This window comes from Planotetraspora phitsanulokensis, from assembly GCF_016863295.1.
GTDB classification, from domain to species: Bacteria; Actinomycetota; Actinomycetes; order Streptosporangiales; family Streptosporangiaceae; genus Planotetraspora; species Planotetraspora phitsanulokensis.
The window spans coordinates 1-55,101 of the sequence record NZ_BOOP01000053.1; the positions used below are offsets into that span (position 1 = coordinate 1).

The window sequence follows — 55,101 nt, forward strand, 5'->3', positions numbered from 1 at the left end:
AGCGGGGTCAGCCACGACCTGAATGTTCATACCGTGGCGTTTGTGCTTGCCGGAGTAATACGGCTTCTGCTCGGCGACGCGATCGATTGGGATCAGCGTGCCGTCGAGGATGGCGTAGGCCAGTCGAGAAGCTCGAACGGCGGCAGCGTGTAAGTCGTCAGCGAGGGCTGCCAGGAGGTCGACCGACTCCCGCACATAGCGCCAGGCTGTCGTGGTGCCGATGCCGAACCCAGCGGCCAGGCGGGCGTAGGTATCCCCGTTGCGCAGGTGAGCCAGCACCAGCAGCGCTTGCCGGCCCGGATCCAGGCGCCGCCACCGGCATCGATGTTGGGCACGCTGAGCGCGGATGAGATCAGCCAGGCGGACGAGCGTGCGGTTCGACAGCGGAATCGCGGCAGGGTAAGACAGCAACGAGGCTCCCAGTCGGGGCATCGGATCCTAGTCGACTGCTGTCTTACCGGGGCCTCCCCTCACCCCGTATCTGGCCTCACTCCCATCACCGTGACCAGCATGATCACGATGGAAAAGGCTCACTGGTCATCAGGGGGACGATCTGGCGTTGCCGAGGGATCCAGTCCAGGTGCTGATCATCCTTGTTACGAACGAACACTGAACCTGAACCTCGCGCAGCGCAGACGACAGAACCTGATCACCCAACCCGGTCAGCTGAACGGCTGCAGGCCGATCGTCGCCAGCAGGTCGAGCTGCCCGGCCGCCTCGCTGTCCTGCGCGCTGGTGTAGACGATCAACCGGAGGTCGGTGTCACGTACAGTGAGGAAGTCGCTGTCCATTGTGATCGGTCCGATCTCGGGGTGCAGGAACGTCCGACTGCTCAAGCCGGGCTGGGGGGCGGCCAGGCGCTGCTCCCACAGGTCGGCGAAGTCTGTGCTGACTTCCAGCAGATCGTCGATGAGGTCGCCGAGCAGCTTGTCCTTCGGATAGCGGCTTCGAGCCTCGCGCAGATCGGAGACCAGTTCCAGGCGGAGCAGGCGCTCCTCGGCCTCGGTGCGGATATAGCGTGTTGGAGCGCCGGTGAAGACGGTCCATGCGAGGTTCCGCTCACGCATCGGCAGTGCCGACGTGTCGCCGGCCAGGGCATACGCGAGCGGGTTGGACGTGATGCACTGCCACGAGGCGTCGACGACCTGGACGGGCAGGTCGGTCAGGCGGTCCAGGATCCGCTGCACGCTCGGCGTGATGTGACGCTTGATGCTCCCGTGGGCCGGCTCGGCCTGATCCGCGACGCGGAAGAGATGTGCGCGCTCCTGGTCAGAAAGCCGCAGCACCCGGGCGAGCGACATGAGCACCGACGGCGACGGGTGGATCGCGCGGCCCTGCTCCAAGCGGGCGAGGTATTCGACCGACAACCCGGAAAGCTGGGCGACCTCCTGCCGGCGCAGGCCGAGCACGCGGCGCCGGCCGCCCTCCGGAAGGCCTACCTCGGCGGGTGACACGCGGCCGCGCCAGAGGCGCAGGCTGCACGCGAGCTCGTTCGAATCTGAAACCACCACCTCACTCTAGGTCCGCGCGGCAGGCACAGGGTCGCCCTGCCAGTACGAGGCTCGGCAGGTCCATTTTGCCTGGTGTGCGGAGAGGTAAGTATCGGATCGCGGCCCCGTTCTGGGGCCGGCCGGATCAACCCGTCACCACGGGTGTGGCTACCAACAGAGTGGAGAGATTGACGATGAGTACAGGCATGTCTGCAGAGGAGCTGCGCGAGTTCTACGGGCGGTACGTGGAGATGGCGAACACGCGTGACTTCGACGGGATGCGCGAGCTCCTTCACGACGAGGTCATCCTGGGCGGCACTCCAGTTGCCCGTGAAGCCATCATCACCGAGTTCCGCAAGCACACCGATGCCGTCCCGGACATCCACTGGGAGGTCCAGGAACTTCTCGTGGAGGGCGGTCACATCGCTGCTCGCGCGCTCGACACCGGAACGCCGGTGGCGGAGTGGAACGGTCTGGCCCCCAACGGAGCGAGCATCTCCGTCGCCGAGACCGCGTTTTACGAGGTCGTGGACGGCCGATTCAAGGTCATGTGGTACATGATGGACGTCGACGCACTGCGGCAGCAGCTCGTCGGCTGACCCACGATCGGTCCCCCGCAGGGTGACCTCGGTGTCCGCCAACGCCCATGCCCCCGCCGGAGTGACGCGAGATCGTCGCCGTCACTCCGGCGGCCACTTCCAAGTGAGCCTTTTCCATCGTGATCATGCTGGTCACGGTGATGGGGTTAGGCCAGATACGGGGTGAGGGGAGGCCCCGGTAAGACAGCAGTCGACCAAGATCCGATGCCCCAACCGGGAGCCTCGTTGCTGTCTTACCCTGCCGCGATTCCGCTGTCGAACTGTACCCTCGTCCGCCTGGCTGATCTCAGCTGACCCCGCCGGCCGGCTCGTCTGGGCCTCGCAGGCCCTGCCAGGGAGAACGCACGACCTGACCGCCGCCCGAACGGTCGGCCTCATCGACGCACTCACCAGCAGCAACGTGAAGACGTTCGCCGACAAGGGATACCAAGGGGCCGGCGGCACCATCCGCACCCCGTTCAAACGCCACCGCCACCGGCCACGGCTCTCCCGCGCACAGAAGTTGGTGAGGCGGAAGCGGTCTTTCCACTCCGGCGCCTTGACGCCGGTCAACGCTGTGACCAGATCGGCGAGTTGCACCCACGATCAGCTGGACCAGTCCGGCCACGATCGCCCAAGCGCCCCACACGCGCAGCACCGCCGGGATACCGGACGCGCAGGAAGTCCGAGAAGACGGCACCGGCGGACCGTCGATGCCCGATCGGTCGCAGTTGGCCACAAGCGCCGTGGCGCCGCGGTCCAGTATGGCTTCGAGCGCGTCGAAGGTGTCGGGCTGGTCTGCGTCCGCGCCGCATACCTTGCCGTCGTTCAGGGGCAGGGACGGGCAAAGGACCGTTTGTGAGAACGCTAGCCGCGTACCGCAGCCAGACCCTGGTCGTACAGGTCAAGAATGTCGCCCTGCCCGTTGCCCTCGAGCCACGTCGCAGTGGCGGCATCGAAGCACGCGAACGCTGTCGCGACGATGGCACGGGCTTGCCCTCTGTCCATCCCCGAGGGGGCCAGCCTGGCTTCGAGCACTGGCAGTAGCTGCTCCTGGCAGCGCACGCGCTTCCCAAGATAGGCGGCGCGCAGCGAGTCGGTGTGGTGCACCAAGCGGAAGCGCTCCAGCGCCTGCTCGGGACTTGTATGGAGGGAGAGCGCGGCCTTGAATGCGGCACGCAACGCCTCCCACGCGCCGGCATCGGCGGGCTGCTTGCGGACGGTTTCCGTCAGAAGGGTGACGAACTGCTCCTCGCTGCCGCCGATGAGGTCTTCCTTGGTGCCGAAGTAACGGAAGAGGGTGCGCTGGGAGACGCCAGCCTCCCGGGCGATCTGCGCGATGGTCGTCTCGTCGTACCCCTGCTGCGTGAACAGGCGCAACGCGGTTTGGAGGATCTCTTGGGTGGCCAGCCGCCGCGTGCGATCCCACAGTGTGGACGTAGTCGCCCCCTTGCCTTGTGTTCCCTGTGTCACGTCATCAGCTTAGCGCAGCCTGCCAACCTGGCACTCACAACAAGTTTGGCAGGCACTGCCAGATGGGCGTACGCTGCCATGAAGTGAGACCGGGCGCCTGCACGGCGCTGTGCCTCGCAGTTCCTCTCTGCCTATGGCGACAGGGCTGGAGGCGTCCCCCGCGCAAATCAGCAAGGAGAACAACCGTGGCAACAAAGACAGCACTCATCACCGGCGGAACCAGCGGGATCGGCAAGGCCGCCGCGGAACTGCTCCACTCGCGCGGCTATCGCGTCATGGTCACCGGCCTCGGCGACCTCGATGACGCCGGCCTTCCCGCCGACGTCATCGCCGTCGAGGCCGACATCAGCTCCCTGACCGACATCGACCGGGCCGTGGACCAGGCGCGTGAGCACCTGGGCTCCCTCGACCTGCTCCACCTCAACGCGGGCCTGCCTCGTCCCGGCCTTTTGATCGAGTCCACCGACGAGGCCGCCTTCGACGCCCTGTTCGACATCAACGTCAAGGGCAACTTCTTCACACTGCAAAAGGCGCTCCCCCTACTGAATGAAGGCGCGTCCGTGGTGTTCACCGTCGGCGCCGGCGAGGGACTCGGCGCCGCCATGACCGCTTCCAAGGGAGCTCTGCTGCCTCTCGTGCGCTCCCTGGCCATCGAACTCGCCCCCCGCCGCATCCGCGTCAACGCGGTAAGCCCCGGCATGGTCAACACCCCCGCGTACAGCAAGATGGGTATCTCCCCGGACACGATCGCCTCCTGGGGTGAAAGCGTTCCCCTCGGCCGCGTCGGAGCCCCTGCCGACATCGCCGAAGCTGTCGCCTTCCTCGCATCCGATGGCGCCAGCTACATAACGGGCGACAATCTGATCGTCTCCGGCGGCACCGGCGTCCACACCCGCCCTATGTAGGTGATGGCGGCGGCCCCAAGCCGATCAGCACCCTCGTGAGCTTCTGACGCTCCGCCGGGTCTTCAGACCGAGCCTGCCGTCCCGCTCACCGGCTGGGCAGTGGGTGCACGGGTGCACTACGGGGCCTCGAACTGGCCGCCGCCGCGGCGGCCAGTTCGAGGTGGGAGTTCGTGTCCAGTTCGAACCGGCCGCAGGGGTTCACGTGGGCCCGAAACGGCGGGACAGGGCCCGCCGTTTCGGGCGATGCACAGCTGGACATGGCCGGCGCGGCATCGGTCGCCCTCTTTGTCCAACCCAGCGGCCACGCCGGCTACCGACTCGGCGCCCGCGACGGTGGCCGCTTAAGATCAACCCACGGCACTACCTCGTCGAGCCTTTTGCACCGCTCCGAGGACGCGACCCATCCCGAACTCCCGCGCCATATCGGCACAGGTTCGACCTGTCGTACGAACCAGTCTCACCGCGTCTTGCTTGAACTCATCGCCGAACTTCGATGGTCGTGCCACCCGAAGGCTCCCCTCTATGGAACAAGATCCATTGTCAGGGGGCGTCCCCTCGGGGAACCTCAATCTCCGTGCTCGACGCGCGTATTGCTCGCGGCAGCGACGTTGGCTTGACGCGCCTCATCGCTGGCCACCCGTTCGGCGATGCGGTCGTTTTCGTTGTCCTCCACCTGTTCACAGCCATGTCGTCGCCAGCCAGACAGTGAGGGCCGCGGCGAGGAGGAGGGTGATGTTGAGGGCGATCCGGCGGTCCCCGCGGCTCAGGTGCAGGGTGGTCGCGCCGACCTGGAGGACCACGAAGCCGATGGCCGCGGCCAGGGCCAGCCAGGAGGCGATGCGGGTCAGCGGCGGGAGGAGCAACCCGATCGCGCCGAGTACCTCGATCACGCCGATGGCCCTGACGGCCGGGCTCGGCATGTCGTCCACCCAGGCCATCATCGGCCGGAGCCGTTCACGACTCCGGCCCACCTTCACCCCGCCCGCGTAGAGGTAGAAGAGAGCGAGCAGGCCGGCGACGATCCAATACGCGACGTTCACGGTGCCCATCCGCGGGTGCCGTGCGTAGGCGGCCCGGAGAAGACGGGCAGCGTCACGCCTCCGCCTTCCGGGCGAAGTCGGTGGCGGGCTCGGTGGCGTAGCGGCGCATCGCCTGGATGTTCGCCTGCGGGGTCATCGCCCGGCCACCGGCGATCATGTCCTCCAGGTCGCGGAAGTACTGCACGTAGAGATCGGGCGTGAACGTGCTGAGCATGACGGCCGGTTCGTCGGTCACGTTGGCGAAGGTGTGCGGGGCGCCGGGCGGGACCATCACGAGCGTGCCCGCCGTCGCGTCGTAGTCCTTGTCGCCGACCGTGAACCGCACCGCGCCGGAGATGATGTAGAAGCCCTCGTCGTGCTGGGCGTGGCGGTGCTGCGGCGGTCCAGGCGTGTGCGGTGCGAGGACGGATTCGGCAATTCCGAGGCGGTGCCCGGTGTTGCTGCCGTCTTCGAGGATACGCAGTCGCGTGGTGCCCAGGACGATCGTTTCGCCGTCGCCCGGGCTGACCACCGATACGGCGGGGTCGGCGGTCGGCTCACTGGTCTTCGGTTGGTCGGTCATGTCTCGATCTCACTGTCAGTGCACCACGCCTGTCCAAGATCTGTTCTGTGCCGCCGATACCGCACGGGTATCGTCGCACCATGGAGCTACGCACGCTGCGCTATTTCGTGGCGGTCGCCGACGAACTTCACTTCGGCCGGGCCGCCGCCCGGCTGCACATGAGTCAGCCGCCGCTGAGCCGGGCGATCAAGCAGTTGGAGACCGAGGTCGGTGCCCCGCTGTTCGACCGCTCGCCCGCCGGAGTCGCGCTCACTCCGGTGGGGGCCGTGCTGCTAGACGAGGCGCGGGCCCTGCTCTACCAGGCCGACCGGTTGCGCGTACGCGTGGCCGCGGCGGCCGGCACCGCGGTCATCACGGTGGGTTTCCTGGGGGACACCGCCGACCCGGGTGCGACCCGGCTGGCCGACGCCTACCGCCGCCGGCACCCGCAGGTCGAGGTCCGCATCCGCGAGACCGACCTGACCGATCCCACCTGCGGGCTGCACGCCGGACTGGTCGACGTCGCCCTGACCCGCGGGCCGTTCGACGAGACCGGCCTGACCGTGCGGGAGTTGCGCGCCGACCCGGTGGGCGCGCTGGTGCGCGCGGACGATCCGCTTGCCGGGCGGGACAGCGTGAAGCTGGCCGATCTGGCCGACCGCCGCTGGTTCCTGTTCCCGGTGGGCACTGACCCCGTCTGGCAGTCGTACTGGAACGGCGGGGCGCCCCGGGAGGGGCCGGTGGTGCGGGCCGTCCAGGAGTGCCGGCAAGCCGTTCTCTGGAACGGCACGGTCGGCATGACTCTCCTGGACCATGAGCAGGCGGACGGGCTCGCCGTGGTGCCGCTGATCGACATGCCGCCGAGCTGTGTGGTGGTGGCGTGGAACAAGGGCGACACGAATCCGCTGATCCGCTCGTTCGTCCGGACCGCGATCGCCGCCTACCGCGACGGAGCACCCACTGCCGGCGCGGCGTGACCGAGATCCGGGTACTCGCTCTTCGGGCGGGCTCGGCGGCCGTTGACGGCCAGATCGCGGAACGACGGTGAGTCCCCGCCGGGGAGAAGCCCGACAACCCCCGTGCCGTCGAGAAACCCACGCTCGGCACACCGACTTGCGACGCGGTGGACGCCAAAGGGATTGATCCCAACGTGATCCTCGGGCAACTGATCGCTCTCGCCAGGGAAATCGGCTCTCCCCTCGCGCCGTGGGAGACCTGACCTAAAAGGGTCGGGCGTGGGAGAGACCAGACGCAGGTTCGACCGCTGACCCGGGAGCAGGACACCGGCTCCGGCGAGGAGCTGGGCGAGTCGGAGCGTGAGGAGCCGACGCGGCTGCGCAGGCAAAGGGCGTGCTGGCCTCAAGGGCTGGGGTCTACGAGGCGCAGAGCAGCGAGCACGACTTGGGCACGACACCGGCCTCCTCGCAGCTCTACCAGTACAAACGCAGAGTTATGTCAGTAGTCGCGCAGGGTTTTGTCAGCGCGGGCGCAGACTTATGTCAGTAACTGCGCAGAGTTATGTCAGTGGCTCTGAGCGGGGAGGTGCTCGTGCTGACGCTGGCCGCAGTGAGCTCTCCGTTGTCATGGGCTCTGCGTCGTGATCGACAATGCGTCTGATCAGGAAAACATCTCACGGCTAGTTGCCGGCAGCTTGGCCCACTGACAAAACTCTGCGCATTTACTGTCAGTAGCACTGCGCTCAACACCACCGCCCGCACTGGACACGCGAACCCGCCCAGATCGCGCACCGCCTTGACACCTGCCGGCGGCGGGTGAAATCACGTTCTTGCAAGATCTTCGTGCAGGGGTGAGCAGGAGTCCGGAAAGCCTCTCAGCTGGCCCGGCCCAAGGTCACGGTGCGGGATCCGGGTGCGAAGTCACCGAAGGACTGTTGCCAGGACTCACCGGGCCAGTAGTACGTCACACGGCCCTCGACGGGCCGGTAGCGGGCGGTGTAGAGCGTTACCGTCCCCTGCTCGTCGACGGATCGATACAGCGGCGGCTTCAGCATCGCCGCCACGTCCACGCCCGCGGCGCGGATGGCTCGCAGCCGCTCCTGCGTCCGCAAGGTCCGCTCCTGCTCGTCGGTCACCGGAAGGTGCTGGTGATTGGCGGCGCAGGCGTCCGGTGCCACCGTCGGTGGCATATCCGGTCCCACGAACACCGTCATCGCCTTCTTGGGATCGACAAGGGTGAGGTTCTGGGGGACGGCGACCGGCAGGGACCGCAGCCTGTCGACCGCCTCATCGACGGTGTCGCACGTCTCCAGCAGGTAGCGCACGAGGATGAGAATGGCGAAGCCGCGTCCGTAGACGGAACGTCCGCCCCAGGTGAGCGAGACCGCGAGACCGGCGTCGTTCATCCCATCCTGCAAGCCCCACAGCATGTCCTGCATCCCGATCACGGGGCGCAGGAAGCAGGAGGAGACGATGGTCCCCTCGCACTGATCGGGCTGTAGGTCATAGTTGCGCAGCAGAGTGCCGTTCCTGCCGATCTGGGTGCAGGCCGGGGAGAACGGCCGCAGTGCCGCGTGGGTGAGGAAGACTTCCGCCTCGGGCCGGTCGAGTTGGCCGGCCAGGCGGTCCAGAACCGGGACCAGTTCCGGCATGTGCGCACGGAACAGCGCCCGAACACGATCCGCGCCCTCCGGAGTCCTGCCCTCCGCGGTCAGCAGGCCCTCCATCTCCTGCCACAGGGCCCGGGCGTAGGCGGCCCACCGCCCGTCGCCGCCGTCGCCGACCTCGATCGCCTGGAAGGTCTTGTTCTGTTGCCGCATGGCTGCCACTCCCCTGTGAGAATCGGACGAGGGTGAGGGCAACCTAGCTAATTGTGCGGGTAATTCACCAGGTGGCCGCCATCGGCGACGGCCAGGCGCTGGATCTGATGAAGCCGCGCGAGCGTGGCCGATTCGGCCCTTGAGCAGCAACCAATCGGACAGTGGCGTTAGCGAGGCAGGGCGAGCGGAGTTACCGCCATTCGATGATCCGATGCGGATGCCGGCGCAGAAGGGCGTGCTCACCTGTTCGCCGTGTTCTTCGGCTGGCTCGAGTGATGGCTACGCTGTCGGCCCGCCTGGGATCGGTCGGTCGCTGTGGGTGATGTCGATGGAGCGGCGAGCGTGGTGAGTCGATCTAGCGACGGAGATGAGAGGTCGGCGATCGATGCCCGTAGGAGCCGGGCGATTCCTGGTTCGTGGACGGATCGCCTCTCGCCGTGCGTGCCACTCCCTGATCCGGATGGCCGGCGCCTTCAGGCGCGGATCGTCGCCTCGACCGGCGGGCACGTCGCCGACGTCGATCGCTTCACCGTGATCGGAGTGAGGATCACCCGCTGATTTGCGTTAGAGCGCGCTCAAAGTCCTAGCGTCACATCCATGACGACACAGACATGGATCATCACCGGCGCATCCCGCGGACTCGGGCGCGCACTGGCCGAGGCCGCCCTCGCGGCGGGCGACAACGTCGTGGCCGCGGTGCGCACCCCCGGCAGTGTCGCCGACCTGGCGGACGCGCACCCCGGCGCCTTCCTGGCCGCCCCCTTCGACGCCCGCGACGTCGCTGCGGCGTCCGCCCTCGTGCAGGCCGCGATCGACCGGTTCGGCCAGGTCGACGTGCTGGTCAACAACGCGGGACGGGCCGTGGTCGGAGCGGTCGAGGAGGTCGGCGACGAGCAGTTGCGCGAGCTGATGGACCTGCACCTGTTCGGCCCCGCCGCCCTCGTGCGGGCGGTGCTGCCCGGCATGCGCACCCGCGGCTCCGGCACCATCGTGCAGATGAGCAGCCAGGGCGGGCGTATGTCCTTCCCCGGCGTGTCGGCCTACTCGGCGTCGAAGTTCGCCCTGGAAGGCTGGTCGGAGGCGCTGGCCGGAGAGGTCGCACCGTTCGGTGTCCGGGTGATGATCGTCGAGCCGAGCCGGTTCCGCACCGGGTTCAACGGCGCCGACGTGCTGGAGTTCGCCGAGCCGTCGGAGACCTACCGCCAGGTGCTCGCCGCCGTGCGCGCCGACATGGCCGGCACCGACGGCCGCCAGGAAGGCGACCCGGTGCGGGCGGCCGAGATCATCGTCTCGCTCGTGCACGGCGAGGAGGTGCCGCTGCGGCTGCCGCTCGGGCGCGAGGCGGTCGAGCGCATCTCCGGCGTCTACCGGCGCGGCCTGGCCGAGACCGCCCGCTGGGCCGAGGTCGCCCAGGACGCCGACTTCGCCGACGCGCCCGCCTCGGTCCGGCCCGTCTAGGCTGGCGGTCATGGCCACTGACGACCTGATGACCAAGGTCCTCGAAGCGCTCGGCGACGCCCAGCCCACGGTGGAGGCGATCCACGACCTCACCGACCTGGCCGAGGTGCCCTCGTCGATGACGATCGCCGAGGTCGCCGACCGGCTCGCCCTCCCGGCGCATACGCTGCGCTACTACGAGCGGGCCGGGCTGGTCACCGTGGCCAGGGACAGCCAGGGTCACCGGGTCTACGACGCCGACGCGGTGCGGCGGCTGGTGTTCCTGACCCGGATGCGGCTATCCGGGATGTCCATGCGCGAGCTGCAGCACTACATCGAGCTGGTCGACGCGGGCGAGCGCACGGTGCCCGAGCGGATGGCCATGCTGGTCGAGCACCGCGACACGATCGTGCGGCGGCTGCGCGAGCTGACGTTGTCGCTGGCGGCCGTCGACTACAAGATCACCACGTACGGCGGGGCAACCGGCTCCGACGTCGAGCGCAGCCCGTCGCGGGAAGCCGCCGCCTAACCGCCCTTACGTGCCCATGTCGGGCAATCGCCCGACGCGGACCCGGGCAGCCCTCCCATACGCTCGCCACAGCTGATCGGCGCACAGTCGGGAGCGGGCCGGCCGTACTCGTTCGTGTGGCTGGACGCGCTCGCGCAGAAGGTCCGCGAGGGCGGGCGGATCGTCAACGTGCACGCCCTGATCGCCACCGCGGTCAACGCCAACGGCAACCGGGAGATCCTCGGCCTGGACATCACCAGCCGCGAGGACGACGCCGACTGGCTGGGGTTCCTGCGCAGCGTTCGTCCTTGCGCGGTAGCGGAGCACCGCGAACGGTGGACAGGCCGACCGTTCTCCGGACCGGTCGGCCTGCTTCGCTTCCCACGGTCCACGGCCGAAGCGTCGCCCTCCGCCGACTGGCCCAACGACGGCATCAGTGACTGTGGCGTCGGGTCGCGGTCATCGTGGCGAGCAGGGCCAGGGACTGCTCGTCCGGGGAGCCGGGCCGGGCGTGGAGGACGGTGAGCACCTGGCCGTCCTCTACCGGCATCGCGTGGAAGCGGAGGCTGATCACGCCCAGCTCCGGGTGTCGGAAGCTCTTCGCGCCCGCTGTGGTGGTGTGGACGTCGTGGCGGGCCCACAGTTCCCGGAACTCCTGGCTGTGCAGCGACAGTTCGCCGATGAGTTCCGTCAGCTCGGGGTCGTCCCGCTCGGTTCCGATCCGGGCCCGGAAGTTGGCGACCGCGTCCGACGCCGCCGCGTTCCAGTCCACATGTGTCTCCCGTGTCCCGGGGTCCAGGAACACCGCACGCAGCAGGTTCGTCCCGGGCACGTAGCAGGGGGCCAGCTCGCACGCCAGGGCGTTCGATCCGACGACGTTCATCCGGCGGCTGGTCACCGTGGCCGGTGTCGTCGTCCAGGCGTCCAGCAGTTCCTGCACGGTGTCCGACACCCGTTCCCGGGTGCGCGTGGCGGTCGGTGCCGGGCGGGCCAGGGCGTACAGGTGCTTCGTCAGCTCCTCGTCCAGCCGCAGCGCCCGGGCCAGCGACTCCAGGACGCTCTCCGAGGGGCGGTGGCCGCGTCCTTGCTCCAGGCGCACGTAGTAGTCCGCGCTCACTCCGGCCAGGAGGGCCAGTTCCTCGCGCCGCAGCCCTGCCACGCGGCGGCGGGCGTCGCTGCCGGCGTCGTCGAGGCCCACGTCTGCGGGACGGACCTGGGCGCGGCGAGCCCGGAGGAATTCGGCGAAAGCGGCGTTGTCCATGGCTTCAGGCTACGTTTGGCCGTCCTGTACGAGGGTGGCCCTGCGATTCCCAGTCATCGGCCACCGATGGTGGGGCGCCGAGGTCCGGCGACAGCATGGGGGCGTTGTGAACGAGAGGAGATCCACCATGCGAACGGTCAACGGCTGGGCCGCCCAGGCACCCGGGTCGGCGTTGGCACCCTGGCGCTTCGAGCGCCGTGAGCTGCGACCCACCGACGTCGCGCTGCGGGTGACACACGTGGGGGTGTGCTTCACCGACCTGGAGCACGTGCGGCCCGAACCGGGCCACGAGCGGCCGGACATCTTTCCGCTGGTGCCGGGCCACGAGATCGCGGGTGAGGTGGTGGCCGTCGGCACTGCGGTCACCGGCTTCCGGGTCGGTGATCCGGTCTGTGTGGGGAACATCGTCGATTCGTGCGGGGTGTGCGAGGCCTGCCGCAACGGTGATCAGGAGTTCTGCGCGGAGTTCCCGACCCTGACCTACGGGGGGCGCGACCGGCGCGACGGGTCCCTGACCCAGGGCGGGTTCAGCGACGAGTACGTTGCCGACCAGGCGTTCGTGTACCGGCGTCCCGAGGGGCTCGACCCGGCCGGAACCGCGCCGCTGATGTGCGCGGGGATCACCACCTGGGTGCCGCTCAGGCGGTGGGAGGTCGGCCCGGGGCAGACGGTCGGCATCATCGGCCTCGGCGGGCTCGGGCACGTCGCGGTGAAGCTGGCCAAGGCGCTCGGCGCCGAGGTCGTGGGCTTCACCACCTCACCCGACAAGGCGAAGGACATGCTGGAACTCGGTGCCCACGACGTGGTGGTGTCGACCGATGCCGAGGCCATGGCCGGACAGCGCGGGCGGTTCGACTTCATCCTCGACACTGTGCCCCGCGTGCACGATCTCTCGCCCTACCTGACGGCACTCCGCTACGACCGGACCCTGTGCACGCTCGGCATCGTGCCGGAGCTGTCCTTCACACCTCAGACCCTGCGGTTCGGACGCAAGCGGCTGGCGGGCGCGGGCAGCGGCGGCATCACCGACACCCGGGAGATGCTCGACTTCTGCGCCGCCCACGACGTGACCGCGACCGTCGAGGTACTGCCCGTCGCCGAGGTCAACACAGCACTGGACCGGCTGGCCGCGGGCGACGTCAAGTACCGGTTCGTCCTCGACCTCACGTCCTGACGAAAGGCCTGTCCATTTGACGGCTCGCCCGGAGGGGCTGCAAGACACACGAGCTTCGGTGCCCTAGCAGGGCTACCACTACAAACGCAGAGTTTTGTCAGTGTTCGCGCAGGGTTTTGACAGCACGGGCGCATAGTTATGTCAGTAACTGCGCAGAGTTATGTCAGTGGCTCTGAGAGGAAGATGCTCGTGCTGACGGGGCGTCCCTCGGGTGCGAGCGGAGCCTCGTGGATCGCGTCGCCCGTGTACATCGAGACGAAGGCGGCCGTGGCTTCGCGCCGTAGCGCGTCCAGCGCTTTCGTGAACCAGTCGGGAACGGGTGTGGTGGTCATTTGCTCTCCAGGCGGCCGATGGCGTCGAGGCGTGCGAACGCGGACGTCGCCGTCGGCCAGGCCGAGGTGTCGGACGTGAGGGTGTCGCGCAGGAACGCCCAGCTCATTCGTTGGATCACGGCCACGCGTACCGGGTCCCCAGGCGGGCCGATCTGGTACTCGCGGTGCTGCAGCACGATGTCGACGAGTGCTTCGAAACGGCCCGGGAGCTCGCCGCGGCGCACCCGCCGATGTGTGCCCTCACCTTGTGGCTCGACCGCTACTGCGCGTTCGTCCTCACCAAACACGGTCTCGCAGCGGCGCTGCACTCCGGCGAGGCGACCTTCGCCGGACTCGGTGCGCAACTGCTGGAGCGGCTGGAGCCGGCACTTGACGAGTTGGTGCAGGCCGCCCGAGCCGCCGGGGAAATGGGGGACGGGGCGAGCGCGATGGATCTCCTCCGCGCGGTCGCACACCTGTGCACGCCCGGCCCGTCCCATATCGACTACACCCGCCGCATGATCACGCTCCTGCTCGCCGGACTGCGGCAGGGCTCGGCGGCGCAACGTGCCGATCCGGCTGCTTGGGCCACCGACGAAACTCGCTGAGCAGCCGCGAGGCAGGGCGCCGGGTTGTCGATTCCGCGCTAATCAAGATCATCTTCCATCCTTGCAAGCGCTCAAACAGGCCGGCTCTGCGTGGAGGATCCCCGGGCGAGGCCACCGGGGACGGCCTGTCGGCTGACGGCACCGAGAGCCGTCGTCCTTGGCGCAGCGTTCGCCAAATTGCTGAAGTACTTCGGGTTCGCGGAGCATCACCTGGCTGAATGCGGTGAACGACCAGGTCGCGGGCATCGGGCAGATGTCGTGACCGGCACCCCGCGCGACTCCCTGCAGATCCTGGACGCCCTGCTGAACCTCGGCGGCGGGGTGAAGCCGGAGATGGTGGCCACCGACAGTCCCGCCACAAGCTCGCCCGCGACATCTGCCACGGTAAGAAGGGCACCATCCACCAGGCATACCGGGACGGCATGGAGGACCAGCTCGGATCGCTCGGCCTGGTGCTGAACGCCGTGGTGCTGTGGACGACGCGGTACATCGACGCCGCCGTCGCCCGGCTCCGCGCGCAAGGCCACGAGATCAAGGACGAGGACGTCGCCCGGCTGTCCCCGCTCAAGCACTGTAACCTCAACGTCCTGGGCCGCTACAGCTTCACGGCCTCCCAGTCCGTCGAGGGCCTGCGCCCGCTGCGCGACCCGGACGGCGTCGACCTCGACGATGACGACGACGAGAAGTTGGGGGCCGCGGCCCCCTCACGTGATCTGGATGATGTGCTTGCCGCGGACGCCACCGGCTTCCAGGGCCCGGTGGGCGTCGGCTATCCGGTCGAGAGGGTGGACGGTGTCCACGACGGGGACGATGTCGCCGTGCTCCGCGTAACGGGTGATCTCGGTCAGCAGCTCGGTTTCGGGGTTGCCGCTGAAGACGCGTATGCGTCTGCTCCCGTGGACGGTCGAGGCGAGGATGGTGGCGAGGCTGGGGAGAAGCCTGTTGAAGTCGGGGGTGACGGCGACCATGCGCCCGCCGGGTGCCAGCAGGCGGCGGAAGCGGGACTGCTGCGTGCCGGCGGTGTCGACGATGACGTCGAAACGGCCCAGCTCGGAGAGGCGAGTCGTACGGTAGTCGAGTGCTTCGTCGGTGCCCAGGCCTCGGACGAAGTCGAGGTTTTTCGCGCCCGCGAGAGCGACGACGTGGGCACCGAAGAGCTTGCCAATCTGCACCGCGACGCTGCCCACGCCTCCGCTGCCCCCGCGCACTAGGAGTCGCTCACCGGGTTTGATGACGGCCTTCTCGCGCAGGGCGGTCACCGCCGTGGCCCCGCCGGCGAGCAGTGAGATGGCCTGCACCGGGGTGAGGTTCTCCGGAGCGGGGGCGATCTGGCGGGGGCGTACGGCGACGTACTCGGCCATGCTGCCCGTCTTGCGCCCCAGCAGCCCCCACACCCGGTCCCCTTCACGTACTCCGGTGACCGACGAACCGACTTCGGCGACCTCCCCGGCGAAGTCGATTCCGCTCGTCTTGGGGAAAGTATGGCCGGTTACCAGACGCATTTTCCCGGCCCGATCGAGCAGCTCGCCACCGTTGACGCTGGCGACGTGCACCCGCACCAGCACCTCGTCGGGCGTGGGGGTAGGCGTCGGCCGCTCGCCCACGTAGAGGACCTCCGGGGGGCCGTATCGGTCGAAGAGGGCTGCGCGCATGTCGCTCATCATCTCGTCCTGTGTCGCGTTTCGGAGCTGCGGAGGCGCTGTGTGCGCCCGCTGGTACGCTCACGCTAAACCGGTAAGTGGATGACATCGTCCGTTTAGCTTGAAGTGAGAGACATTGCCTGCTCAGCCATCTCACAAGCCGTCCGGGCACGTCGGCGATGTGCCCGGCGATGCAGACCCGGCGGGCCTGCGCGCCGATGCCCGGCGTAACCGGGAACGCATCCTTGAAGCTGCGCGCGAGGTGTTCGCGGCCCAGGGCATTGACGCCCCTATAAGCGCCGTCGCCCGCCGCGCCGGCGTCGGCGTGGCCACCCTCTACCGCCGCTTCCCCACCCGCACTGCGCTTGCCACCGCTGCCTTTGCCGAGCAACTCGCCCTGTGCGCGGCAGCCTTCGACGAGGCCCTTACGGACCCTGATCCCGGGCACGGCCTGTACGCACTCCTGGAGAAGGTGTGCACCACACAGGTGACCGACCGCGGCTTCGCCCCCGTATTCCTGGATCAGTTCCCCGATGCCCTTGATCGCGATCACGAACGCGACTGCGCCGAAGAGGGTCTGGCGCGGCTGGTCCAGCGTGCCCGCGAGACCGGACAGCTGCGCGACGACTTCGACCCCGCCGATATCACCCTCCTACTCCTGGCCAACAGCGGCCTCGCCGGACAACCGCGAGAAACCGCCCTCGCTGCCTCCCGGCGCCTGCTCGCCTATCTCTTCCAGGCTTTCCAGGCACAGCGCCCTGGCTCTCTCCCACCTCCCGCGATGGAACTGCGCGAAATCCGCCAGCCACCGGGCCGCCCGTGAGCCCGATCACGCACCGTGCCAACGGTGAGCATTCCTCGCACTTGCACAGGGGCCTCTAACAAATGACCAGTTGCGAGAGTTCTGCGAACGCCCCGGAGCCGATCACGTTTCCCCCAACTCGACCTGACCCAGGTCTGCAAGCGGAGGTCATAGCTCGCTACCACAACGCGCGAAATCATGACCAGTGACACCGGCTACTGCTATCTAGGCGAACGAGGGCTCGCCCGGAGGTACTGCGAGACAAACGCGTTTCGGTGGGACAGCGGTCTCCTAGTAGCCCTACCAGGGCAAACGCAGAGTTTGTCAGTAGTTGCGCAGGGTTTTGACAGTGCAGGCGCAGGGTTATGTCGGTGGCACCGAGAGGGAGACCGCTGGCCGGCAGTGGGCTCTCTGTCGCATCGGCTCTGCGTCGTGATCGATAATGCGCCTGACCACGGCAAACATCTCACGCTTGGGTTGCTGGCAGCTTGGCCCACTGACAAAACTCTGCGCATTTACTGTCAGTAGCACTGCGCTCAACAGGGAGACCCGGGTCACCGGCACGGACTGGTACAGCCGTCCCGAGGACCTCGCTGTAGGCCGGGTGCGCTGGACCAAATCCCGGCATCGACACGGCGCTGGTCATCGACGCTACCTGACCTGGTAGGGGGCCTCGCTGGTCGCAGCGCCCCGCGTCCTGCTAGCTCAACTCTGAGCGGAACTGGTCGTCGCGCCACTCGTCGGGCCGCGCCTCGTTCTCGCGCCCACGCAGTTCAACTCGGCGGATCTTGCCGGACAGAGTCTTGGGCAGTTCGGAGAACTCGATGCGGCGTACCCGCTGATAGGGGTTCAACCGCCTGCGAGCGTGCTTGAAGATCGACAGTGCCGTCTCCTTTGTCGGCTCGTGCCCCGGCGCCAGCGCGATGTAGGCCTTGGGTACGGCCAGGCGAATCGGATCCGGCGCCGGAACGACGGCCGCCTCCGCGACTGCGGGGTGCTCGATCAGGACCGATTCCAGCTCGAACGGACTGATCTTGTAGTCACTCGCCTTGAAGACGTCATCGGTGCGCCCGACGTAGAAGATGTATCCCTCGTCGTCGACCGTGGCCACATCGCCGGTGTGGTAATAACCGCCGGCCATCGCCTCGGCCATGCGTTCCGGATCGGACTGGTATCCCTTCATCAGGGACAGCGGTCTGCGGGCCAACTCCAGGCAGATCTCCCCCTCACCCGACCCGGTCAACGGCTTGTGGGTGCCGACGTCGACCAGGACCACGGGAACGCCCGGCAGCGGACGACCCATCGAGCCCAGCTTGACCTCGGTCCCGGGCACGTTGCCGACCTGCGCGGTCGTCTCCGTCTGCCCGAACCCGTCCCGGATCGTCAGCCCCCAGGCACGCCGGACCTGTTCGATCACCTCGGGATTCAACGGCTCCCCGGCGCCGACCGCCTCACGCAGCCCTGGAGGGCGCTCCCCCAACTCCGCCTTGACCAGCATCCGCCACACCGTCGGCGGCGCGCAGAACGAGTTGACCTCACGCGCGCGGATCTGCGTCAGCAGCGCGGCGGCGTCGAAACGGCTGTAGTTGTAGACGAACACGGTTGCCTCGGCGATCCACGGCGCGAAGAAGCATGACCACGCATGTTTGGCCCATCCGGGAGATGAAATGTTCAGGTGTACGTCGCCCGGCTGGATCCCCAGGAAGTACATGGTCGGCAGATGCCCGACCGGATAGGACACCTGGGTGTGCTCGACCAGCTTCGGGCGAGATGTCGTCCCCGAGGTGAAGTAGAGCAACACCGGGTCATCCGCCGACGTCCGCGGATGCTCTGTCGGCGCCCACTCCAGCGTCGCCGCCTCCCGCAGATCGGCCCAGCCGTCAGCCGGCCCGACACTGATCCGCGTGAACGCTCCCTGCACCTCGCCCAGCCGCGCCGTGTCGGCCGCGTTGCAGATCAGATGCCGCGCACCACTGCGGGCGATCCGCTCGGCCACGTCCGCCGCCGTGACGGCGGTCGTGGTGGGCAGCACGACCGCCCCCAACTTCATGATCGCCAGCATCGACTCCCACAGTTCCACCTGATTACCCAGCATCAGGAGAACCGGGTCACCCTTCACCACGCCGTTCGACGCCAGCCACGACGCCAGGCGATCCGACGCCCGAGCCATCTCATCGAAGCTCCGCTCGATCGCCGAACCGTCCTCCTCTACGATCACCAGAGCCGGCCGGTCGTTGCCGCGCGCGATTGCGTCGAACCAGTCGACCGCCCAGTTGAAGCGGTCACCGAGCTGCGGCCACTGGAACTCCGCCACAGCCCGCCTGTAGTCACCCCGCATCGACAGGAGTTGGTCCCGGCTCGCCCGGTAAGCACTGGTCGCGTCCATGGGGGGCTCCTCGGTGGATCGCTCGTAGAGCGAGGATGCACACGTTACGTCTGAGCGGATACCCCCGAACGGGGGTAGTCCCATCAGAACGCGGTACCTCGGAACCGTCCAGGGTCGTTCTGGTCAGGCAAGCCAGAACGCCGGCCAGCACTACTTCGGCCGTTTGCCGAACCGGCAACCGACGACCAAGCCGGTGGTCTCTCCGCACGCCGGGTGATCTCAGTGGAGGGCCTTCTCCAGCTGCGACTTGCTCATGGACGAGCGGCCCTTGATGTTGCGGCGCTTGGCTTCCGCGTAGAGCTGTTCCTTGGTGCGTCCTCCCGCTCCGCTGTGCGACCGCTGCCCGCCACGGCGGGAAGAGGACATGTCTTTGGTGGACGTGCGGCTCGCGGTACGGGACTCACCGGAACGGGCGCGTTCCTTGTTCACGGTGCGGGCGGCGATCTCCTTGGCCCTCTTGTCGCTCTCTCCGCGCTTCTTGGCACTGTCCTTGATGTGCTCGTACTGCCGTTCCCGCTTGGGACTGGACCCACGTGGCATGGTCCTCACCTCGCTGAAGTGGCCTTTCTGCGCGACTACCCGCCATGTTCGGGCTCACATCCTGCCTGCGGAGCACTGCGACAAGCCGGCGCCCGAGGTCCACCGGCCCCAGCCGCCGCAGGGCCAGTACCCGTCCGGCCAATACCCGCAGCCGTACGCCTCCCCTGCGGGGTTCACGCCGGTCCCCCACCCGCAGCAGCCGGCTCACCCGCAGGGCTTCGGTTACTCGCCTGTGCAGATGACGACGGTCAAGCAGCGCGGCTTTAACCCGATCACGCTCCTCATCCACCTGTTCCTGTGGGTCTTCGTGCACTCGTGGCTGATAGTCCTCCCGATCGGGTTCTGGCTGCTCATTGCCATCCCTGTCACGTTCATCGGCTGGAACGTGAAGAAGACCGTGCCTGTCCAGCACATGCCCGGCCAACTGCCCCCCCGCAGTAGCAGCCGACGGCAGAACGCTCCGCACCCCGCTCTCGCCTGAAGGGGCGGGCGCCCTGCTTGTGCGCTGTGCCATCTCATGACATTGGTGCCTCGCTCTCAGGTCAGGCTTGGCGGCCGTAGGACGCGAGGCGTTCGGCGAGCGCGATGACGAGGTCGCGCAGTTCATCGGGGCGCTCGATAACGAACGGCCGGTCGAGTGAGGCGAGTACCGGCGGCAGCCAGTCGAGCCGTGCCGCCCGTAGCTCGACGCGCAGCCAGCGTTCGGCCGCCCGGTCCTGGCCTGTCGCGGGCTCGTGCTCCGCCAGGCTCGCGATGCTGGCGGGAAGGTGGGCGCGGATCTGCTCAACTGTCCCGTGGATCCGCAAGGTCACCTCATGCTGGTACTCAGCCGTGGCGAACCCTGACAACACGCGTTGTGCCGGACCGGGACCCACGGGCGCTTCGAATGAGCCGGGCAGGGTCCTCGCGTCTGCGATGCGCTCGAGCCGGAAGGTTCGGTCCTCGCTGATCCGGGCGTCCTTGCCCGTGACGTACCACCGGCCCGAATGGGCGACGATCCCGTACGCGTGCAGTGTGCGTTCGCTGCGCCGTCCGTTGCGGTCGGTGTAGCGGATAGAGACCGGTCGGCGGTGGCGTACCGCATCGGCGATGGTGAGCAGGACCTCAGAGTCCGGGGTGTCGAACTCGCCGGGCTGATCCGTGAAGGCGAGAGCCTCCAGGAGTGTGTCGAGCCGACGGGCGATGTGCTTGGGCAGCACCCGCCGGATCTTGGCCGATGCCGTCTCGTTTGCCGTGTGCTGCGTCGTCGTCAACCCTGCTCGGCGGCCGGCGACCAGGCCGAGCAGCACGGCCAGCGCCTCATCGTCGCTGAGCATGAGCGGAGGCAAGCGGTACCCGGGAGCGAGCCGGTACCCGCCGTAGCGGCCGCGCACCGATTCCACGGGCACATCGAGGTCGATCAGCTGGTCCACATACCGCCGCACGGTGCGCCCTTCGACGTCGAGCCGGTCGGCGAGTTCGGCCATGGTCCGGGTGCCGCCCGACTGCAGCAGCTCCAGGAGTGTCAGCACGCGGCCAGTGGGTCGAGGCATGTGCACAACTTAACGCGAATACTGGACCGATTCTGTCCACTATTTCTCCTAGCCTGCGACGTGCACGCCTCCAGTACAGCCAAGGAGATCCCTATGGACTTCGTCTCGATCCGCATCATCACCAGCAACGTCGCGCGCCTCGTCGAGTTCTACGAGCGAGCCACAGGGGTGCAGGCGATGTGGGCCACCGACGACTTCGCCGAACTCAAGACCGCGGGCGCGACCCTCGCGATCGCCGGCACCCGCACCGTCCCGCTGTTCGCCCCGGGCTCTGCCCGCCCGGCGGACAACCACAGCGTGATCACCGAGTTCCTCGTCGACGACGTGGACCGCGTTCACCGGAACCTGACCGGCTTCGTCACCGACTTCGTCAACGAGCCCACCACGATGCCCTGGGGCAACCGGTCGCTGCTGTTCCGCGACCCCGACGGCAACCTCGTCAACTTCTTCACCCCCGTCACCCCAGCGGCCATCGAAAAGTTCGCACGTTGACGCCACGCACAGTCGCTCACGCGGGAGCCCTGAGATCCCAGGGCTCCCGATGAACGCGTCCGCCGAGTCCAGGAGCGCCACCAGCCGGCTGCTTGACATCCATAGGAGCATCGGGACGAACGGGCAAGGTGCGGCGAACCCCCTTCACACCGATCGCTGCCGCCTCTTCGACCGGCTGGCGGAGAAGTAACGGTGCTACCGTTATCGCCGTACCGATAATTCACCTATTCGCACACAAATAGTGCATTTCGCCTGGTAGGGCGGTACATGGCAGGCGAACCATCGCCTGTGGCCCGGGACATCGTCACATCGGCGGCGGGTGCCGGTTCGTGGCTTGTGGCGAAGGGCGGCCTGGCAGGGAGCCGGCAGTCGGACGCGTGTCCACGTAGTGCCTTCATCTTTCTCGAAAGGTTGTCATGAGCTCTCCTTCGTTCCGCTTCGGAGCCGCTCTCCTCAGTTCCGGATCCTCACGTTCGAAGTGGATCGCCCGGGTGCAGGAGGTCAAGGATCTGGGGTACGACGTCCTGCAGGCGGGCGACCATTTCGGCATGCCGGCGCCGTTCCCGTCGCTGGTGGCGGCGGGCGAGGTGCCCGGGATCGGGCTGGGAACGTACGTGCTCAACGCCGGGATCCAGCACCCCGCATACCTCGCCCGGGATGTGGCCGACATCTGGCGGCTCACTGACGGCCGGCTGGAGCTGGGGCTGGGCGCCGGCTACGTGCCGGCGGAGTTCGAGGCGGCGGGCCTGCCGTTCGGCACGCCGGGGTCGCGGCTGCGCAGGCTCGAAGAGGTGGTCACCGAACTGCGGAAACTGCTGGCTGCCCAGCCCGACACGCCGCGACCGCCGATCTTGCTGGCCGGTGCGGGCGACCGCATGATGTCGATGGCGGCCCGTACCGCCGACATCATCAGTTTCTCCATCGTGGCCGGGTTTGGCACGGGCACCCCGGAGGAGGCTCTGGCCTCCCGGGTGCAGCGGGTCCGGGAAGCGGCGGGCGAGCGGATCGCCGACATCAAGCTGAACCTCTTCGTGGCCGGCGTCGGCGCCAAGGTGGCCGACATCGACCTGTCGATGCTCAGCACGGCCATGGGCGTGCCGCCCGAGACACTGGCGGAACTGCCCAGCGTCCTGATCGGCTCGCCGCAGCAGATTGCCGACACCCTGCTGCGGTACCGCGAGGAGTACGGCATCAGCTACATCAGCGTCATGGAGGATCACATGAGGACGTTCGCCGAGGTCATTCCGCTGCTGCGATGACCGCCGGCATTCGTCCAGAACGCGGCGGGCGGCATCGCCGCGTCTGTCTGGATGAGCCGGCACCAGTGGACAGTGACCCGCACTGTCACCGTCCGCCGCGATGACCGATGGGAGCGCAAGTACAAAGACGGACCAGGGCTGGCCGGACTCGACTGGGTCAACAGCACCGCGACCGCCGCGAGACGATCGCCGCGCTCTGGACCAGAAAGGCCATCAAGCGGTGTCCCGCCCGGCCTGCTCGACGAGTCCAGGGCCCTTTCAAGATCGTTACCTATGTAGCTTGCGGGAAGTCCGCCCGTCTTGTCGCGACAGACTCTAGGCCGCGAAGGGGAGCCGGAGAACGAAGCGGGCACCGGTGGGGTGGTCGGCGACATACAGATGCCCGCCGTAGGCGATGGCGATCTCACGGGCGATGGCCAGCCCGAGCCCAGAGCCGCCGGGATCCCTGCGGCGGGCATCGTCCAGACGGCAGTGGCGTTCGAAGACTCTTTCGCGGTCAGCTGGAGCAATGCCGGCGCCGTTGTCGATGACTTCTATGACCGCGTTCGGCGGATCGGCGGCGACGATGATCTCGATCGTCGTAGAGGCGTGCCGTTCGGCGTTGTCGATCAGGTTGCCCAGGAGGCGGGCGAGCCGGGTCCGGGATGCCTGCACCACCACCTGCTCATCCAGCCGGGTAACGACGGCGACGGTCAGACTGCGGCGTTCCAGTTCGTCCGTCACCAGGTGGGCGAGGTCCACCCGTTCGGTGGCGGCGGGCAGTGCGGTGTCCAGGCGGGCGAGTTCCAGCAGGTCGGCCACGATGTCGTTGAGTCGCTCGGCGTCCAATTGCAGCCTGTGCAGGGTTGATTGCAGGTCGATGTGAGGCTCTGAGTGTGCGAGCTCAAGCTCGATCAGCAGCCCGGTGATCGGGTTACGCAGATCGTGTGAGGCGTCCAACAGGAACCGCCGCTGCCGGTCGGCGGCTTCTCGTAACGCCGACGCGGTCTGTTTGAGGTTCTCGTTGCACGCTTTGACCTCGCGCGCACGGACGTAGACGTCCTTCCTGATCGCCTCAAGCTCAGGTCGTGCCTCCATGACGCCACGCTTGCCCGACCGCCTCAGCTGCTGAAGGAAGTCAGTGACCTCCTCCGTGCGGTGGATGATCAGTTCCACTTCGCCGTCGGGGCCCAGGATGGGCGTGCTGATCGTGCTCCAGTACCGCTCGACGAACATCCCCGAACTGCAGTTCGTCTCGATGTCGAATCTCTGCAACGGCATGTCGTCCGGTTCGCCGGTGGCGATAACCCGTTCCAGCGATGCACGCAGGCTCAACGGCCCCTGCACGTCAGGATCGTGGGGAAGGTTCGGATTGCAGGGGAAGGCGGTGAAGAGGTGCCTGCCGAGCACGTCGGCCGGGCTCCGCCCGGTCGCCTTCAGAAAGGAGTCACTGGCTGCCACCACGACGAAGTCCGGCGTCAGTAACAGTGCCGGGAGCACGAGGAGCTTGAACACCGCCCGGTAATCAATCTCCCGATCCTCGCAATCCATATCACCTCTTCCCATACCTCCCGAAGTTATGAGACGCCTTGCGCAGGAGTCAAAGGAACGCATTTGTACATTTCGGCAGGTAAGGGGTGCTGGTCGACGGCCCGGCAGTGGTGCGGCGCAGTTGACGGGGGCACCAGCAGTAACATTTTCACCGAGTACGACTCCCGGCACAAAAGGGCCAAGCGGGGGCGTGCTGATCCGCCCCGGCCGGCCTCACTCACCCTGATGCGTACGAGGCCGCCCGGCACCGGATGTGGATCCCTGGTCTCTCCGCGGCCGTTTGGCGGCTGCGGAGACGACACTGTCGAGCAGGCATGGAAACAGCGCGTCGAGGTCGGCCTTGCGCAGGGAGTTCATCTTCGCGGTGCCTTGATAGACCTGGTTGATGACCCCGGCCTCGCGCAGGACGCGGTAGTGATGCGTCCCGGTGGACTTGCTGACGGCGAGGTCGATCTCCGAGCACGCGGCCTCGCCCTCGGTCCTGGCGAGAAAGCACACCACCTCCAGGCGCGCGGGATCGGCGAGCGCGTGCAGTACCGCCTCCAGCCGGATCTCCTCGACGCTCGGATGCTCTAGGACCCTGACGGACATCGGCACTCCCTCACCTCGCACTGCCCTCGATACTACGGCAATCATCGTAATACGATGATCGCCGTAGTACGATGGTCGTCGTAGTATGGTGGTTGTCGTACTAGGAGACGATGTCGAACGAACCGAGGGGCACCCATGCTGTTCGACCCCATCACCCTGCGCTCCCTGACAGTCCCCAACCGTGTCTGGATGTCGCCGATGTGCCAGTACTCGGCCGCGACGGACGGCCCGGAGGCGGGAGTGCCGCACGACTGGCACCTCTCCCACCTGGCGGCTCGGGCGGTGGGCGGAACCGGGCTGATCTTCACCGAAGCCACATCGGTCTCCCCGGAGGGCCGGATCAGTCCCGGGGACCTGGGGCTGTGGAACGGACGCCAGGAGCATGCGTTCACCCGTATCACCCGGTTCCTCAGCCGACACGGCACGGTACCTGGCATTCAGCTCGCGCACGCCGGGCGCAAGGCGTCCACGGACCGGCCATGGCGCGGCGGCCAGCCGATCGCCGTCGCCGACGGCGGCTGGCGGCCTGTCGCGCCGAGCCCGATCCCGTTCGCCAAGGGTCACCCGGTGCCGCGAGAGCTGACGGTGGAGGAGATCCAGCGCGTCGTGGACGACTTCGTCCGGGCGGCGCAGCGTGCCCTGCGAGCGGGTTTCCGGGTGGTGGAGGTGCACGGCGGGCACGGTTACCTGATCGGCGAGTTCCTCTCTCCGCACAGCAACCACCGCACCGACGCCTACGGCGGCCCGTTCGAGAACCGCATCCGTCTCGCACTGGAAATCGTCGACGCCGTACGCGCCGTCTGGCCCGAGGAACTCCCGGTGTTCTTCCGCGTCTCGGCCACCGACTGGCTCACCGAGAACCCCGACGACGAGCGCGAAGGCTGGACCGTGGACGATACCGTGCGCCTGGCCAAGGAACTGTTCTCCCACCGCGTCGACCTGCTCGACACCTCCAGCGGAGGAAACGCGCCCGGCGCGAGGATCCTCACCGGCCCCGGCTACCAGGTGCCGTTCGCGGCCCGGGTCCGCGCCGAGACCGGCATGCCGGTGGCCGCCGTCGGCCAGATCACCGAGCCGCACCAGGCCGAGGAGATCCTCACCTCAGGCCAGGCCGACGCCGTCCTGCTCGGCCGCGAGCTCCTGCGCGACCCCCACTGGCCGCACCGGGCTGCCCGCGAGCTGGGGGTCGCGCCCCTCCCCTGGCCTGACCAGTACGACTACGCCCTCTGACCACAGAGGATCTCCTCGACGGTCTTGAGGCCAGTAACAGGGCCGGTGAATGGCGTTCCCGCTCTCGGCCCAACCGGTGATGTCGCGTTCGAGTTCCTTCTTGATGGGGGGCGTCGGGTCAGACCGGCGCGGCCGCTACTGCGGGGTCGGACGGTGCCGGATTGGGCAGCGCCAGATAGCAGCACTTGCACAACAACGTCGTCGAGTCGACGGACAGGACCGCGATCCAGCGGCTGGTCCGCCGTGCGGCGCACCGACGGCAGGCGAACTGGATGGCGCTGCTGACCTGATGCAGCTACACCTCGCCACGCCGTGAGGGTGACACCGATGGGGGCGGTCTTGGATCCGGAGACGCGGGCGGTCTCTCGGGTGGTGCGGGGGCCCGCTCGTTTCATGATCAGGTTACGGGAGTGTGCTAGCTGAGTTGGGTCCTACTCAGCGCCGGCTGGCAGACAACCTGGCCAGGGCGTCGTCGGATGGGGTGCCGGGCTCGGCATGTGCGACAAAGAGTCGCTGGCCGGGGGCACCGTCGATGGCGAACGTCGCAAGCCAGAGAGTCAGATCGCCGACGCGATGATGGTGGTAGCGCCCTATATCATGCGCTTTGATCCGTATGTCATAATTTTCCCATATTCGGCGAAAGTCCTCGCTTGCGAGCGATAGCTCCTCCACTAGGGCGAGAACCGATGGGTCGTCGAGGTCTGCACCGACTGCGGCGCGCATATGGGCGACCATGAACCGTGCCTCGCGTTCCCAGTCGAGGAAGACTTCTCGTGACGCCGGGTTGAGGAAGTTCAGTCGAAGCAGGTTGTCACTATAGGACAAATCCTCAAGGAAGGCTGCGGCCGCGGCGTTTTGCGCGAGCACATCTAACCGGCGGTTTACCACAAACGCCAGGGCATGCTCCCAGTTGTTCACGAGGCGTAGAACGGACGGGGAGACGCGGTCGGCCACATGCGTACGTCTGAAACTTCCTCGCGTAGAACGGGCAAGCTCATACAGGTGTTCTGTGGCCTCGTAGTCAAGGCCGAAGACCCCGGCCAAGGCGTTTAGCACAGCATCGGAGGGGCTGCGTTCCCTTCCCTGCTCCAGTCGCATGTAGTAGTCGACGCTGACTCCTGCCAGCATTGCGACCTCGCCGCGGCGCAACCCTGGCGTGCGGCGGCTGCCCGCACCTCGCAGTAGCCCCGCCCGTTCGACGGTTGTCGCCTGCCGTCGGGCACGGAGGAACTCGCCTAAGAGGCTTTCCACGCCAGACACAGTAAGAAGTTCTATGGCAAGGTATGGCAAAGCGGTCACTACTTGTCAGTAACTTGAAGGGATGGTTCACTCTCGCGAGTGATCTTCCGGGGCCATATCGGGCCCCTGATCGTGAGCTTCGCCAGGTGCCCGTGCTCGTCGGCCGGTCATGGTGTCCAAGGCACCAGGACGCCAGCGAGCACGGGCGTGGTTTCGTTAGGCGCTCACGTTCCGACCATCAGGTCGGGACGTCCGCGCGATTCGGCGACGTATTAGCCGGCGGTGACGGGCCCGGGAGCACCCGGAACACCCGTGCCTGGGGCCGTATTAGTCCTCGGCCTCGGCCTTGGACTCGGACTCGTCGTCCTGCTTCTGCCACGGGGTGGCGTCGTTGTCGTGCTTCTGGAACGGCGTCACGACCAGGGTGAAGTCACGCAGCAGGTGCTGACGCTGGAACTCGTGCTGGCGCTCGTGCTGCCACTGGCGGAGGTGGTTCCGGTTGTGGTTGCTGTTCCGCTGGCCGCGGCCCCAACCGCCGCCGCAGCCGCCGCCGCAGCCGCCCATGACGGTGGTGGCGTTCGCGGTGCCGGCGGTGACAGCGGTGCCGAGAGCGACGGCTCCGCCGGTCAGCGCGGTGCTGATGGCGAGAACCCCGACGAGGCTCTTGAAGTTAGGCATGCTATTTCCCCTTTTGACAACTTTACCTTTGCGCTAACTTTCCCCTGGAATTAGGGAAACGCACCTATGGCCATGCTTAGTGCGCCATAAGCGCATTGCCTTATTTTCCGTGCCGAGCGGCCGATAAACGATAGTCGATGGCTTTTGTTGTTCGCTTATCTCTTTATTGACTACGCTGACCTACAGTGAGCGTAATTGATGCGAAATGGACTTTATGTCGGATCTAATACGTCCGGATATGGGCGATATTTCGCTTCCCTGATGAGCTGTGCCGTCGCGGTTCCCTCAGGGGCAATGCCTGCACCGGAGGGGACCTCGTCGAGGGAATAGCACATACCAGCGCGCCGAAAGCGTGGGCCTAGGGACCGGTGCCGTGCCACGACGGATGCCGCTCGCGATTACGAATGCCATATGACAACCAGATCGGCCTTGGTAAGTACCGCCTCATATGGGAGGACATGACCGCTTAGTTCTAGCGGGGCGTACCGCTGCGGCATAACGATCGGAGCATCCGTACGGCGAAGCACAGCGAGGTCGGTTGGTATGGCGCGTATACGAGGGGTGAGATGGTCACGCCGGCGCCTGATCGAGGCCGGCGATGTGCCAGTGCAAGCGGCCCTACCGTCACGAGTCGAGTCGTTGGAACAGCGCCTGTCCCAGCTTCGCGAGCCACGTCCGCGAGCTGGTGGATCAGCTTGGCCGTGCTGGCGGTGGCCGCCACGCCTGACTGCCTGGCTGCTGTTACACGGCCTGCCCGCGCCGGCCATCCCCACCGGGAACTCCAGCAACGCCAGCCCTGCTCCGACCCCACTTGGTCCCGCAAGCATCCAGGTCTCGACCGCGATCAGCGAGGCCGTCAGTACCGCGCTGACCGCCGGTACCGCGGTGGGTGCCGCGTTCACCCTGGCACTCGCATTTCGGCGGCAACGCCATCAGGAACTCACGATGGTGCTGACGGCCCTGCAGGCAGAGCGCGATGCGGCGTTCGCCGAACGGGATGCTGAGCGGGACGCCGCGCACGCCGAGCGCGTCGCCGAACACACCAGACAGGACGCGCTCGAGCGGCGAATCACGGATCTGTACACCAAGGCCGCCGAACAGCTTGGTCACTCGCAAGCCGCAGTCCGATTGGCTGGCTTGTACTCGCTGGAGCGCCTGGCGCAAGACAACGTGAGCCTACGACAGACCGTCGTGAACGTCATCTGCGCGTACCTGCGCACGCCATACACCCCGCTGGCGGAGATCGACCAGGCGAGGGCTCGCCGGATGGCGTTGCGGGAGGCGCGCCGCCGCTACCGCGCTTTCCGGACAGAGAGGATCACTGGGGCTCCGCTGTCCTCTTCGATGGGGCGACCTTCTCCGGAAAAGCCACGTTCAACGACGTGCGTGATCCGACGAAGGTAAAGCTGGAAGGCGCCAAAGTGATCGATCCCCGGGCGCCGCACAACTGGCCGGCCGGATGGGAGCTCAAGCCTGCACGGACCGGGTCTGGGGCGGTGCTCACACAGGAGCAGGAGTCCGCGAGTAGCAACCCGTTAGCGGGCAGCGGCGGAGCTCCGCCCAGCGGCAGAATCGCCGAACCGTCTACTCCTGAGTAGCTTACGGGAAGTCGAACTGAATACCCTCATAACGTATACGGTCTCCGCGAGGTATATAGGCACCCCCACCCCTACCGTGCCCTCACGAATCGCGCCCGCTCGCCCGGCGAGAGCCGCTCCGTCGCATAGCGGACTGTGATGCGCGGCAGCTCGGCGAGATGCCTCGCGAGGAACGCCACCATCAGCGGCTCGTCCCGGCGGCCGATCTCTCGCAGCATCCAGCCGAGCGCCTTGTGGATCAGCGGTTCCTGATCCTGACACAACGTGTGGACCAGGTGGAACGTTGGCTCGAAGCGCCCCTCGCGAATCAGCGCCAACGTGGCCAGCACCGCGATCCTGCGGTCCCATAGCCACGACGACGCGGCCAGTTCGTTCAGAACATCCAGGACGTCCAAAGGCCCATCCAAAAGCCACGGCCCGAGCACGACGTGCGCGGAACCGTCCACTAGGTCCCAGTTGTCCACGCAGTCGGTACGCGCCAGGTAGAAGTCGACCAGAGCCTTGCGATCCGCACCACGCGCCGTCCGCACCTGCTCGGCCAGGATGAGGAGCCCAGCGAACCGCTCCTCGTGGACGCGGCTGTGTAGCAGCACATCCACATCCTTAAGCACCATGTTGCGGTACGCACGGGCCAGCCTGCGCAGCACCGGCACCCGGACGCCCAGCAGTTCGTCGTCGCCCGCGGGGCTAAGCACCCGCAACTGCTGTGCGCGGACCCCGGGCTCCGCCAGATCCCGCAGCTCGGCTCGTAATGCCTCGAGCGAAACGATCGTCATGACGGCGGACGTTAGCGCAGGACACCGCCATCCGCCGCCGTGGTCCGGCCTAGGGCTTGTACGGAGTTGAGATCAGAGCGATTCGCCTGCGCTTGGGTCTGCGACCCTGGTAGGCCAGCGCCATGGCTAAGACCTCACCGACGAGGAATGGTCGTTGATCGAGCCTCATCTGCCGCTGGGTGAGCGAGGCCCGATCCCCGACCTATGGCAGCAGTTCAACGCCGTGATGTGGCGGTTTCGCACCAGCAGTCCGTGGCGGGATCTGCCCGCCGAGTACGGGCCCTGGTCCACGGTCTTGACCGGTTCCGGTCATGGGCGATGGCGGGAGTTTTCGAGCAGCTGATGCAGGCAATGATCGCCGAGGCCGCGGCCCGGGGGCAGGTCGACCTCGACCTGGCCACCGTGGACTCCACCACGTCCGTGCCTACCTGCGCCGGCGCGGTATCAAGCCGGTCATTCCGGAGAAGGCCGACCAGGCGGCCCACCACAAGAAGCGCAGCTCCCATGGTGGCCGCCCGGTCAGTCACGATCCCGATCTCTACAAGGAGCGCAACACGGCGGAACGCTGCATCAATCGGATCAAAGAGTGGCGCGGGTTGGCCTTCCGCTTCGACAAGACGCCCAGAAGCTACCTGGGCGGTCTTCATTTACGCGGAGCCATCTTGTGGATGAGAAGTCTTCAATCCGAACTCCGTACAGGTCCTAGTAGCGGCGGGCTCCTGGCCTGGCCGTGCGCCACGACGGTAGGGATTACTTTCCGGTACCCGAACGCGAACTCGAGGCCATGATCGGCGTCGACACCCGTACCTGAAGGAAAGCGATTCGCTGGCGTTCGGCCGCGCGGCCGACTATGGAGAGCAGCTTCGGGACTTGTGGCGGATGCCCGTCCTCAATGGGTGAGGAAGTCTCTGATCGCGACGGCGAACGTGTCGGTCGCCTCCAGCGGGGTGAAGTGGCCGACGCCGGCGAGCCGGTCGAAGCGGTGAGCGGTGAAGAAGTCGCCGAGCCTGTCCCCCCAGGCGAGAGGGAAGATGGGATCGTTTTCCTGCCAGAGCACTCTGGTCGGGGTCGACAACCTGTCATCGGCGGCTGGTGTCTGCTCATGCGCATATGCGATCAACGGATTGCCCGAGGACCGGTACCACATGATCGATGCCGTGAACGAGCCCGGTGGGGAGTACATCCGAGTCAGGTGATCGAGCCGTGACTTGGCTATCACGTACCCCGGTCCCGACCAGTGGTTCCAGAAGTGCTGTAGGTAGGCGCGGACCGCGGCGGGGTCGCCGTCGACCAGGTCATCCGCGAGTTGAAGTTGGTGGAATGAGGTGTACCAGAACTCCTTGACCGCTTCCAGGTCGAGAACGCGGCGGCCCGCGCCGGGCAGCGGGGGTGACACCACCAGGGCGCGCACCAGGTCGGGACGCATTCGCGCGGCGCATTGCGCGATGAAGCTGCCAATGTCGTAACCAGCCACAACGGCGCCGGAGATTCCGAGTTGTTCCATTAGAGCGATGACGGCCGAAGCCTGCGCCGTACCGGAGTAGAACTCCTCGGCGTCGGCGAGATGCTTGTCGGATTCCCCGAAACCGCGCAGGTCCGGAACGATGACCTCGGCCTCATCCGCCAGCAGGGGGACGAGCTCGTCGTAGTCGGTTCTGTCTCCTGGCCAGCCGTGCAGTAGAACCACGCTCTGCCCTGAGCCGTGACGGTCGAAGGCAAGACGGAACCCCTGGAACGGTTCTGAATATGGCATCGACCTACCCCCGTCAGATCAGTGTGCCTTGATGCTCCTTTCCCCTCCGAGAGCCGAGCACTACTCCCGGCCATGGGGCGCTCCGCTTCGGCGGCACGCAGAACGGCCTGATCAGCCGTTCGTGGGGCCCGGCGGGCTATTCCTGCCTCCGGGAGCGCTACGCACCGGCGGCTGTAGGCTCCCCCGGCGGTATCCACGCAGCAATACCCGGGGACAACCGGTGGCTGAGCATGACCTCCAGTTCCCGCCCGGAGGTGGTCGATCTGCAGCGTACGTTCTATGCAGCCGAAGCCCACCTGGCCGTGGTACTGAAGCCGAGGTACTGAAGAAGCGGGTGACCTGGCCGCCGTCAAGGAGATCTCCGATGATCCCGAGTGCCTCGGCGAACATCTCGTGGCGGATGCTGGCGGACGGCTAGCCCTTGCCGACGACGTGCTCGTTGAGGTTCTCCCCCGAGCCGAGTCCCAGGGTGAACCGCCCCTGCGTGAGCACGCCCATGGTTGCGGCTTTCTGGGCGACCACCGCCGGGTGGTAACGCATGATCGGGCACGTCACGTACGTCACGTACGTCATGAGCGGCAGGTCCCCGGTCGCTTGGGCGGCCGCGCCCAGCACCGATCACGCGTACGGCGAGTGCCCCATCTCCTCCAGCCAGGGGAAGTAGTGGTCGGATATCACGGCGTAGGCGAACCCTGCCTCCTGCGCGGCGACCACGTCGCGGACGAGCTGTCGCGCCGGGGTCTGCTCGCACAACATCGTGTAACCGATCTGCAGCATGTCGGCTCCTCCATGGTGGTCCTCCCTCATACGGCCCGGATCCGGGACCTGACGGTCAGGCGATGGAGTCGTAGACGACGGCGGTGACCGTGCCGTACCCCAGGTGGGGAAGAACGTCGCTCACCCAGCTCGCGGGGCTCCATTCGCGCGGATCGGTCAGCCTGAGCACGGCCGCGGGTACGTCGCTGGCGGCCATGGCCAGCAGTCCGAGCGCCGCGGCGGCGGCAGGAAGGGGGACGTTTCGCAGGGTCACCCGCGACAGGCCATATGCTGCGCCCAACCCGAGCCCGATGCCGACCCCCAGGAGGGGCCCCAGCCCCTGCTTGCGGTTTCCGGCCATCTCACCGAGATCAAGCCCGACCCGTTCGGCCAGCTCGCCAGCGGTCTGCTCGGGGACAGTGCTCGAGGGCCGGCCCCGGACGGCCTGGTCGAGGTAGGTCACGATGTTGAGGGCTACGGTGCCGGTCGCTCCAGCCACCATGCCCTTGACGAGTTCACGACGCATCGGTCCCTCCGATTCGATGCGACCCGGATATCGCTGTGGGCCGCTCGTCAGGCGTACAGGGTGAACTCACCTCAGCGGCGCGCCTCAAACACTCCCGATTCGGCGCTTTGGGCGATCCTCGGCAAAGCGGCCTGGCCGCGTTGCCGTCGTGGTGGCCGCCGTTTGCCAAGCGCCGGTCTGTCGGCCGGCGGGATCGTTGAGAGCGCCCGCGGCGGAGTCGACATCGCCAAGCAGGAGATGTCGCGCGTGAAGGCGCATATGGCGAAGTACTAGGCAAACTTCGGAGACACGGCCCCCTTGGGACGATGAGCCGGTCAAGCACAAGCCGAACATAACTGTACGTAATGGTCGTTTGTGGAATGTAACCGGGGGAGGCTCTTCCTTCAGGCGCCGGCCACGGGCGTCCGCTGTGTGAACTCTTCGGCGAAGTCGGGCTCGTCGTGGTCGGTCTCCTGCTCCGCCCGTCGATCGGCCAGCGGAATGTTCCTGTCATCCGGCTCTTGCCGTGCGATGCGACCCACATCCGGTTGGCAGCCGTCGTGTTTATCGTCGCTCTGATCGCGGCAGTATTGCACCGTCGTCCGCTGCTACCTGGCCTTACGTCTACGTCACCATCAGGAAGATCGCCTGCGGACGCCCGAACAGTGCCGCGCAGAAAGCGAGTATCGGCCCGCGCTGTTTCAGATGTGGATCTTTCTGCTCGAACCGGCTGCCAGGGCGTCGCACGCGGTTGAGCGGCGCTGTGCACGGAATGATGGTCGGCGAGTTCGCCTGATAGTTGACGGGAGCCATGAATGCGGATCGGTGTCGTCTTTCCCCAGACTGAGATCGGCGCGGACGTAGGCGCGGTGCGCGCCTACGGGCAAGGGGTCGAGGAGCTCGGTTTCCGGCACGTGATGGCCTATGACCACGTCGTCGGCGCCGACCCGGCGGTCCACGAGGGCTGGCAAGGTGTCTACGACGTGCGGACCACGTTCCACGAACCGATGGTCCTGTTCGGCTACCTCGCAGCGCTGACCTCGCTGGAACTCGTCACCGCCATCATCATCCTGCCCCAGCGACAGACGGCCCTGGTAGCCAAGCAGGCGGCGGAAGTCGACCTGCTCAGTGCCGGCCGGTTGCGGCTGGGCGTGGGCCTGGGGTGGAACCAGGTCGAGTACGAAGCCCTCGGCCAGGACTTCACCACCCGGGGCAGGCGCATCGAGGAGCAGGTCGAGTTGTTGCGCCAGTTGTGGACCGAACGATCGGTCACCTTCGACGGCACCTATGACCGGGTAACCGGAGCGGGGCTGGCGCCCCTGCCGACGCAGCGGCCAATCCCCATCTGGTTCGGCGCACAGTCGCCCGCGGCGTACCGCCGTGCTGGACGACTCGCCGACGGCTGGTTCCCGCAGATGTCCCCAGGCCCGAAGCTGGATGAGGCCAAGACGATGGTCGAGGAGGCCGCCGCGCAGGCGGGACGCGACCCCTCCATGCTCGGCATGGAAGGCCGGGTCAACTGGACAGGCAACGCGGAGGAGCTGAACGATCTGGCCCGCCGGTGGCGGGAGTCCGGCGCCACTCACATCGCCATCAACACCATGAAAGCGGGACTGCGCTCGGTCGACGAACACCTGTCCGCGCTGGAGACCGCAGCCGAGACGCTCGAACCGCGGAATGACTAACCGGTTCCCGGCAAACGGACTCAGGAGATCAGGCCGGGCGATCTTCGTGGCACAGATGTACGGCATCCCGCTGGGGGTTGGCGAGGGGTACGCGCCGCAGCAGCCTCGCGCGGCATCGCTTCCACCATTGTGCGGACGCTCTCCTCGTTGGAGACGATGTCCGGGAGTTGACCGCGCGGCCTTTCCGGCCGTCGAGACGGCCGGCACGATCCCTCATGTCACGCTTCGGTTGATGATCGACATGATCAATCCGGAAGTGGATCGTCCGCAACCGCTCGTACCATGGCGGCATGGCCATCGCTCGCTTCCCCAGCATCGTCATCGACTGTCCAGATCCTGGTGCGCTCGCAAAGTTCTACGGCGCGATGTTGGATTGGAAGGTCGACGTCTCCTCCGACTGGGCGGAGGTCCGCGCGGAGTACGGTCAGTGCATCTCCTTCCAGCAGGTGGATGGGTATACGCCGCCGGTGTGGCCAACCCAAGAGCTGCCCCAGCAGATGCACCTCGATGTGATCGTTGACGACCTCGATGCCGCCGAGGCGGCAGTGCTCGATATCGGCGCAACCAAACACCCGCACCAGCCCGGCACCTCCTTCCGGGTCTTCCTCGACCCGGCGGGGCACCCCTTCTGCCTCTGCGTGAACTGATCCGGACGGGCGGCGGGCTACCGTCCTCGTCGGTCCTCCGCGCCCCTGCGCCTCATCCACACCGTCATGTGGATGATCCCGCCAGTGCCACCATGGCCGCGATGATCGTCCCCGCCACGACGTCGCCCGCCGTCGCGGCGCCCATCAGTGCCGGGCCTGCGTATGGTGCGCCTCCCGGCACGGCCCGCACACCTGCACCGGGACCCGGCCCAGGCTCGGCGACACCCGCACCACGGTGCCGACCGATGCTGCACGCGGCCGGCAGCCAGCTTGTCCATCAGGCGCTCCACGCGTCGGGTGTCAAAGAACGAGTTGAGCACGCAATCGCACTCTTCCGCAGCCGCGGGATGGGCCGGACACCCCTCGGTCCAATGGAGACGGCCTATGACCAGCTGATTGTCCCGAGGTCGTAGTACTTGTTGAAGTCCGGCGACGGATCTCCGGGGTAATGGCCCTCGCTGCCGTACGGCGGGTCCATGTACTGGAGCCCTGTGATCGGCCGCGACGGGGTCGACACGTTGAACACGCAGGTGACCCATCGATCGCCCCTGTGATCGAACGACTCCGGCTGGGGGGTCTCCGGACAGTTGGGCAGGTCTCCGACGAACCCCATGAGGATGACGTCGGACGGGCCTCCGTCGCGGAACACGGGACTGAACCGGAGCGGGTACAACGACAGGGCGTTGCCGCTTTCGTTGGTGATGACGACATTGGAGTAGTACGCCGTGCGAGTCTTGAGCAACGCCCGGCTGTCGGCGTCGAAGTCGCCCCCGATGGTGGTGGCCGGGGCACGCCGGATCGGGTGCACGATGATGCCCAGCACGCCTTCGGAGTAGGTCTTCCTCGAGCGGTCGTACTGACGGACGGGCACGATCGCCTTCTGCCCGAACCGCAGTCGCGTCCCCGGCCGGGTCATCTTCCCGGTCAGCCGCACTGGCCGGGTCGGCGGCGTGGTCGTGCCGAACGAGGATGGGACCGGTGTCGCCGGCGACGAAGCCGGGGCAAGGGGTGGCGTCGGGGATCCAGGTGAGGAGACTGGCCGCGTGGTATCGCGGGCTGTGGAACAGCCCGACGCCGGCAGCCCGCCGATCAGAACGAGGGCGCAGGACAAGGCCCTGACCCGGCGAAGCGGGGACCTGTCCGTGGCAGACCTGGGAATGTTGCTCACACGCATGATGTCTCCCCCGGGGACCGGTCTTGAAGTAGTGCGACTCGAGGCTTCCCAAGGAGAGGTATCGACGAATGCCTCCCGCCGCAAGGGGGCCCGATCCGATCGTCAGGATCGGCCCTTCCTGACGTGCCGGGGGCCATGGCGGCCGGGCGGCTATGCTCAGTCGTCGATCGTCGCGGTGGCCTCGATCGTGGCAGTGAGAGTGCCGCCGATGCCCACCAGGGCGACGAGGAACTCGTTCGTCATGCGGTCGATCTCCCGGCCAAGGCGAACGCGACCTTCCGGTTCCTGCACGACGTGAAGGTGCCGGCGATGCTGCACGGGCGGGTGGTGCGGCCCACAGGACGCAACGCCACGCAACCCGTCATCGACAATCTCGACCGGGCCAAGGCGATCGCGGGCTTCGTCGACGTCGTGCAACGCGACCGGTTCATCGGCGTGGTGGCCACGTCGGGGTGGGCCGCATCCGCCGCGGCCTCCTCCAGGACCGGCATAACGGTCAGCTGGACCAACGGGCCCAAGATGATCGCTCAGGTCGACCTTCCTACGGCGGTCCGCGACCCGGCCAATCACTACACCTCGATGGTCGAGATCGATGAGAACGTCGACCCGATCCTCGCCGGCGCCGACAAGGTGCTGAGCTCGCAGTACTTCTCCCCCTTCCACATGCACGCCGGGATGGGCGCGTCCAGCGCGGTCGCCGACGTCCGTCAAGCACCGGACCCGGAAACGGGCATCCAGGCGACCATCTGGTCGGGCACCCAGGACGTCAACGCCCTCGCCGGGGCGATCGCTCCGCTGCTCGGACTCCCCCGTTCCGCCGTCCGGGTGATCTACGTGGAAGCGACCGGGTGCTACGGGCACAACGGTGCCGACGACTGTGCCGCCGATGCCGCTGTGCTCTCCCAGGCCGTCGGCAAGCCGGTGCGCGTGCAGTGGACCCGGCAGGACGAACACGGCTGGGAGCCGCTCGGCGGAGCTCAGGCACACGCCATGCGGGGTGCTCTGGGCTCCGACGGCATCATCGCCTGGTCGCATCTGAACTACGCGGCGACCGCGAACAGCAGGCCGGTCGCCGGTGTTCCGGGCACGCTGCTGGCGGGTGCGCTCATGGGCTTTCCGCCGGCTCCACTGCCGAGCACCTCGGTGGACACGTCGGGACGCAACGCGCCCGTGACGTACGACTTCCCGCAGCGGGTCCAGGCCCGCCTCCTCAAGAGTTTCGAGACGACCGGTCCGGCGTCCGCCGTACCTGCGAGCCCGCTGACGTACCGGATCCCGCGCACGACCGCCCTCCGGTCACTCGGTGGCTTCTCGAACAGCTTCGCCAACGAGTCGTTCTTCGACGAACTCGCCCACGCCGGCGGCCACGACCCCCTGGAACTGCGGATCGCCTCGCTGACCGACCCGCGGGCGGTCGCGGTCTGCGAGGCGCTGCGTGACGTGTGGCGCCGACGGCCGGCCGGTGGAGACGGCACGGGCGCCGGCGTCGCGTTCCAGCAGTACGAAGTCGTCAACGCGTATGCCGCCACCTACGTCGAGGTGGAGGTCGACTCCGTCACCGGCAAGGTGACCGTCACCCGGGTGGTCGTCGCGCACGACTGCGGCCTCATCATCAATCCCGACGGACTCCGCAACCAGATCGAGGGCAACGTCGTCCAGGGCATCGGACGCACCCTCAAGGAGCAGGTGTCCTACACCGACGACCGCATCACATCGGTGACCTGGCAGACGAACGCCTCCAATCCGGGGTACGAGGTGATTATGGATTCGTTGTAGCACCAATGGGTGTGGGCCTCGACAGGCGATGATTTGGCTTATTCGGGTCCGTCATGCAACCGCTGAGAGGGCCGTCGGGGTCGCGCAGAACAGCGAGCGTGGGGTGAGGAAGTCACGGTGCCAGAGACCTGGCCCGTTCCACCCGCCTGCTGCTGGATCGGTGTATTCCCGCCAGGCCGTCCACAGCCCGTGTAGCCAGGCCAATGCCTCATCGTGCTCGGTGTTCCGCAGGTAACACGGGGACTCACCCAGCGCGTCGGCGATGGCCCGAGCTGTGTGTTCTTCAGCTCTACCAAGCTCCCGCGACAGGGCTCGAACCCAACTTTCACAGTTCTGATCAGTAGCTAGCCGGCCTCGCGTTCGGCCGCCTGGAGCCGCCGCCACTTCTCCATCGACCGCTTGATCTCCTCGCGCATGAACGCGAAGAACCGGCGGGTCTCGTCCAGCCGCCGCCCGGCGGGGGAATCGAGATCCAAGACCGCGATGCCCTCGTCGGCGCCGGCCTGTATCCGGACCAGCATCGGGTCGGACTGGCTGACGAAGTGGCTCCAGGTGTGCTCGTGGATCCGGCAGAAGTCGTGCCGGGTACCGGGTTCGCGGCCGCGTTCGACCAGCCGCACCTGCACCAGGTATTTGACCGCCCCCGAGATCGCCGACGCGCCGACGCCCAGTCGCTCGGCGAGCTCGGCGGCCGACAGCTTGCCGGAGTCGGTGACCAGCAGCGCGGCGTACACGCGCGAGGCCATCCGGGGCATGCCGGATTCGACCATGATCTGCGCGAACCGTTCCCGGAAATCGGCAATGGCGCCCTCGTTCGCTCGCGTCACCGAAGCCCCCTTCCTCGTCGCGGCCTCAACAGTTTTACCGGAAATCACGAACTTCACAAAATTCGTGAAATAAGAGTAGTGTCTCTGTAGTGAAGGACACTGAACTCGTCGGAGTACAGAAGACCCTCAGCCCCGTCCTCAAGGCAAAAGCACTGGACAACCGACTGCCGGACCCGATCCTCGGCGACGAATACGCCGAGCAGGCGATGCGCCGCCTCGACCCCGACTACGACAACGGCAGATTCGGCACCAGCCAGATCGGCCTCGCCGCCGTGGTGCGCGCCAAGGCCCACGACGACTGGGCCCGAAGCTTCCTCGCCGATCACCCCGACGCGGTGGTGCTGCACCTGGGCTGCGGCCTCGACGCCCGGGTGTACCGGATCGACCCGCCCGCCACCGTTGACTGGTACGACCTGGACTACCCCTCCGTCATCGAACTGCGGCAACAATTCCTGCCGCCGCGCGAGCACTACACCCTGATCGACTCCAGCGTCACCGACCTGACCTGGCTGGAACGTATCCCCCGCGGCCGACCGGTGTTGATGATCGCCGAGGGACTGGCGCCCTACCTGACCGAGACTGACGTCCGGCGGCTGCTGACCGGCGTCGTCGATGCCTTCCCCACCGGCCAAATACAGTGCGACACCGTGTCGGTCTGGGCGTGGCGCACCTCGAAATGGGACCCCTTTCTGCGCAAATACGACGCCCAGTTCCACTGCGGCTTCAACGACCCGGCCGTGCTGGCCGATTGGCACCCGCGGCTCAAATACGTCGACGAGGCACCGATGTACGACTCACCAATGCTGATGGCCAAGGCACCGGCGAACGTACGCCGCATGTACCGCCTCATGAACCTGTTGCCGGGCATGAAACGGTCCACCCGCATCGTGCGGTTCCGGTTCTAACGCGCCGACGGTATCCGAAATGGCCTTTGAGCTGGTCGAGCGACAGAATTCAAACCTGCGACTTCTTACTCCCAAGCACTCTTTGTGACCCGTCTGCTCCTGCGACAACAGGTGGGCTGACGGACCCGCCTTGCGCTGTCTTTCGCTGATCTCCACGGTTTGTCATGGTCGTGTGCCCTGGGTGTGCCCTGCCAACTCCCGGTCGACGACTGAGCCTCCCCGGTCAGCCCGCCGTTCGCGGTGGGTGTGCGCGCGCGGGTCGCCGCCACGGCCAGTGGCCCCCCAACTCGACCTCGAGGGAGAAACTAAGGAACGTCCGCACCAGCACGATCACCGCGAGCACCCCCACGCCGGCGAACGTTGGCGAGACCGCAACCGTACGGATGATGTCACCGGCGACCAGAAACTCCAGCCCGAGCAGGATGGCCCGGCCCAGGCTCTGGCGGTACAGCTGGTACACGTCCGAGAACTCCTTGCCGCGGTGGAGTAGCCGACGTATGAACACACCCGTAGCAATCAAGGCACCGCACACGATGACGGCCACTCCGGCAACGTCCACCGCCGTGCCCACCGTCTCAATCGTGGTCGCGAGTTCCATGACGGCTCCTCCGTTCGAGCTCGCACTCGGCACCTTGTAGCGCCCCCGGTGAGGCGAGCGTTATGGCCGGACTGCTGGCCGCTGTCGACCGGCTCGCCGTGGTCGGAAAACGCGATCGGCGGGCCGCCAGTGGGCGGGCACTGTTAGACGCTGCGCCCGCCAAGTCGTTCCTCACTCTTCCTTCGGGGCCATGAGGTCTTGTCCGCGGATGTGCGGGGACTGGGCAAGCTTGACGCTGCCATAGAAGATCAGGCCCACGCCGAGGAGTTCGAGCACGACCCAGGCGCCCAGGCGAATGCTCTCGCCGAAGAGCGCGACTCCGAGGCCGATGCTCGTCACGGGGTCGGTGACGTTGAGCGTCGGCTGGACGACGACGAGGTTGCCGCTCTGCAGGGCGGTTTGCAGCACGAAAACGCTGAATATGCCTGCGGCGACCATGGCATAGACCGGCCAGGTGGTCAGTACAGCGGCCTTTTCTGTGGCGAAGAGACGGGTGCTCTCCTTCATCAGCGCGGCGGTGACGGCGAACCCCAGACCGGACGCGATGCCGAGCAGCGCCGCACGGCGCGAGCCACTCTTGATCTTGGCCATCCCGATAAGGAACGCAGCGATGCCCCCGCAGACGATCGCGGTGATCACCCAGTCCTGGGCGGTCGGGGCCTGGTGCCCTCCCCCGGGGCTGGCGGAGGCGAGCAGTAGCGCCAGCCCGAGGGTCACGGAGATGATGGCCAGCCACAGCTGACGGTTCAGTTTGATCCCGAACATGAGCCAGATGATGAGCATGGTGAACGGCAACTCCATGATGAGGAGCGGCTGTACCAGGGAGAGCATGCCGAAGTTCAGCGCGCTCGCCTGGAAGAGGAAGCCACCGATCATGGCGCCGATGCCGCCCAGCCAGACCGGTCTGCGCATCATGTCCCAAAGCAACGACAGCTTGAACGCCTCGCTCTGTGGGGCGGTCCGTGCCGCGCGGCGCTGTAGTACGGAGGAGAGGGCGTTGCAGGCCGCCGCGCACACGGCAAGGATCACCGTGAGCAACAAAGCTCACCTGGTCTTCCGGCCCGAGGCCGCCTGCTGATCGTCGGTGGAGGTCATAGGGCTTCGCACATGCTCCGGCGGTCTCGTGGCGCTCGACATCTCGAGCATCTGGCGAACGCGCTGGTGGCGCACGCGCCCCACGCCGCATGCGGACATAGCCGGGACCCACCTTTGTGCTCCCCTTTGCGCCCTCCCCCGCGCGGCTCTTCGCGTGGCCGTCCTCGGGTTCTCCGGCTTTCCCCGAAAGGCGAAAACGAGGTCAGTCAGTGCACGGAGGAGCACAGGTGTAGGGCTCTCCGTTCAGCCTTGTGAGCCTTCCGGAACGCCGTCGTCCATCATGGTGCTCTCGGAGTCGGTCAGATAGACGTGCTGGTGACCGTTACCGGCATCTGTATTGAGTTGGTCGAGTTGCACAGCGCCGACCGACCATGAAGAAACCGCGAGCGCTGTCTGCCGCGCCGAAAGATCGATGACTGCCGGTCGGCGATCCGCCGGCACGCCGGCCGCCACGATGTAGGTGTCCACGGCCGTGTTCAGCAGGTTGACCGCGTTACGCAGGGCATTGCGCGCGACGTTGACTGCTGTGGATCCCGAGACGGTCTCCTCATAGCGCTGCCGCTCCTGCTCCATGATCTTCTTCCATTCGGACAGCTGAGCGGCAGTAGCTGTTACGGCGGCGGGCCCGTTTTCGGGCGCTACCTTGGCCAAGCCTTCGACGACGGGAGTCACCGTCTCCTTCGTCTTGCGTGCCATGGCGGTCAGTTCGGTGATCTGCGTGACCTCACGGCGGGCCTCGTCCCGCTGCATCTCCGCCACCGCTCGATCTGACTCACTCGTCCCTGCGTTAGCGATGCCCAGACCAACGGGCACGCCCAGGACGAAGGCCAGCACAATGCCGATCACCAACCACAACGTGCGCCTGCTGCCCGGCTGAACGCCGACGGCAGGGGGGCCAGCGGCGTACCTGGTCATGGTTGTCTTCCGTGTCATCCGTTTCCCTCCGATGTCGATCATCCAAGGAAAACGCGGATCAGCTATTCCGTCCAGCCCGTCCTTGTTGTGATGTGAGATGCCACAGGGGCCGTAGTGATCATCTGATATGCCTCGACCCACCTCGAAGGGCATCTCCTGCCGTCCGTAGCCGTTCGATGACCGCTCCGGCACGTCGTCCGGCCTCACCTCGGTTGACGGACCTCGTCCTCGAATTAGCGACCCGATCGAGCACTGGCTAAGAGACGACCTGTTGGTGGCGCTTCGAGGAAGTGGCGCGCGCACCGTTCTTCCAGGCCTGGGCGACGAGCGGCACGCCAGGGCGGTAGGACAGGTGCACATACGACGGCGCGTCCAGCAGCACGATGTCGGCGCGCGCACCAGGCGCGAGATGCCCCACGTCGGGACGGCGCAACGCCCGGGCTCCACCCATGGTGGTCGCCCACACCGCCTCACCCGGCGTCATGGACATGTCGCGCACGGCCAGGGCGATGCAGAACAGGATGTTGGTCGTATAGCTGGAACCGGGATTGCAGTCGGCGGCCAACGCAACCGTCACTCCGGCGTCGAGCAGGCGGCCGCCTCGGCGATCGCGGCGATCAGCTTGTCCCCCAACTCCTTCTTCTGTTCGGCGCTCAGGTAGTCCTTGAGGACGTGCACGCGCACATAAACGATGGCTCTCTCCTGATCGAATGATGTGCCGGACGGTTTCAGGGTTCTCGTGGTGGGACGACGGTGTCGACAAGGCCGGTGAGGACGTCGTAGACGAGTCCGGAGACCTGGATGTCGTCGAGGCAGGGTTCGGCGCGCAGCGCGGCGACGTCGCGGGCGACGGCGGCCCGCGGGTCGCCGACGGCGACGGCGGGCAGGTTCTCCTCGGCCACCTCGAAGTAGGAGGTCAGCATGTCGGCCCGGTTCTGGATGAGCGCGATGCCGCACTGGGTGTGCTGGAGTACGACGATGTGCCTCTCGGACGTGATGTCGGGCTGGTTGGCCCGCGCCACCTCCTGAAGTATGAGCAGTTGCTCGATCGTCCGCGGGGTGACCCGTCCGCCGGGGTTGCGCAGCACGGCGATCTCGCCCTGCTGGGCGCCGAGTACGACGGCTGGATCCACCCGGGGGTCGAGGCAGGTGATGACGGTGGTGTTCAGGCTCGGCCGCATACGCAGCCGCGGGTCGAATCGCGTCTCGGCGAACGCTCGGTTCCGGCGGATGAGGGCTTCCAGGATGTTCATGGTGTGTTCCTTTAGGACACGGACACTGAGTCGATGTTCAGGAAGATGAGCTGCCGGCCCGGGGTGGTGTTGTCGGGTTGGCAGCGCAGTACGAACCCCGGCGGGGCGTGCCCGGTGTGATCGCCATGAGGGCATGACCGACCACACCGGGCTGCCGCCGAGCTATCGCGATGCGAGAGCCGGGTACAGGGCGGTGACGGGCTGGGAGAGCGCGGCGTGCACGCCCTTGGTCATGTCGTCGACGAGCACCTCGTGCTCGTCCGCCTCCAGCGCGTCGAATATCGACGCGACGACGTCGGACGGCTTGTGCTTGTCGGGCGAGGGGTTGTCCGCTTGCATCGGTGTGTCGGTCGGGCCGAAGTAGACGCCGAGCACCTGCACTCCGTCCGGTGCCAGTTCGAGCCGGATGGCGTTCGTCGCCATCCACAGGCCGGCCTTGGAGACGCTGTGGGCCTTGCCGATCGCGAACCAGCTGAGCACGGAACCCACGTTGACCAGCGCGCCCTTGGCCGACCGGAGGGCGGGTGCGAGGGCACGGGTGAGGCGGATCGGTCCGACCAGGTTCGTCGCGATGGTCGCCGTGATCTCCTCGATCGGGGCGCTCAACAGGTCGCCTCGGGGGAAGATGGCCGCGTTGTTCACCAGGACGGTGGTGTCGCCGGCCTCGCCCGCGGCCCGGTCGATCGAGGCGGGGTCGGTCAGGTCAAGGCGCAGCGGCACGACGCGCGTGTCGTCCCAGTCCTTCGGGTTTCGCGCGGCGGCGTAGACACGGGCGGCGCCTCGCTCGAGGGCGGCCTGGACGAGTGCGGTACCGAGCCCGCCGTTGGCGCCCGTGACGAGGACGGTCGCGTTGTTCAGCGATGTCATGTTCTTGTTCCCTTCACTCAGGAGTGATCTCTTGCGGTGAGAAGGCCGGCGCTAGGCCGCATGGGCCTTCCGGCGCCGTGCAGTGCGCGTGCCGGTGACGACCACGCCGACCATGGCCACGACCGCGATGACGATCCCGAAGCCGGTCGCCATGGACGTCACGCCGACGGCCCCGGCGAACTGGCCGGCGATGATCGCGGGGACGCCCATGGCGAGATAGCCCACGAGGTAGATGGCGGTGAACAACCCCGCGCGCTCGTGAGCCTCCACCTCGGGCACGAGTCCCCGGGTGATCCCCGAGAACGACGCACCGAGCCCCGCGCCGCCCAACACGGCGGCGGCCCACAGGAAGGGCAGTGCTTCAGCGCGGACGCTCACGATGAACTCGAGCGCGCCGAGGGTTGTCGCACTGGCCCCGAGAAGCCTCAAGTGGTGAGGCCGCACGCCGGTCGTGACCGCCGACACCACGGTCCCGACGCCGAAGGTGACGAACGCGACCAACGCACCGACGAGTGGGGTTCCGGCCCCGAACACGGCGCCCATCACGATGGGGACCAGGCCCAGGAACAGCGCCATCGTCATGAACGCGCTGATCACGACGGGCATGGTCGATGCGAAGAAAGCGCGCACCTGGGGTGGCACCGAGACGCGCGGGACCAGCGACGCCAGCGCGCCCGGCTTGCGGGACGACGTCTCCGGAGTGAACACGGTGAAGACGGTTCCGGCGGCCATGACCACGACGAGAACCAGCCAGACCGTGAACGCGGGGTCGGAGACGAACTGGGCGAGCAGGCCCGCGAAGAGCGCTCCGATGCCCAGGCCCGCCAGGGGCGCCATGCTGGTCATCAGGGCCCCGAGCTTCTTGTGCCGCTCGGGAGCGAGTTCCACGACCGCGGCGCTGAGCGAGCTGGAGGCCGCCCCGGTGGCGACTCCCTGGACGATGCGGGCGGCGATGAGCCAGCCGATCGAGGGCGCGAACAGGAACACCAGCATCGCCGCCAGCTCGACCGCGAGCGCCGCGATCATGAGCGGGCGCCGGCCGACGTGGTCGGACAGCGATCCGATCACGAGGATCGCGATCAGGAGCGCGATCGCGTAGACGCCGAACGCGAGGGTCAGCTCCCACGGCGCCAGGCCCCAGTTCCGCTGGTAGATCGGGAGGAGCGGCGTCGGGGCGCCGGCCGCGACGAGGATCGCCACCATCGCCGCCGAGATGCCGGCGAAGCCGACGGTGCGCGGCAGGTACGGCCGGCGCGAGGAGGGGTTTCGCGCTCGCCGGCCTTCGGGGCCGGAAAGCAACCCAACCGTGTCTGGATTGGTCACAGCACCACCTAGGTCAGTCTCTGCGGCCGTTGAGGAGGTCGGCGTGCGCGCGGGCGTACTCGCCGACCGTCATCGACCGGCGGTCGGTGAGTTTCTCGATGTTGTCGTCGGCGCCCGACATGCGGCCGTTCTGGTAGTCGAGCATCGCGCCGGTGATGTGCGCGACGCCGTAGGGGGGCACGCCGGCCGCCTCGAGGTGCGCGGCATACTCCGCCATGGGCGGGTTCTCAAAGACGATCTTCCTGCCCAGGGCCTCGGTGAGTTCAGCCGCCATCTGCTCGTGGCCCATCTCGACCGGGCCGGAGAGCGGGATGGTGGTGCCGATGTGCTCTTCGGGGTGCAGCAGCAGCGCGGCGATGGCGCGCCCCTGGTCCTCGGCGGCGACGGGGGAACTGGTGCCCTCGCCCACCGGCATGTACAGGACGCCCTCCCGCAGCTTCGGCAGCATCCAGGGGTACTGCAACCACTCGAGGAAGAGGGTCGGGCGGAGATGGACGACGTTCAGCCCGGACCAGTTGAGCACCTTTTCGGCGATGTAGGTGTCGCGGCACGAGGGGCTGGTGGACTCGCGGTTCGCGGACCGCTGGGAGCAGTTGAGGACCGCCTTGACGCCCGTCTCCTTCGCGGCCTGGGTGAAGTTGACGGTCGCGTGGATGAGCCCCGGCGCGACCGGATAGCACAGATATGCCGCGTCCACGCCTTCCATGGCCGGCCGGAGGGTGTTGGGGTCCAGGAAGTCTCCGACGACGACCTCGGCTCCCTGGTCGGCGAGGGCCTGGGAACGTGCGTCGATGCTGCGCACCATGGCCCTGACGTTGAGGCCGAGGGCGATGGACTCCCGGACGGTCGCTCGCCCGGTGTCACCGGTCGCTCCCGAGACGAGGACGGTCTTGCTTGTCGCTGATGAGGACATGTTGTTCTCCGCTGGTCGATTCACGATGCGGTGGTGGACTGGGTGGAGTCAGCAGCCCCGTGCCGAACGGATCGGGGATCTTCGTGACGTACGGCACGAGCCGAGCGGCCGCGATCCCGACCGGCAGGGTGCACCGGGAGTCTCCCGGCGCCGGCTCGCGTGACGAGCAGCCCGCCGATCACGGGTTCGAGGTGACGGCGAAAACGTCCGGGCCCGCCGTGGGTGCGGCGAGCTACGGGGACCACGCGCGGGCCGTGCGTGACCGCCCGTCGCAACTCCTCGACCCGGACGGTCGCCCAGGTCCGTTCGGGCATGTCAGTGACCCTAGGCTCGCTACTTCGTTTTTGCAAGTCAACTTCACAAGACGAATCGAACTGTAAGTTAAAGAGTTTGCTATGGTTGAAGCATGAAGCGTCGTGATTACGGGCAGTACTGTGGCCTGGCCCGGGCGTTGGAGCTCGTGGGCGAACGATGGGCGCTGCTGATCGTGCGCGATCTCGCGGTGCGGCCGCACCGCTACACCGACCTGCTCGACGGGCTGCCGGGCATTCCCACCAACGTGCTCTCCACCCGGCTCAAGGAGCTCGAGCAGTCGGGCATCGTCGAACGCCGCGTCGCGCCGGCGCCGCAGCGCGGCGTCCTCTACACGCTGACCTCCGTCGGCCGCGAACTCGAACCGGCCATCTTCGCCCTCGGGCGCTGGGGAGCCGTGCACACGGGCGAGCCGCGGCCGGGCGAGATCGTCACGCCCGAGTCGCTGATCATGAACCTGCGGGGAGTCTTCGACGCCGAAGCCGCGGCCGGGGTGACCGCGACCTGGGAGGTCCGCGCCCCCGACCTGGTGGTGCACCTCATGGTCACCGACGGGAAGCTCGAAGCCGGCGTAGGCCCGGCTCCAGGCGAGCCCGATCTTGCGATCGCCTTCCAGCCGGACGGGCTCCCCTCCTACTGGGCGCTCATGCGGGCGGCCAAGTGCGGGTTGGTCGAACTGTCCGGGCGCCGCGAACTGTTGAACACCTTCCTGCGCCTGTTCGCCATCCCCCAGCCGGCCTGAAGCAGGTCGTAAGCCCCCCGTCGGGGCGCTCCAGGATCGCGGCGACAGCCGCCGCCCAGCCCACCTTGCGGAACGCCGGCCGGGACAGACGGCCCGTCGCGTACTAGTTGTCGGCGAGCTGCGGGTAGAGCGCTTCGAGCGGACCGGACAGCTTCTGCTTGACGTCGCGGCTGATGTCGTCGCATATCACTTCGAGGTCGCCGGCTTCGAGGCCGTCGTAGATGACGGCGACCATGTCGCGCGGGTCGGCCTTGGGCACGTCGAGCTCCGCGATGAGCGGGGTGTCCGTGAAGGCGAGGTGCGCGCCGACGACCTGGATGTTCTGCGCGGCGAGTTCGAGCCGCAGACCGTTGGTCAGGGACCAGAACGCGGACTTGGTCGAGGGGTAGGCCGAGGGCGTGGCCAGCCAGCTCAGCCCGGAGTGGATGTCGACCAGCGCGCCACCGCCGTTGGCCGCGAGGACCGGCGCGAACGCCTGCGCCACGGCGAGCGGACCGAACACGTTGGTCTCGTACAGCGCGGGGTGTCGACTCGTGCGGCCAGGTACACGCGATTGAGTTCGCCCAGTTCAGCGGTGGCCCTACTGATCGGTGGGGAGATGGCTGACGGCGTCTTCGAGGTCGGCGTGGGTAGGCAGGGTGTAGCGGCGGGTGGTGTCGAGGCGGGTGTGGCCGAGGAGTTCGGCGACGACGACGATGTCGACGCCCGCGCGCAGGAGGTTGGTCGCCAAGGTGTGCCGCAGGATGTGGGCGGAAAGGGCGAGGGCGCCCACGTCGTCGAGGATGTCGGCGTCAGTGGCGAGTTCGTCCATGAGCTGGTCGACCGCCCGGGTCGACAGACGCCCGCCGCGGCGATTGAGGAACAGCGCCGGGGTGTCGGCGCCGGGCCAGGAGGCGCAGTCGGTGCGCCACTCGGTGATGGAGATCCGCGCGGTGCCGTCCAGGAGCGGGATCTCGCGGGAGGTCTCGCCCTTGCCGGAGCGGACGATGAGCTTGCCTTTGCGCGCCGAGAGCGGGACGTCGTCGTCGTCCAGAGCGACGAGCTCGGCGATCCGGACGCCGGAGTAGAACAGCAGCCGGTCGCGGGCGAGGGGCCGGCGTTCGACGGCGCGCAGGTAGCGCTTCTGCTGGCGGGCGTCCAGGGCGCGGGGCGCGAGCTTGGGGGCGTCGTCGCGGCGGACGACGGCGGGGCCGAGTCCGAGCTGGGTGAAGAAGTGGTCCAACGCGGTGAGGTGCTGGGGCGGATCGGCGTCGGCTGCCCGACCAGAGACAGCGATGTGCAAACGCAGCCGGAGGCCCGATCTTGTGTCACCGTTCGCAGTGGACTTCTTCGCGTACCCGCTCAGATCGGTCAACGGCGCACCCGATAGCGCAGGTGAAGCACCCGGTTGCCCTGAATCACCACGTCAGGATCCTCCAACAGGTGCTGCGCGTGGACCGACCCGAAGTAGCGCTTGCCGGACCCGAACACGACGGGTACGACGTCCATGCGCACCTCGTCGATCAGGCCCGCGGCAAGCACCTGGCCACCGACGTCGCCAGCGGCGACCTCGACCGTGCGGTCACCCGCGAGCTCCTGCGCCTTGGCCATGGCTGCCTCGACGCCGTCGACGAAGTGAAACGGCGCCTCGGGGTCCCAACCCTCGGGCATCGGCCGGTGCGACACGACGACCACGTGGTCGATGCCGCCCGGAGGCTTCCCGTCCCAGCCGTCCGTCATGTCGAAGACGTGGCGGCCGACGATCGTGACTCCGATCTGGTCCCAGTACGGTCGGGTGTAGTCGTAGGACGTCTGCGACACCTTCAGCTCGCCGCTCTCGTCCAACGGGACGTCACCGCTGGACAACCAGTCGAACAGCGGTCCGGGCTGGTCATTCTCGTCCGCGACGAAGCCGTCCACCGACACCGAGCTGTACATGACCACCTTGCCCACGGGGCTCTCCTCTGCATTGGGGTGCCCCCAAATTAGCGTGTCGTGAGCTGTCGCTCTTGTAAGAAATCAATCGGCCGGCAGCGGCCAGCCGTCCATCACGTGGCCGGGATGTTCGCGCAGGAACCGCCGCCGGACTTCGACGTACCGGGTCGGCGTGAGCCCGGTGAACGCCCGGAACTCGTGGCCGAAGTGCGCCTGGTCGAAGTAGCCTGCGCCACCGGCGAGGTCGCCCCAGTCGATCGGTCCGGCGGGGTTGATCGCGAACACGGTGGCGGCGAAGCGGTAGGTGCGGGCCAGCCGCTTCGGCGTGACGCCGATGAGCTCCTTGAACCGCTGTGCCAGATGAGTGCTGCTGACACCGGCTGCCACGCTCAGGTCGCCGATCGCCACCGCCCCGCTGGTCGCCGCGATGACGCTGCTCATATGGCGGACCAGCCCCAGACCGGCGGTCTCGCACAGCCGTCGCATCAGCTCCTCCTCGAGCAGCGTCAGCATCTCGTGCGGTCCGTCCGCCGTGGCCAGCCGGTCTCGCAGCTCAGCAATGGCGGGCCGGCCCCAAACCTGCTCTACCGTCACCGGCCGGTCACACAGCTCGGCCGCGGGCATCGGCAGGAACGGCGCCAGCCCCCACGGCTTGACGTGCACGCCGACGGACCGGGTCCGGAGTGGGTAGCCGAACTCCAACGCGCGGGTGGGCATGGTGACCACGCAGCCGTCGGCGTACTCGGCCGTCTCGATGTCGGTGCCGGCGCGGATGCGGAACGGCGCCCCGAGGTTGACGATGAGCAACGCCGACGGCATCGGCGGCAGCATCAGCCGGGCGTACGGCGGCGCACCCTCCAGGTAGTAAAGGTCGTCGATCAGCCCGTCCAGCGGTGGTCGCGGCACTCTGGACACGTACTCCACGCCGACAGTATCGCCGACGCCCGCCGGCATCGCGCGCCGGATGGTCCAGCCGCGCTGCCGCCGCAACGGGCAATGCCCGCACGCCAGGCGCGCCATGCCGTATCGCAACGAACCCCTTAGTGGACATCTCCTCGAAGGGCAGGCGTAGCCATGCCGGGCCGGACCCTCGATGGCCAACATCCACACGTCGAAGAAACGGCCTAGGTCTGATCCCTGAACCCAGAGTTGCGTCAGCCAGCGGGAACCGTCGCCTGAGCGTCTCGCTACGGGTGTGGCCAAATAGCTCCCAGATCGCCTCCTCGGTGAACGTCTTGACGGTCTCGCCGTCCTTGGGGCGCTCGATCGTGCCTCCCACTACGGTTGAGAATGCTGCTTTCGCAGGCCTTTCAGAAGCAGTGCACGTCGAGGACCGCCCTGGCGAACGCCTCCGGAGCCTCCTGCGGGAACCACGGGCCCGTGTGGTGGGCCGGACTCGGCGTAGCCGACGTTCAGGACGCCGGCCTCGACGTTCCTGAGCGTGGGCGCCGAGGCGGGCGTCGCGGGGGAACCTGTGGGGAGAACCGCTGCAGGGAGAGCCGTCGCTGCGGCTCCGCCGACCACCAATTTGGAGAACGTACGCCTGTTCATTTCATCGAACTTCCGTGTGCGAAGGAACCGCGCCTTGGCTGCACCGCGGCGCGCACTATGACGAGCCGGTTCGTCGTTGACCTGGCTCTTCGGCCCATTGGGAATGGTTCTTTCTGGCCCACGCGGTCGTCACCGAGCCCGTGCGCATCCCCCGCCTCGCCTCGGGGTCCCGGTACGCCAGCCGGATGTGCGCGAAGACGACAACGGCGATGGCCAGCGCCGTCACGTCGTGCACGAAGATCGCGCTCGCGCGGGAGATCGCCGGCAGAGCCCTGGTAAACCACATCAGCAAACCGGTGAACGTCATGAGCGGTACTGCTCCGGCGATCCAGCCTGCGTAGATCTTCTGCCCAGCGTTGAACTTGCCGGCCGGGCGCGGTCCCGGCGTGCCCCTGCGTACCGCGCGCAGCCACTGCCCGTCGTACGGCGCCAGCCGGTTGAGCCTGCGCAGGTCGGCGCGGAACGCGCGCGAGGCGAGACCGAGGAGGACCGGCGCGGGCAGCAGGAGCCCTGACCACTCGTGGACGACGACCATCAGATGGCGACGGCCGAACAGCTGAGCCAGCGGCGGGAAGTACAGGCAGGCTGCCGTCCCCGTGCACAGCAGCATAAGAGCGGCGGTGGAGCGGTGGACCAGGCGCTCGCCACGGCTGAACCGCCTGAGCAACGGCTCAGGCCTCCTGGTCGAGCCAGCCGTCGACGTCATAACCGTACTCCTCCCAATAACCCGGGATGACCTTGTCGGTGACGGAGATGCCGGACAGCCATTTGGCGGACTTGTAGAAGTACATCGGGGCCACGTAGAGCCGTACGGGACCGCCGTGCTCGTGGGTGAGCGGCTCGTCCAGCATGTCCAGGGCGATCAGTACGTCGGCCCGGCGGGCCTGCTCGAGTGTGAGACTCTCGGTGTAGACACCGTCGAAGCATGTGAAGCGGACCGCCTTGCCCTTGGCGCGCACCCCGGCCGCGTCGAGCAGGTCCGAGAGCAGGACTCCGGCGAAGGGGACGTCCGGCACCCGCCAGCCGTCGGTGCACCTCGCCTCGCCGACGATTCGGGTCTGGGGCAGCGCGCGCAGCTCGCCCAGCGTGTACGTCCCGGGCCGCTCGACCAGACCGCCGATCTCCAGCTGGTAGTCGGCCGCGGTCTTCCTGGGCACCGAGGCCGCGACGCTGTAGTAGCGAAAGCCGCCCGGGTTGGGCAGCAGTCCGCTGAGCCCGGTGGGGTCGTGCTGGGAGACGGCCCCGAGGACCCGCTCCCAGCCGTTCTGTACGAAAGGTGCGGTGACGATACCGGCGGCGCCCAGGCCCAGCATCGAGAGCATCACCCGGCGCGCGATCGGCGGGCCGCTCTCCGGCTCACTCACAGTCGTGTTTCCAGCAGCCGCGGCGCCCTGCCGCGGTGGACGGCGGGGTCTGGGAAGCCTTCCGGTCTCGCACACGACTGACCTTGCCCTCGCACCCTCCGGCGACGTACGCCGTGGTGGTCGGGGGGACATGCCGCTCTGCAAGAGCTGCGCTGATGGGCGGATGTTTCATCAACTCGGTACTCCTCATCTTCGGTCCGTCTCAGGCGAGCGCGGTCGGCGACGGTGAACTGCGCGCGTCGATCAGCGGATACGCGATGAGCAGGGCGTCCGTCACGGCGGAGGGCTCGGGAATTCGAAATCAACTCTCCTGGGACAGGCCGCCCGGGGACCCCAGGGAGGACACTGGCCGGAGCCCTGGTTCTGTCGTGTTCCGGTGGGCTGCACGGATGGTCGACGGCGCTCCCGGAATCGCTAGGAGCGTTCCATCAATCGCTACGGCCGCCGAATAACGAGCCGATTGCACTGCCTGGTTGCGCCGCTTCTCCCAGTTCGGCCTGGGATCTTTTCCTCGGCGACAGCAGGAGGAACGCCCATGCTCAGGACGAGCGACGCACTCGGTTACGCAGTCATCGACGTGGAAACGACCGGCCTCCGGCCCTCCTGGCATCGAATGGTCGAGGTGGGGATCGTCCACCTCGACCCCGCGGGCGAGATTACGGGCGAGTGGACCACCCTGGTTAATCCTGAACGTGATCTAGGCCCTCGGCACATCCACGGCATCACCGCGGCTGACATCCGTCACGCCCCCACGTTCGGTGAGATCGCCGGAGCCGTGGCGACACTTCTGCGGGGCAGGATCGTGAACGCCCACAACGCACAGGATGTGCACGTCGGCGTGGGCTACCACGTTGACGAATGCCATGGGGTCGTCGCTGAGTTCAAACCACTCGGTGTCGTCGATGCGGGCTGAGTTCAGCACGAACCGGCGTCCGGATGACTTAGTTGACTAGTGAATACGGGGACTCATTGCACTCAGCTTGGTCAGGGCCTCCTCGGAGGGACTCCCGGGCTCCGCCTGGAGTGTGAAAAGGCGCTGGCCGGGGGCGCTATCTACGGAGAACGACTCATGCCACAGGTCCAGCTCGCCGACAAGGGGATGACGCAGGCGAACGATGTCGGAGCGGATGAGGCCTACGTCGTGGCGAGCCCACATCCGTCGAAAGTCCTCGCTTTCCGTCAAGAGCTCCTCGACCAGCTGGAGCAGGAACGGATCCTCATGGTCCACCCCGAGGGCGGCGCGTAGGTGGGCAACCATGGAACAGGCCTCCCGTTCCCAGTCCACCCACAACAATCCACTGGCCGCCGAGCTGAGGAAAATCATGCGCAGAAAGTTGTCGGTGTGCTCCAACCCTTCGACGAGAGCGGCAGACAACGTGTTGTGGACCAGCACATCTGTTCGACGGTTGCACACGCACGCCGGCACGTGGTTCCACCTGTCCATGAGCCGTAGTACATGCGCATTGACCTGGTCACCCCCGTCTTCGGCGCCGCGGCTACGTACCCGGGGTCGGGCGAGCTGGTGTAGATGCTCGGTGGCTTCGGCGTCAAGGTGGAACACCCGAGCCAGGGCCTCGAGCACCCGATCCGACGGACGGCGTTCTCTGCCCTGCTCCAACCTTGTGTAGTAATCGACGCTGACATCGGCCAGCAGGGCCACCTCGTCCCGGCGCAGCCCCGGCGTCCGGCGGCGGTCGTCACCCAACGGCAAGCCCACCTTGTTGGGAGGCATGGCCTGACGCCGAGCGCGAAGGAAGTCGCCGAGAGTGCTCGACATGCCGGCCATAGTAAGAAATCGCAGGTCAAGCCAATACAAAAGGGCGTGCCATGA

The 55,101-nt window shown here is 67.3% G+C and carries 59 protein-coding genes and 5 pseudogenes; 23 read left to right on the forward strand and 41 right to left on the reverse strand.

Annotation, left to right across the window (positions count from 1 at the left end; genetic code table 11):
* Both Pph01_RS40315 and Pph01_RS40320 read right to left on the reverse strand, forming a co-directional pair.
* Positions 1 to 411, reverse strand: a 411-nt coding sequence (locus tag Pph01_RS40315) for a transposase family protein (protein WP_204078543.1), incomplete at its 3' end; no start/stop codon positions are given.
* 251 nt (positions 412 to 662) lie between these two features.
* Entirely contained in the window at positions 663 to 1,508 is an 846-nt protein-coding gene (locus Pph01_RS40320) for a helix-turn-helix transcriptional regulator (RefSeq protein ID WP_204078544.1), read from the reverse strand.
* A gap of 188 nt (positions 1,509 to 1,696) precedes the next feature.
* Between Pph01_RS40320 and Pph01_RS40325 the strand changes: the two genes are divergently transcribed.
* Together Pph01_RS40325 and Pph01_RS40330 are read left to right on the forward strand one after the other, a co-directional pair.
* Positions 1,697 to 2,089 carry an ester cyclase gene (locus tag Pph01_RS40325; RefSeq protein ID WP_203887760.1) on the forward strand — a complete coding sequence of 131 codons (393 nt, stop codon included), beginning with the start codon at positions 1,697 to 1,699 and terminating at the stop codon, positions 2,087 to 2,089.
* Between the two features lie 283 nt (positions 2,090 to 2,372).
* A pseudogene (locus tag Pph01_RS40330) lies at positions 2,373 to 2,603 on the forward strand (transposase family protein); the annotation flags it as partial.
* Between the two features lie 332 nt (positions 2,604 to 2,935).
* Here the strand turns inward: Pph01_RS40330 and Pph01_RS40335 are convergent.
* Entirely contained in the window at positions 2,936 to 3,541 is a 606-nt protein-coding gene (locus Pph01_RS40335; protein ID WP_204078545.1) for a TetR/AcrR family transcriptional regulator, read from the reverse strand.
* A gap of 185 nt (positions 3,542 to 3,726) precedes the next feature.
* Here Pph01_RS40335 and Pph01_RS40340 point away from each other — a divergent pair, with 185 nt between their 5' ends.
* Positions 3,727 to 4,446, forward strand: coding sequence for an SDR family NAD(P)-dependent oxidoreductase (locus Pph01_RS40340; RefSeq protein ID WP_204078546.1), 720 nt, complete (start codon positions 3,727 to 3,729; stop codon positions 4,444 to 4,446).
* A 677-nt stretch (positions 4,447 to 5,123) separates the two neighbouring features.
* On the opposite strand, the gene Pph01_RS40345 is transcribed toward Pph01_RS40340, so the two are convergent.
* Positions 5,124 to 5,486 (reverse strand): DoxX family protein, encoded by a 363-nt coding sequence (locus tag Pph01_RS40345; RefSeq protein WP_204078547.1) that lies wholly within the window; start codon positions 5,484 to 5,486, stop codon positions 5,124 to 5,126.
* 52 nt (positions 5,487 to 5,538) lie between these two features.
* Entirely contained in the window at positions 5,539 to 6,048 is a 510-nt protein-coding gene (locus tag Pph01_RS40350; RefSeq protein WP_204078548.1) for a cupin domain-containing protein, read from the reverse strand.
* Between the two features lie 80 nt (positions 6,049 to 6,128).
* Between Pph01_RS40350 and Pph01_RS40355 the strand changes: the two genes are divergently transcribed.
* Complete coding sequence (locus tag Pph01_RS40355) at positions 6,129 to 7,004, forward strand: LysR family transcriptional regulator (protein ID WP_204078549.1); 876 nt, start codon at positions 6,129 to 6,131, stop codon at positions 7,002 to 7,004.
* A gap of 854 nt (positions 7,005 to 7,858) precedes the next feature.
* Here the strand turns inward: Pph01_RS40355 and Pph01_RS40360 are convergent.
* Entirely contained in the window at positions 7,859 to 8,803 is a 945-nt protein-coding gene (locus Pph01_RS40360) for a C45 family autoproteolytic acyltransferase/hydrolase (RefSeq protein WP_204078550.1), read from the reverse strand.
* Positions 8,804 to 9,400: 597 nt separating this feature from the next.
* On the opposite strand from Pph01_RS40360, the gene Pph01_RS40365 reads away from it, so the two are divergent.
* The 3 genes and pseudogenes from Pph01_RS40365 to Pph01_RS43145 form a co-directional block, all read left to right on the forward strand.
* Positions 9,401 to 10,261 carry an SDR family NAD(P)-dependent oxidoreductase gene (locus Pph01_RS40365; protein WP_204078551.1) on the forward strand — a complete coding sequence of 287 codons (861 nt, stop codon included), beginning with the start codon at positions 9,401 to 9,403 and terminating at the stop codon, positions 10,259 to 10,261.
* 10 nt (positions 10,262 to 10,271) lie between these two features.
* On the forward strand, positions 10,272 to 10,769 hold the full coding sequence (locus Pph01_RS40370) for a MerR family transcriptional regulator (RefSeq protein WP_204078552.1): 498 nt from the start codon (positions 10,272 to 10,274) through the stop codon (positions 10,767 to 10,769).
* Between the two features lie 102 nt (positions 10,770 to 10,871).
* Positions 10,872 to 11,051 (forward strand): annotated as a pseudogene (locus Pph01_RS43145) (transposase); the annotation flags it as partial.
* Positions 11,052 to 11,181: 130 nt separating this feature from the next.
* On the opposite strand, the gene Pph01_RS40380 reads toward Pph01_RS43145, so the two are convergent.
* A complete protein-coding gene (locus Pph01_RS40380; RefSeq protein ID WP_204078554.1) occupies positions 11,182 to 12,009 on the reverse strand; it encodes a helix-turn-helix transcriptional regulator in 828 nt (275 codons plus the stop codon).
* Positions 12,010 to 12,136: 127 nt separating this feature from the next.
* Between Pph01_RS40380 and Pph01_RS40385 the strand changes: the two genes are divergently transcribed.
* The gene (locus Pph01_RS40385; protein ID WP_204078555.1) at positions 12,137 to 13,183 is read left to right on the forward strand and encodes an NAD(P)-dependent alcohol dehydrogenase; all 1,047 of its coding nucleotides are present in this window, start codon (positions 12,137 to 12,139) and stop codon (positions 13,181 to 13,183) included.
* Positions 13,184 to 13,341: 158 nt separating this feature from the next.
* On the opposite strand, the gene Pph01_RS40390 is transcribed toward Pph01_RS40385, so the two are convergent.
* Positions 13,342 to 13,515, reverse strand: coding sequence for a hypothetical protein (locus Pph01_RS40390; protein WP_204078556.1), 174 nt, complete (start codon positions 13,513 to 13,515; stop codon positions 13,342 to 13,344).
* A gap of 164 nt (positions 13,516 to 13,679) precedes the next feature.
* Here Pph01_RS40390 and Pph01_RS40395 point away from each other — a divergent pair, with 164 nt between their 5' ends.
* Complete coding sequence (locus tag Pph01_RS40395) at positions 13,680 to 14,102, forward strand: SbtR family transcriptional regulator (protein ID WP_204078557.1); 423 nt, start codon at positions 13,680 to 13,682, stop codon at positions 14,100 to 14,102.
* 344 nt (positions 14,103 to 14,446) lie between these two features.
* Positions 14,447 to 14,752 (forward strand): annotated as a pseudogene (locus tag Pph01_RS43150) (Tn3 family transposase); the annotation flags it as partial.
* A 54-nt stretch (positions 14,753 to 14,806) separates the two neighbouring features.
* Here the strand turns inward: Pph01_RS43150 and Pph01_RS40405 are convergent.
* Positions 14,807 to 15,754: an NAD(P)-dependent alcohol dehydrogenase gene (locus Pph01_RS40405; RefSeq protein ID WP_204078558.1), complete on the reverse strand. Its 948-nt coding sequence runs from the start codon at positions 15,752 to 15,754 to the stop codon at positions 14,807 to 14,809.
* 124 nt (positions 15,755 to 15,878) lie between these two features.
* Here Pph01_RS40405 and Pph01_RS40410 point away from each other — a divergent pair, with 124 nt between their 5' ends.
* Positions 15,879 to 16,565, forward strand: coding sequence for a TetR/AcrR family transcriptional regulator (locus Pph01_RS40410; RefSeq protein ID WP_204078559.1), 687 nt, complete (start codon positions 15,879 to 15,881; stop codon positions 16,563 to 16,565).
* Positions 16,566 to 17,244: 679 nt separating this feature from the next.
* On the opposite strand, the gene Pph01_RS40415 is transcribed toward Pph01_RS40410, so the two are convergent.
* Both Pph01_RS40415 and Pph01_RS40420 read right to left on the reverse strand, forming a co-directional pair.
* Complete coding sequence (locus Pph01_RS40415; RefSeq protein WP_204078560.1) at positions 17,245 to 18,930, reverse strand: AMP-binding protein; 1,686 nt, start codon at positions 18,928 to 18,930, stop codon at positions 17,245 to 17,247.
* A 219-nt stretch (positions 18,931 to 19,149) separates the two neighbouring features.
* Entirely contained in the window at positions 19,150 to 19,470 is a 321-nt protein-coding gene (locus Pph01_RS40420) for a plasmid stabilization protein (RefSeq protein ID WP_204078561.1), read from the reverse strand.
* Here Pph01_RS40420 and Pph01_RS40425 point away from each other — a divergent pair.
* Entirely contained in the window at positions 19,469 to 19,951 is a 483-nt protein-coding gene (locus Pph01_RS40425; RefSeq protein WP_204078562.1) for a hypothetical protein, read from the forward strand. The genes Pph01_RS40420 and Pph01_RS40425 overlap by 2 nt on opposite strands.
* Positions 19,952 to 20,012: 61 nt before the next feature.
* On the opposite strand, the gene Pph01_RS40430 is transcribed toward Pph01_RS40425, so the two are convergent.
* Entirely contained in the window at positions 20,013 to 21,002 is a 990-nt protein-coding gene (locus Pph01_RS40430) for a helix-turn-helix transcriptional regulator (RefSeq protein ID WP_204078563.1), read from the reverse strand.
* 93 nt (positions 21,003 to 21,095) lie between these two features.
* Between Pph01_RS40430 and Pph01_RS40435 the strand changes: the two genes are divergently transcribed.
* Positions 21,096 to 21,494: a VOC family protein gene (locus tag Pph01_RS40435; RefSeq protein WP_204078564.1), complete on the forward strand. Its 399-nt coding sequence runs from the start codon at positions 21,096 to 21,098 to the stop codon at positions 21,492 to 21,494.
* A 416-nt stretch (positions 21,495 to 21,910) separates the two neighbouring features.
* Positions 21,911 to 22,753, forward strand: a complete 843-nt coding sequence (locus Pph01_RS40440) for a TIGR03621 family F420-dependent LLM class oxidoreductase (protein ID WP_204078565.1) — start codon at positions 21,911 to 21,913, stop codon at positions 22,751 to 22,753.
* Positions 22,754 to 23,068: 315 nt separating this feature from the next.
* Here the strand turns inward: Pph01_RS40440 and Pph01_RS40445 are convergent, their stop codons facing one another.
* Entirely contained in the window at positions 23,069 to 24,346 is a 1,278-nt protein-coding gene (locus tag Pph01_RS40445) for a sensor histidine kinase (protein ID WP_204078566.1), read from the reverse strand.
* A gap of 150 nt (positions 24,347 to 24,496) precedes the next feature.
* Positions 24,497 to 24,874: an ArsR/SmtB family transcription factor gene (locus Pph01_RS40450; protein WP_204078567.1), complete on the reverse strand. Its 378-nt coding sequence runs from the start codon at positions 24,872 to 24,874 to the stop codon at positions 24,497 to 24,499.
* Between the two features lie 135 nt (positions 24,875 to 25,009).
* Here Pph01_RS40450 and Pph01_RS40455 point away from each other — a divergent pair, with 135 nt between their 5' ends.
* A complete protein-coding gene (locus Pph01_RS40455; RefSeq protein ID WP_204078568.1) occupies positions 25,010 to 26,104 on the forward strand; it encodes an NADH:flavin oxidoreductase/NADH oxidase in 1,095 nt (364 codons plus the stop codon).
* 435 nt (positions 26,105 to 26,539) lie between these two features.
* On the opposite strand, the gene Pph01_RS40460 is transcribed toward Pph01_RS40455, so the two are convergent.
* Together Pph01_RS40460 and Pph01_RS40465 are read right to left on the reverse strand one after the other, a co-directional pair.
* Positions 26,540 to 27,355 carry a helix-turn-helix domain-containing protein gene (locus Pph01_RS40460; protein WP_204078569.1) on the reverse strand — a complete coding sequence of 272 codons (816 nt, stop codon included), beginning with the start codon at positions 27,353 to 27,355 and terminating at the stop codon, positions 26,540 to 26,542.
* A 315-nt stretch (positions 27,356 to 27,670) separates the two neighbouring features.
* Entirely contained in the window at positions 27,671 to 28,021 is a 351-nt protein-coding gene (locus Pph01_RS40465; protein ID WP_204078570.1) for a hypothetical protein, read from the reverse strand.
* A 639-nt stretch (positions 28,022 to 28,660) separates the two neighbouring features.
* Here Pph01_RS40465 and Pph01_RS40470 point away from each other — a divergent pair.
* Positions 28,661 to 29,425, forward strand: a complete 765-nt coding sequence (locus Pph01_RS40470; protein ID WP_204078571.1) for a hypothetical protein — start codon at positions 28,661 to 28,663, stop codon at positions 29,423 to 29,425.
* 265 nt (positions 29,426 to 29,690) lie between these two features.
* On the opposite strand, the gene Pph01_RS40475 is transcribed toward Pph01_RS40470, so the two are convergent.
* Positions 29,691 to 30,395 (reverse strand): DNA alkylation repair protein, encoded by a 705-nt coding sequence (locus Pph01_RS40475; RefSeq protein ID WP_204078572.1) that lies wholly within the window; start codon positions 30,393 to 30,395, stop codon positions 29,691 to 29,693.
* Positions 30,396 to 30,549: 154 nt separating this feature from the next.
* Between Pph01_RS40475 and Pph01_RS40480 the strand changes: the two are divergent.
* Positions 30,550 to 31,090: pseudogene (locus Pph01_RS40480) on the forward strand (transposase); the annotation flags it as partial.
* A gap of 194 nt (positions 31,091 to 31,284) precedes the next feature.
* On the opposite strand, the gene Pph01_RS40485 reads toward Pph01_RS40480, so the two are convergent.
* From Pph01_RS40485 to Pph01_RS40505, 6 genes are all read right to left on the reverse strand, one after another.
* A complete protein-coding gene (locus tag Pph01_RS40485; protein ID WP_204078573.1) occupies positions 31,285 to 32,148 on the reverse strand; it encodes an alpha/beta fold hydrolase in 864 nt (287 codons plus the stop codon).
* Between the two features lie 414 nt (positions 32,149 to 32,562).
* A complete protein-coding gene (locus tag Pph01_RS43155; RefSeq protein ID WP_275412937.1) occupies positions 32,563 to 32,763 on the reverse strand; it encodes an LLM class flavin-dependent oxidoreductase in 201 nt (66 codons plus the stop codon).
* Positions 32,764 to 32,766: 3 nt separating this feature from the next.
* Positions 32,767 to 32,925 carry a hypothetical protein gene (locus tag Pph01_RS43160; RefSeq protein WP_239117377.1) on the reverse strand — a complete coding sequence of 53 codons (159 nt, stop codon included), beginning with the start codon at positions 32,923 to 32,925 and terminating at the stop codon, positions 32,767 to 32,769.
* Positions 32,926 to 32,980: 55 nt separating this feature from the next.
* Complete coding sequence (locus Pph01_RS40495; protein WP_204078574.1) at positions 32,981 to 33,430, reverse strand: hypothetical protein; 450 nt, start codon at positions 33,428 to 33,430, stop codon at positions 32,981 to 32,983.
* A gap of 383 nt (positions 33,431 to 33,813) precedes the next feature.
* Entirely contained in the window at positions 33,814 to 33,951 is a 138-nt protein-coding gene (locus Pph01_RS40500) for a hypothetical protein (protein ID WP_204078575.1), read from the reverse strand.
* Between the two features lie 82 nt (positions 33,952 to 34,033).
* Positions 34,034 to 34,222 (reverse strand): hypothetical protein, encoded by a 189-nt coding sequence (locus tag Pph01_RS40505; protein WP_204078576.1) that lies wholly within the window; start codon positions 34,220 to 34,222, stop codon positions 34,034 to 34,036.
* A 2-nt stretch (positions 34,223 to 34,224) separates the two neighbouring features.
* Here Pph01_RS40505 and Pph01_RS40510 point away from each other — a divergent pair, with 2 nt between their 5' ends.
* Both Pph01_RS40510 and Pph01_RS40515 read left to right on the forward strand, forming a co-directional pair.
* On the forward strand, positions 34,225 to 35,094 hold the full coding sequence (locus Pph01_RS40510; protein WP_204078577.1) for an LLM class F420-dependent oxidoreductase: 870 nt from the start codon (positions 34,225 to 34,227) through the stop codon (positions 35,092 to 35,094).
* Between the two features lie 290 nt (positions 35,095 to 35,384).
* Complete coding sequence (locus Pph01_RS40515; RefSeq protein ID WP_204078578.1) at positions 35,385 to 35,741, forward strand: VOC family protein; 357 nt, start codon at positions 35,385 to 35,387, stop codon at positions 35,739 to 35,741.
* Between the two features lie 382 nt (positions 35,742 to 36,123).
* Here the strand turns inward: Pph01_RS40515 and Pph01_RS40520 are convergent, their stop codons facing one another.
* Both Pph01_RS40520 and Pph01_RS43530 read right to left on the reverse strand, forming a co-directional pair.
* On the reverse strand, positions 36,124 to 36,612 hold the full coding sequence (locus tag Pph01_RS40520; RefSeq protein ID WP_204078579.1) for a hypothetical protein: 489 nt from the start codon (positions 36,610 to 36,612) through the stop codon (positions 36,124 to 36,126).
* A gap of 459 nt (positions 36,613 to 37,071) precedes the next feature.
* Positions 37,072 to 37,206, reverse strand: a complete 135-nt coding sequence (locus tag Pph01_RS43530) for a hypothetical protein (RefSeq protein WP_275412938.1) — start codon at positions 37,204 to 37,206, stop codon at positions 37,072 to 37,074.
* Between the two features lie 18 nt (positions 37,207 to 37,224).
* On the opposite strand from Pph01_RS43530, the gene Pph01_RS40525 reads away from it, so the two are divergent.
* Positions 37,225 to 38,691: a molybdopterin cofactor-binding domain-containing protein gene (locus tag Pph01_RS40525; RefSeq protein WP_204078580.1), complete on the forward strand. Its 1,467-nt coding sequence runs from the start codon at positions 37,225 to 37,227 to the stop codon at positions 38,689 to 38,691.
* A gap of 344 nt (positions 38,692 to 39,035) precedes the next feature.
* Here Pph01_RS40525 and Pph01_RS40530 read toward each other — a convergent pair whose 3' ends face one another.
* Positions 39,036 to 39,518, reverse strand: a complete 483-nt coding sequence (locus Pph01_RS40530; RefSeq protein WP_204078581.1) for a GbsR/MarR family transcriptional regulator — start codon at positions 39,516 to 39,518, stop codon at positions 39,036 to 39,038.
* Between the two features lie 89 nt (positions 39,519 to 39,607).
* On the opposite strand from Pph01_RS40530, the gene Pph01_RS40535 reads away from it, so the two are divergent.
* Positions 39,608 to 40,423 (forward strand): class I SAM-dependent methyltransferase, encoded by an 816-nt coding sequence (locus tag Pph01_RS40535; protein ID WP_204078582.1) that lies wholly within the window; start codon positions 39,608 to 39,610, stop codon positions 40,421 to 40,423.
* Positions 40,424 to 40,646: 223 nt separating this feature from the next.
* On the opposite strand, the gene Pph01_RS40540 is transcribed toward Pph01_RS40535, so the two are convergent.
* The 8 genes and pseudogenes from Pph01_RS40540 to Pph01_RS40575 all read right to left on the reverse strand — a co-directional run bounded on the left by Pph01_RS40540 (position 40,647) and on the right by Pph01_RS40575 (position 47,387).
* Positions 40,647 to 41,021, reverse strand: coding sequence for a DUF1622 domain-containing protein (locus Pph01_RS40540; protein ID WP_204078583.1), 375 nt, complete (start codon positions 41,019 to 41,021; stop codon positions 40,647 to 40,649).
* A 171-nt stretch (positions 41,022 to 41,192) separates the two neighbouring features.
* Positions 41,193 to 42,050: a DMT family transporter gene (locus Pph01_RS40545; RefSeq protein WP_239117381.1), complete on the reverse strand. Its 858-nt coding sequence runs from the start codon at positions 42,048 to 42,050 to the stop codon at positions 41,193 to 41,195.
* A 309-nt stretch (positions 42,051 to 42,359) separates the two neighbouring features.
* Positions 42,360 to 42,962 (reverse strand): hypothetical protein, encoded by a 603-nt coding sequence (locus Pph01_RS40550; protein ID WP_204078585.1) that lies wholly within the window; start codon positions 42,960 to 42,962, stop codon positions 42,360 to 42,362.
* Positions 42,963 to 43,287: 325 nt separating this feature from the next.
* Positions 43,288 to 43,626: pseudogene (locus tag Pph01_RS40555) on the reverse strand (amidohydrolase family protein); the annotation flags it as partial.
* A gap of 133 nt (positions 43,627 to 43,759) precedes the next feature.
* A complete protein-coding gene (locus tag Pph01_RS40560) occupies positions 43,760 to 44,284 on the reverse strand; it encodes a carbonic anhydrase (protein WP_204078587.1) in 525 nt (174 codons plus the stop codon).
* A gap of 162 nt (positions 44,285 to 44,446) precedes the next feature.
* The gene (locus Pph01_RS40565) at positions 44,447 to 45,151 is read right to left on the reverse strand and encodes an SDR family oxidoreductase (RefSeq protein ID WP_204078588.1); all 705 of its coding nucleotides are present in this window, start codon (positions 45,149 to 45,151) and stop codon (positions 44,447 to 44,449) included.
* Between the two features lie 51 nt (positions 45,152 to 45,202).
* Positions 45,203 to 46,474 (reverse strand): MFS transporter, encoded by a 1,272-nt coding sequence (locus Pph01_RS40570; RefSeq protein ID WP_204078589.1) that lies wholly within the window; start codon positions 46,472 to 46,474, stop codon positions 45,203 to 45,205.
* A gap of 13 nt (positions 46,475 to 46,487) precedes the next feature.
* Positions 46,488 to 47,387 carry an NmrA family NAD(P)-binding protein gene (locus tag Pph01_RS40575; protein WP_204078590.1) on the reverse strand — a complete coding sequence of 300 codons (900 nt, stop codon included), beginning with the start codon at positions 47,385 to 47,387 and terminating at the stop codon, positions 46,488 to 46,490.
* A 406-nt stretch (positions 47,388 to 47,793) separates the two neighbouring features.
* Between Pph01_RS40575 and Pph01_RS40580 the strand changes: the two genes are divergently transcribed.
* Positions 47,794 to 48,441, forward strand: a complete 648-nt coding sequence (locus tag Pph01_RS40580) for a winged helix-turn-helix transcriptional regulator (RefSeq protein ID WP_204078591.1) — start codon at positions 47,794 to 47,796, stop codon at positions 48,439 to 48,441.
* Positions 48,442 to 48,544: 103 nt separating this feature from the next.
* On the opposite strand, the gene Pph01_RS40585 is transcribed toward Pph01_RS40580, so the two are convergent.
* The 6 genes from Pph01_RS40585 to Pph01_RS40610 form a co-directional block, all read right to left on the reverse strand.
* Positions 48,545 to 48,958 (reverse strand): SDR family NAD(P)-dependent oxidoreductase, encoded by a 414-nt coding sequence (locus Pph01_RS40585; protein WP_275412945.1) that lies wholly within the window; start codon positions 48,956 to 48,958, stop codon positions 48,545 to 48,547.
* Between the two features lie 63 nt (positions 48,959 to 49,021).
* Positions 49,022 to 49,795 (reverse strand): tyrosine-type recombinase/integrase, encoded by a 774-nt coding sequence (locus Pph01_RS40590; protein WP_239117378.1) that lies wholly within the window; start codon positions 49,793 to 49,795, stop codon positions 49,022 to 49,024.
* A complete protein-coding gene (locus tag Pph01_RS40595; RefSeq protein ID WP_204078593.1) occupies positions 49,792 to 50,373 on the reverse strand; it encodes a dihydrofolate reductase family protein in 582 nt (193 codons plus the stop codon). Before Pph01_RS40595 ends, Pph01_RS40590 begins: the two co-directional genes overlap by 4 nt.
* 66 nt (positions 50,374 to 50,439) lie before the next feature.
* A complete protein-coding gene (locus Pph01_RS40600; protein WP_204078594.1) occupies positions 50,440 to 51,279 on the reverse strand; it encodes a helix-turn-helix domain-containing protein in 840 nt (279 codons plus the stop codon).
* Between the two features lie 682 nt (positions 51,280 to 51,961).
* Positions 51,962 to 52,612: a cytochrome b/b6 domain-containing protein gene (locus Pph01_RS40605; protein WP_204078595.1), complete on the reverse strand. Its 651-nt coding sequence runs from the start codon at positions 52,610 to 52,612 to the stop codon at positions 51,962 to 51,964.
* The gene (locus Pph01_RS40610) at positions 52,578 to 53,270 is read right to left on the reverse strand and encodes a molybdopterin-dependent oxidoreductase (RefSeq protein WP_204078596.1); all 693 of its coding nucleotides are present in this window, start codon (positions 53,268 to 53,270) and stop codon (positions 52,578 to 52,580) included. The genes Pph01_RS40605 and Pph01_RS40610 overlap by 35 nt, the downstream gene beginning before the upstream one ends.
* Before the next feature lie 535 nt (positions 53,271 to 53,805).
* On the opposite strand from Pph01_RS40610, the gene Pph01_RS40615 reads away from it, so the two are divergent.
* Entirely contained in the window at positions 53,806 to 54,183 is a 378-nt protein-coding gene (locus Pph01_RS40615) for an exonuclease domain-containing protein (protein WP_204078597.1), read from the forward strand.
* A gap of 36 nt (positions 54,184 to 54,219) precedes the next feature.
* Here the strand turns inward: Pph01_RS40615 and Pph01_RS40620 are convergent, their stop codons facing one another.
* Positions 54,220 to 55,047, reverse strand: coding sequence for a helix-turn-helix transcriptional regulator (locus Pph01_RS40620; RefSeq protein WP_204078598.1), 828 nt, complete (start codon positions 55,045 to 55,047; stop codon positions 54,220 to 54,222).
* Positions 55,048 to 55,101: the final 54 nt, after the last annotated feature.

Coding starts and splice junctions, on each gene's coding strand:
- Pph01_RS40325 (WP_203887760.1), top strand. CDS start 1,697: ATGTCTGCAGAGGAGCTGCGCGAGTTCTACGGGCGGTACGTGGAGATG.
- Pph01_RS40350 (WP_204078548.1), bottom strand. CDS start 6,048: ATGACCGACCAACCGAAGACCAGTGAGCCGACCGCCGACCCCGCCGTA.
- Pph01_RS40355 (WP_204078549.1), top strand. CDS start 6,129: ATGGAGCTACGCACGCTGCGCTATTTCGTGGCGGTCGCCGACGAACTT.
- Pph01_RS40360 (WP_204078550.1), bottom strand. CDS start 8,803: ATGCGGCAACAGAACAAGACCTTCCAGGCGATCGAGGTCGGCGACGGC.
- Pph01_RS40365 (WP_204078551.1), top strand. CDS start 9,401: ATGACGACACAGACATGGATCATCACCGGCGCATCCCGCGGACTCGGG.
- Pph01_RS40370 (WP_204078552.1), top strand. CDS start 10,272: ATGGCCACTGACGACCTGATGACCAAGGTCCTCGAAGCGCTCGGCGAC.
- Pph01_RS40380 (WP_204078554.1), bottom strand. CDS start 12,009: ATGGACAACGCCGCTTTCGCCGAATTCCTCCGGGCTCGCCGCGCCCAG.
- Pph01_RS40385 (WP_204078555.1), top strand. CDS start 12,137: ATGCGAACGGTCAACGGCTGGGCCGCCCAGGCACCCGGGTCGGCGTTG.
- Pph01_RS40390 (WP_204078556.1), bottom strand. CDS start 13,515: ATGACCACCACACCCGTTCCCGACTGGTTCACGAAAGCGCTGGACGCG.
- Pph01_RS40405 (WP_204078558.1), bottom strand. CDS start 15,754: ATGCGCGCAGCCCTCTTCGACCGATACGGCCCCCCGGAGGTCCTCTAC.
- Pph01_RS40415 (WP_204078560.1), bottom strand. CDS start 18,930: ATGGACGCGACCAGTGCTTACCGGGCGAGCCGGGACCAACTCCTGTCG.
- Pph01_RS40425 (WP_204078562.1), top strand. CDS start 19,469: ATGGTCCTCACCTCGCTGAAGTGGCCTTTCTGCGCGACTACCCGCCAT.
- Pph01_RS40420 (WP_204078561.1), bottom strand. CDS start 19,470: ATGCCACGTGGGTCCAGTCCCAAGCGGGAACGGCAGTACGAGCACATC.
- Pph01_RS40430 (WP_204078563.1), bottom strand. CDS start 21,002: ATGCCTCGACCCACTGGCCGCGTGCTGACACTCCTGGAGCTGCTGCAG.
- Pph01_RS40435 (WP_204078564.1), top strand. CDS start 21,096: ATGGACTTCGTCTCGATCCGCATCATCACCAGCAACGTCGCGCGCCTC.
- Pph01_RS40440 (WP_204078565.1), top strand. CDS start 21,911: ATGAGCTCTCCTTCGTTCCGCTTCGGAGCCGCTCTCCTCAGTTCCGGA.
- Pph01_RS40445 (WP_204078566.1), bottom strand. CDS start 24,346: ATGCGTTCCTTTGACTCCTGCGCAAGGCGTCTCATAACTTCGGGAGGT.
- Pph01_RS40450 (WP_204078567.1), bottom strand. CDS start 24,874: ATGTCCGTCAGGGTCCTAGAGCATCCGAGCGTCGAGGAGATCCGGCTG.
- Pph01_RS40455 (WP_204078568.1), top strand. CDS start 25,010: ATGCTGTTCGACCCCATCACCCTGCGCTCCCTGACAGTCCCCAACCGT.
- Pph01_RS40465 (WP_204078570.1), bottom strand. CDS start 28,021: ATGCCTAACTTCAAGAGCCTCGTCGGGGTTCTCGCCATCAGCACCGCG.
- Pph01_RS40475 (WP_204078572.1), bottom strand. CDS start 30,395: ATGACGATCGTTTCGCTCGAGGCATTACGAGCCGAGCTGCGGGATCTG.
- Pph01_RS40485 (WP_204078573.1), bottom strand. CDS start 32,148: ATGCCATATTCAGAACCGTTCCAGGGGTTCCGTCTTGCCTTCGACCGT.
- Pph01_RS43160 (WP_239117377.1), bottom strand. CDS start 32,925: ATGCTGCAGATCGGTTACACGATGTTGTGCGAGCAGACCCCGGCGCGA.
- Pph01_RS40495 (WP_204078574.1), bottom strand. CDS start 33,430: ATGCGTCGTGAACTCGTCAAGGGCATGGTGGCTGGAGCGACCGGCACC.
- Pph01_RS40505 (WP_204078576.1), bottom strand. CDS start 34,222: ATGGCTCCCGTCAACTATCAGGCGAACTCGCCGACCATCATTCCGTGC.
- Pph01_RS40510 (WP_204078577.1), top strand. CDS start 34,225: ATGCGGATCGGTGTCGTCTTTCCCCAGACTGAGATCGGCGCGGACGTA.
- Pph01_RS40515 (WP_204078578.1), top strand. CDS start 35,385: ATGGCCATCGCTCGCTTCCCCAGCATCGTCATCGACTGTCCAGATCCT.
- Pph01_RS40525 (WP_204078580.1), top strand. CDS start 37,225: ATGCTGCACGGGCGGGTGGTGCGGCCCACAGGACGCAACGCCACGCAA.
- Pph01_RS40540 (WP_204078583.1), bottom strand. CDS start 41,021: ATGGAACTCGCGACCACGATTGAGACGGTGGGCACGGCGGTGGACGTT.
- Pph01_RS40560 (WP_204078587.1), bottom strand. CDS start 44,284: ATGAACATCCTGGAAGCCCTCATCCGCCGGAACCGAGCGTTCGCCGAG.
- Pph01_RS40565 (WP_204078588.1), bottom strand. CDS start 45,151: ATGACATCGCTGAACAACGCGACCGTCCTCGTCACGGGCGCCAACGGC.
- Pph01_RS40575 (WP_204078590.1), bottom strand. CDS start 47,387: ATGTCCTCATCAGCGACAAGCAAGACCGTCCTCGTCTCGGGAGCGACC.
- Pph01_RS40580 (WP_204078591.1), top strand. CDS start 47,794: ATGAAGCGTCGTGATTACGGGCAGTACTGTGGCCTGGCCCGGGCGTTG.
- Pph01_RS40605 (WP_204078595.1), bottom strand. CDS start 52,612: ATGACGTCGACGGCTGGCTCGACCAGGAGGCCTGAGCCGTTGCTCAGG.
- Pph01_RS40615 (WP_204078597.1), top strand. CDS start 53,806: ATGCTCAGGACGAGCGACGCACTCGGTTACGCAGTCATCGACGTGGAA.
- Pph01_RS40620 (WP_204078598.1), bottom strand. CDS start 55,047: ATGTCGAGCACTCTCGGCGACTTCCTTCGCGCTCGGCGTCAGGCCATG.